The 43,145-nt window shown below is 45.1% G+C and carries 31 protein-coding genes; 11 read left to right on the plus strand and 20 right to left on the minus strand.

Annotation, left to right across the window (positions count from 1 at the left end; translation table 11 throughout):
* Positions 1–3,483 (plus strand): cadherin-like domain-containing protein (locus QQL66_RS05840; protein ID WP_284379868.1); only part of this gene is annotated, 3,483 nt, incomplete at its 5' end.
* A gap of 115 nt (positions 3,484–3,598) precedes the next feature.
* Here the strand turns inward: QQL66_RS05840 and QQL66_RS05845 are convergent.
* The 10 genes from QQL66_RS05845 to QQL66_RS05890 form a co-directional block, all read right to left on the minus strand.
* Positions 3,599–3,937, minus strand: a complete 339-nt coding sequence (locus tag QQL66_RS05845) for a tryptophan synthase subunit beta like protein (protein WP_284379870.1) — start codon at positions 3,935–3,937, stop codon at positions 3,599–3,601.
* A gap of 23 nt (positions 3,938–3,960) precedes the next feature.
* A complete protein-coding gene (locus QQL66_RS05850; RefSeq protein WP_284379872.1) occupies positions 3,961–5,328 on the minus strand; it encodes a TolC family outer membrane protein in 1,368 nt (455 codons plus the stop codon).
* Positions 5,329–5,346: 18 nt separating this feature from the next.
* Positions 5,347–5,967 carry a response regulator transcription factor gene (locus tag QQL66_RS05855; RefSeq protein WP_284379874.1) on the minus strand — a complete coding sequence of 207 codons (621 nt, stop codon included), beginning with the start codon at positions 5,965–5,967 and terminating at the stop codon, positions 5,347–5,349.
* Positions 5,964–7,304, minus strand: a complete 1,341-nt coding sequence (locus tag QQL66_RS05860; RefSeq protein ID WP_284379877.1) for an HlyD family type I secretion periplasmic adaptor subunit — start codon at positions 7,302–7,304, stop codon at positions 5,964–5,966. The genes QQL66_RS05855 and QQL66_RS05860 overlap by 4 nt, the downstream gene beginning before the upstream one ends.
* A 6-nt stretch (positions 7,305–7,310) precedes the next feature.
* Positions 7,311–9,482 (minus strand): type I secretion system permease/ATPase, encoded by a 2,172-nt coding sequence (locus tag QQL66_RS05865; RefSeq protein ID WP_284379880.1) that lies wholly within the window; start codon positions 9,480–9,482, stop codon positions 7,311–7,313.
* A gap of 218 nt (positions 9,483–9,700) precedes the next feature.
* The gene (gene hisI / locus QQL66_RS05870; RefSeq protein WP_284379884.1) at positions 9,701–10,117 is read right to left on the minus strand and encodes a phosphoribosyl-AMP cyclohydrolase; all 417 of its coding nucleotides are present in this window, start codon (positions 10,115–10,117) and stop codon (positions 9,701–9,703) included.
* 82 nt (positions 10,118–10,199) lie between these two features.
* Positions 10,200–11,153 (minus strand): GTP cyclohydrolase FolE2, encoded by a 954-nt coding sequence (folE2, locus tag QQL66_RS05875; protein WP_284379887.1) that lies wholly within the window; start codon positions 11,151–11,153, stop codon positions 10,200–10,202.
* A gap of 213 nt (positions 11,154–11,366) precedes the next feature.
* Positions 11,367–13,595, minus strand: coding sequence for a bifunctional diguanylate cyclase/phosphodiesterase (locus tag QQL66_RS05880; protein ID WP_284379889.1), 2,229 nt, complete (start codon positions 13,593–13,595; stop codon positions 11,367–11,369).
* Between the two features lie 9 nt (positions 13,596–13,604).
* The gene (locus QQL66_RS05885; RefSeq protein WP_284379891.1) at positions 13,605–15,488 is read right to left on the minus strand and encodes a sensor histidine kinase; all 1,884 of its coding nucleotides are present in this window, start codon (positions 15,486–15,488) and stop codon (positions 13,605–13,607) included.
* A gap of 79 nt (positions 15,489–15,567) precedes the next feature.
* The gene (locus QQL66_RS05890; protein ID WP_284379894.1) at positions 15,568–17,373 is read right to left on the minus strand and encodes a M61 family metallopeptidase; all 1,806 of its coding nucleotides are present in this window, start codon (positions 17,371–17,373) and stop codon (positions 15,568–15,570) included.
* Positions 17,374–17,579: 206 nt separating this feature from the next.
* Here QQL66_RS05890 and QQL66_RS05895 point away from each other — a divergent pair, with 206 nt between their 5' ends.
* Positions 17,580–17,846 (plus strand): late competence development ComFB family protein, encoded by a 267-nt coding sequence (locus QQL66_RS05895; RefSeq protein WP_284379896.1) that lies wholly within the window; start codon positions 17,580–17,582, stop codon positions 17,844–17,846.
* 4 nt (positions 17,847–17,850) lie between these two features.
* On the opposite strand, the gene yfaE is transcribed toward QQL66_RS05895, so the two are convergent.
* From yfaE to QQL66_RS05920, 5 genes are all read right to left on the minus strand, one after another.
* Positions 17,851–18,114, minus strand: coding sequence for a class I ribonucleotide reductase maintenance protein YfaE (gene yfaE / locus QQL66_RS05900; RefSeq protein WP_284379897.1), 264 nt, complete (start codon positions 18,112–18,114; stop codon positions 17,851–17,853).
* Between the two features lie 43 nt (positions 18,115–18,157).
* Complete coding sequence (gene nrdB, locus QQL66_RS05905) at positions 18,158–19,288, minus strand: class Ia ribonucleoside-diphosphate reductase subunit beta (RefSeq protein ID WP_284379898.1); 1,131 nt, start codon at positions 19,286–19,288, stop codon at positions 18,158–18,160.
* Positions 19,289–19,384: 96 nt separating this feature from the next.
* On the minus strand, positions 19,385–21,649 hold the full coding sequence (gene nrdA, locus QQL66_RS05910) for a class 1a ribonucleoside-diphosphate reductase subunit alpha (protein WP_284379901.1): 2,265 nt from the start codon (positions 21,647–21,649) through the stop codon (positions 19,385–19,387).
* 715 nt (positions 21,650–22,364) lie between these two features.
* Entirely contained in the window at positions 22,365–23,942 is a 1,578-nt protein-coding gene (locus QQL66_RS05915; RefSeq protein WP_284379902.1) for an ATP-binding protein, read from the minus strand.
* 105 nt (positions 23,943–24,047) lie between these two features.
* Positions 24,048–24,776 (minus strand): response regulator, encoded by a 729-nt coding sequence (locus QQL66_RS05920; protein WP_284379903.1) that lies wholly within the window; start codon positions 24,774–24,776, stop codon positions 24,048–24,050.
* A 198-nt stretch (positions 24,777–24,974) separates the two neighbouring features.
* Here QQL66_RS05920 and QQL66_RS05925 point away from each other — a divergent pair, with 198 nt between their 5' ends.
* Positions 24,975–25,793, plus strand: coding sequence for a substrate-binding periplasmic protein (locus QQL66_RS05925; protein ID WP_284379906.1), 819 nt, complete (start codon positions 24,975–24,977; stop codon positions 25,791–25,793).
* A gap of 126 nt (positions 25,794–25,919) precedes the next feature.
* Here QQL66_RS05925 and QQL66_RS05930 read toward each other — a convergent pair whose 3' ends face one another.
* Complete coding sequence (locus tag QQL66_RS05930) at positions 25,920–27,032, minus strand: ABC transporter ATP-binding protein (protein ID WP_284379908.1); 1,113 nt, start codon at positions 27,030–27,032, stop codon at positions 25,920–25,922.
* Positions 27,033–27,385: 353 nt separating this feature from the next.
* On the opposite strand from QQL66_RS05930, the gene QQL66_RS05935 reads away from it, so the two are divergent.
* A complete protein-coding gene (locus QQL66_RS05935; RefSeq protein ID WP_284379910.1) occupies positions 27,386–28,936 on the plus strand; it encodes a hydantoinase B/oxoprolinase family protein in 1,551 nt (516 codons plus the stop codon).
* 136 nt (positions 28,937–29,072) lie between these two features.
* Positions 29,073–29,408: a Grx4 family monothiol glutaredoxin gene (locus QQL66_RS05940; RefSeq protein ID WP_284379912.1), complete on the plus strand. Its 336-nt coding sequence runs from the start codon at positions 29,073–29,075 to the stop codon at positions 29,406–29,408.
* A 72-nt stretch (positions 29,409–29,480) separates the two neighbouring features.
* Here QQL66_RS05940 and QQL66_RS05945 read toward each other — a convergent pair whose 3' ends face one another.
* The gene (locus QQL66_RS05945) at positions 29,481–30,374 is read right to left on the minus strand and encodes a TonB family protein (RefSeq protein ID WP_284379913.1); all 894 of its coding nucleotides are present in this window, start codon (positions 30,372–30,374) and stop codon (positions 29,481–29,483) included.
* A gap of 283 nt (positions 30,375–30,657) precedes the next feature.
* Here QQL66_RS05945 and QQL66_RS05950 point away from each other — a divergent pair, with 283 nt between their 5' ends.
* Positions 30,658–31,260, plus strand: a complete 603-nt coding sequence (locus tag QQL66_RS05950) for a peroxiredoxin (protein ID WP_284379914.1) — start codon at positions 30,658–30,660, stop codon at positions 31,258–31,260.
* 156 nt (positions 31,261–31,416) lie between these two features.
* Here QQL66_RS05950 and QQL66_RS05955 read toward each other — a convergent pair whose 3' ends face one another.
* Entirely contained in the window at positions 31,417–32,487 is a 1,071-nt protein-coding gene (locus tag QQL66_RS05955) for a lysophospholipid acyltransferase family protein (RefSeq protein ID WP_284379916.1), read from the minus strand.
* Positions 32,488–32,693: 206 nt separating this feature from the next.
* Here QQL66_RS05955 and fabA point away from each other — a divergent pair, with 206 nt between their 5' ends.
* From fabA to QQL66_RS05980, 5 genes are all read left to right on the plus strand, one after another.
* Positions 32,694–33,242, plus strand: a complete 549-nt coding sequence (gene fabA, locus QQL66_RS05960) for a bifunctional 3-hydroxydecanoyl-ACP dehydratase/trans-2-decenoyl-ACP isomerase (RefSeq protein ID WP_284379918.1) — start codon at positions 32,694–32,696, stop codon at positions 33,240–33,242.
* Positions 33,243–33,279: 37 nt separating this feature from the next.
* On the plus strand, positions 33,280–34,569 hold the full coding sequence (locus QQL66_RS05965; protein ID WP_284379920.1) for a beta-ketoacyl synthase N-terminal-like domain-containing protein: 1,290 nt from the start codon (positions 33,280–33,282) through the stop codon (positions 34,567–34,569).
* Positions 34,566–35,774, plus strand: a complete 1,209-nt coding sequence (gene fabV / locus QQL66_RS05970; protein WP_284379925.1) for an enoyl-ACP reductase FabV — start codon at positions 34,566–34,568, stop codon at positions 35,772–35,774. Before QQL66_RS05965 ends, fabV begins: the two co-directional genes overlap by 4 nt.
* Before the next feature lie 269 nt (positions 35,775–36,043).
* Positions 36,044–40,609, plus strand: coding sequence for an ATP-binding protein (locus tag QQL66_RS05975; protein ID WP_284379926.1), 4,566 nt, complete (start codon positions 36,044–36,046; stop codon positions 40,607–40,609).
* 142 nt (positions 40,610–40,751) lie between these two features.
* Positions 40,752–40,994 (plus strand): acyl carrier protein, encoded by a 243-nt coding sequence (locus tag QQL66_RS05980; protein WP_284379927.1) that lies wholly within the window; start codon positions 40,752–40,754, stop codon positions 40,992–40,994.
* Positions 40,995–41,106: 112 nt separating this feature from the next.
* Here the strand turns inward: QQL66_RS05980 and QQL66_RS05985 are convergent, their stop codons facing one another.
* Together QQL66_RS05985 and rnt are read right to left on the minus strand one after the other, a co-directional pair.
* Positions 41,107–42,129, minus strand: coding sequence for an AraC family transcriptional regulator (locus QQL66_RS05985; RefSeq protein WP_284379928.1), 1,023 nt, complete (start codon positions 42,127–42,129; stop codon positions 41,107–41,109).
* A gap of 93 nt (positions 42,130–42,222) precedes the next feature.
* Positions 42,223–42,909 (minus strand): ribonuclease T, encoded by a 687-nt coding sequence (gene rnt / locus QQL66_RS05990; protein ID WP_284379930.1) that lies wholly within the window; start codon positions 42,907–42,909, stop codon positions 42,223–42,225.
* Positions 42,910–43,145: the final 236 nt, after the last annotated feature.

Raw genomic sequence — 43,145 nt, forward strand, 5'->3', positions numbered from 1 at the left:
TCGATTGACATCATCATCACCGCGACCTCAGCGGACGGTTCTCAATCCCACGAGACCTTTACCGTACAAGTGAGCGATGTGGATGAGTTCGATGTCAGTGCCGTCACCGATACGGATTCAGCCACGAATACAATCGCTGAAAATGCAGCGGCCGGTACCCAGGTGGGGATCACGGCTTCTGCAGCGGATAATGACGCCACCGATACTGTCAGCTACACCGTGAACGACGACCGTTTTGTGATCGATGCCAACGGCGTGGTGACGGTAGCGGATGGCGCCAGCTTCGACGCTGAGACCGAAGGCAGCATTCAATTAACCGTGACGGCAACATCAACGGACGGTTCTCAATCCCACGAGACCTTCACCATACAAGTGAGCGATGTCGATGAGTTCGATGTCAGTGCCGTCACCGATACGAACAGCACTGCGAACACCATTGCCGAGAACGTAACGGCCGGAACGCAGGTGGGGATCACCGCCTCAGCGACTGACAATGACGCGACCAACAACACAGTAACCTATGCCGTGGATGACACCCGCTTCGAGATCGACGCCAATGGCGTAGTGACCGTAGCGGACGGTGCGAGCTTCGACGCCGAGACCGAAGGGGCTATCAACCTAACGATTACAGCGACCTCAACCGATGGCTCATCGTCCAACGAGACCTTCAGTATTACAGTAAGTAATGTTAACGAAGGTCCTGAGCTGGTTAATAATGGCTTAACTATTACCGAAGGACAGACGGTCATTCTGTCGAGTTCTGAATTGTCAGCATCTGATGTAGATACTGATGATTCTCTGCTTCAGCTCACTGTGTCTAATGTACAGAACGGACAATTTGAATTGGTGTCCGATCCTGGTGTTGAGATTTCAACCTTTACTCAGCAGGATATTTCGGATGGCAAGGTTCAATTTGTTCATGACGGTGGTGAGGATGCTCCGTCGTATGATGTATCTGTGAGTGATGGTGAATTTACGGACGGTGGCACTGCCAGCGTTACATTTACTAACACCAATGATGATCCAGAAATTTCACTGAGTTTATTGGATGAAGTGGATGAGAATTCAGCTACTCAAGGTCAGGCTATTGCTAATTATTCGGCAAATGATGCAGAGGGCGCTGTTTTTGTAGACTTCAAGTCTGGAACAAACGACCAAGGCTATTACCAGTTGATTGGCACTACTGTGGTTCTGACGCTTGCTGGTGCTAACTTTGTCAATGCGGGTAATCAACTGCCTGATATTCAATTAACCGTACTGGATGATGATGGTGTTTCTATTGATTCCAGCATTGTTTCACCTGTAGTGAATCTGGTTAATGATGCACCTGTGGTGTCTTCAGTAGATCTTGGAACGATTGTCGAAGACGGTACCTTAGTCATTTCTCAATCTGATTTACTTGCAGGTACAACTGATGAGGAAGGGGGAGTCACTGTAAGTAATCTTCAAGTGACTTCAGGTTCTGGGGTGTTGACTGATAATGGCAATGGTACTTGGACATTTGAACCAAATGATCATTGGAGTGGTGATGTTGAGATCAGTTTTGATGTTATTGATGGTGTTCATACCATTCCGACAACTGCCAGCCTTTCTGTCACTGCATTGGCTGATACGCCGAACTTGAGTGGTCCGAGTAAGATTGTTGAGTTGATTGATCTTTCCGGTAACAACGGCAATGAGAAAGATGGGGTTGTTCAGATTGAGAATGGCACCATTACCTTAAATAGTGAGGATGATAACTCTGAGGTTTCCGCCTCTGAGATTGAGACTGCTTTAGGACTTGCTACAGGGACGTTGGATTCTTTAGCCGACACGACCAGCAATACTAAAGCGGTTGATGGTTCGTTCTATCAAAAAACATTTGATGCACAGGCGGGTGATGTTCTTACCTTTAACTGGGATTTCATCGACCCTGAAGCGGCCAATGGATATGACACCAGCATATACAACGATTATGCGATTGTTGTTATTAATGGGCAGCCTGTGATTCTTGAGCAAACCAATGATGATGAGCAGGGTACTGCAACCTACACCTATCAGGTGACTGAGACAGGGCCTTTAACTCTTGGATTTGCCGTAATTAATGTGGGTGATAACCAATTTGATTCACAGTTAATCCTATCTGATTTGCAGTTAGCAGGTACTGCTGTACAGGTAGAGACTGCAGAAATAGCAGTGGATATTGCTTCCTCTTTGGTGGATCAGGATGGTTCAGAATCTTTAGTTGTATCATTAACTGGCTTCCCGGAAGGTACTACGTTCAGCCAAGGTGAGTTGGTTGGAGGAAATTGGGTTATTGATTTAGATTCGGATTCTATCGAAGGTCTTACTATGACTTTGCCTGTCCCTGCGAGTGATTTTGATCTACAGGTTACGGCAACTTCTACAGATAGTAATGGTTCTACGGCGGAAACAGATCTGACAATTCCTGTATCAGTGTTTGATACCAGTGGTTCTGACAGTGCTCAAGTTGGTCTGCAAGGCAGTTATTATGGCTTTAACCGAGTTGAATTCGGTAACAACAATATCGAAAGCATTAGCGAAGCGCGTACGGTCATTAATAATCAACCTATCGATGCCACCTTTACCGCAACGACTCTCGACTATAGTTATGGTTCTGGTGATGATTTGGCTCGTAATAATCATCTACAGGAGTTTTTGGGAGCGGATGCTGATTCATTGTCTAGTGATCCAAGTAACAGAGAGCATGCCTTACTGCACATGGAAGGTAAGATCTACTTGACCGAAGGGACGTATGCTTTCCAGGTAACTGCAGACGATGGCTATCAAATCCTGATTGATGGTGTTTCTGTTGCTGAATACGATGGTAACCAAGGTGCTACGACCCGTAATCCTGACAATTACTCGAATGGTCACGTGTATTTCGATATCGATACTGCAGGCGCTCATGACATTGAAATCATCTATTGGGATCAGGGTGGAGCGTATCAGTTCCGTGCAGAAATCACTGATGATAATGGTCAGACATGGAATACGTTGGACGGTCAATATTTAAGAAGCTCTGAGACGAATGCTGACATGCTTGTGGGCGATGATTCAGCTAATGAGTTGGTTGGTCTCTTGGTGGATGACAATATCTTTGGTCAGGATGGAAACGATACCATTATCGGTAATGCAGGTGATGATTATCTTTCCGGCGGGCAGGGTAGTGATACCTTTGTGTGGGAATCGGGTGACGACGGTACCGTTAGTGATGTTGCTGTTGATGTCATCAAAGACTTCCAGACAGGCCAGAACGGTGACGTTCTCGATCTTTCTGATTTGTTGATTGATGAGCAAAACAACTCACTGGAACAGTACTTGAGCTTTGAAAGCGATGGTATGAATACAGTGGTGAGTGTAAAAGCGGATGGTACTAATGTGACTCAGAAAATCACTCTGGAAGGCGTGAATCTGACAGGTCCGGATGCCGATATCATTAATCAACTTATTCAGGATGGTAATTTGGATGTGGATCAGTAATGATCCACTCCTTTTGATTCCGATGAAGTCTGTGAATTTCAGACAATAAAAAAGGAGCCTAAATATCGGCTCCTTTTTTATGTGGTGTATTTATACCGGAATGTCCTCAACGGCTCTAAAGCATATCGTCGTCGCTCAAGAGAGAAGGGTTTTCCTGATTGAGCAGAGAACGTAGTTTCTGACGAGAAACCAGTTTTTGCTGAACGGCATCTGGTAGATCAGTGAATAAGATCACTTGTTTTTCGATCAGAACCTGAATCAGATCTTCCGCAACCCGAGCTAATTCGCTGTCCGATTCTCTCAGTGCTTTAAGCGCTTCATCCTGATCTGGTTCCATCCCTAGGAAGCTCACAACCTCTGGATCTGTAGTGGGAAGATATTCATCATGGTCCCCCTCTCGCTGAGAGGTTAATGCAATGATATTTCCTTGGGCATCGCGTTTTATAAAAGGCATGAGAATATCTTCCTGATCTGTTTTTAGGAGAACTTTTTACCAGGTGGTAATTGTTCTGCTTCAGGTGCTTTCACTTCTAATGAATTTAATAAGCGACCTAGCGCACGTAATACCTGATACTTTGAAAGTGTCAGTTCACTTTGGGCTTGGACGTATTGGTTCTTAGCACGAAGAAGCTCATTCTCTGAATCTAGCACATCCAGCAGACTGCGTTGACCGATGCGAAACTGTTGCTCGTAAGCTTTCTGTGTTTCTTGGGTAGATTCAACGTAGTCTTTTAGATAGGCCACTCGATTGTCTGAGGATTTGTAGGCATTCCAGGCAACTTCCGAGTTTTTACGAACTTCACGAAGTTGTGCATCCAGCTCGTATTGAGATTTCTCATATTGGCTCATGGCCTGGCGCTGGCTGGCATCGGTGAAGCCACCCTGGAATAGGTTGTATTCCATTTTTAGCATGATGTAGGCATCGTCATTACGTCCGGCTGAACCGTCCAGGTTGTTGTTCCAAGACGCACCGGATTCGATGAAGAAATTAGGGTAATAGTCACCTTCTACCGCTTCTACATTCATCTCTTGCGCTTTTACCTGATGACGGCCTGAAAGAACCGATGGGTGGTTAGCCAATGCAAGATCAATCGCCTCGCCCTTGTTCTGTGGCAAATCGTAGTCAAAATACGGCATGTTGGTTAATTCAGGTGGGTTCACTCCAACTAGCTCGTAGTATTGGCTTTCTGCGTCGTACAAGTTGTTCAGCGCCGTCTCTAAGTTAGAACGGGCCAGGGCCAAACGTGCACGGATTTGACTGATGTTGGCTTTGTTGTCGGCACCCGACTTTACTCGCATTTGAATTTGGTCGTAAATGCGTTGATGTGACAACAGGTTTTCTTTACTGTTTTTGACAACCTGATTTGATTCAACAACAGCAATGTAGGCATTAACAACGCGAATAGCGACATCTTCAGCGACTTCAATCAACTGATAATCTGCCGCATCCAAACGAGATTGCTCTCTGGCTCGTTCACTTTGCATTTTAAAGCCATCAAAGAGGTTTTGAGTAACCAAAACTTGAGCTTCACGACGCTTCAGTGTTTCTGAACCACCGCCAGCAACAGTGCGTGTCGTATTGTTTTCGCTGTTTTCAGGGCCGATACCTGCAGAAAGTAAAATCTGCGGTAAATAGCGTGAATAGGCTTTTTGTTCTTCATCGCGAACGGTTGCGTGTTCTTTTATCTGAGCCTGAACTTCTGGATGGTTCTTAATCGCAACACGGATGGATTCTTCCAAACTGTTCGCTAGAGAAAGATTACTCAAGCCAAACAAGCCTGTCAGACTGAATACAGTAAAGGCTTTTTTAAACCTTAAAGAGGCATTTTTCGATTTGTTAGTCATGGTTGTATCCGGAACAATTTATAAATTGTTTTTATAGTTCAGTATTAATTCGGTTCTGTTTTTAATAGATAACTTTTCGTAAATAGCAGAAAGATGTGCTTTGACGGTTCTTTCTGAAATGTTCAGGTTCGATGCAATTTCTTTGTTGCTGATACCTGTTATAACTTCTTTTGCGACAGAGACTTCTTTAGGGGTTAGTTGATTAAGTGCTGCTGTGTTCGAGCTTGCTAACCCTTGCTTTAAGCCTTCTACAATGGATGCGCCAAGCCATACATCACCGGCTTTAACCAGGTTGATGGCGGCGATCATGCGATCTCTGTGGCTGTATAGGTTTCCGTAACCTCTATAGCCGTGTTGTAACGCTTCTATTCCCTCATTAAAGCTTGGGGTGGGGGTCAATAGAATAACGTTAAAGCCTTCTTTAAAGAGCTCGGCGCGCACTATATCACAGAGTGTTTTTTGTTCAATCAAAACTAAATTTGTTTTGTGCTGTGAAAGCACCAACAAGGCTTCGTCTTTGGTGTTTGCACAATGAAGGTTAAACTCACTTCTAAGTTGATCGACTAAAAAATCTTCAATATCTGAAGACGCAATCAGGATTACATCTGTTTTGATCGTATGGGTTAGCTGAGCACTCATTTTTCCGTCAGTGCCCTCTCTTTGGCTTTGAAGATAGGTTTAAGCAAGTAATCCATGATGGTTTTTTTGCCCGTCAGAATATCTACATTCGTTGTCATCCCTGGAATGATGGGTAATTCCTGGGAATCTTCACCCAAGAAACTCCGATCGGTTTTAACCCGAACCAGGTAATAACTTTCGTCTTTCTCATTGGTGATTGAGTCGGCACTAATGTGAACGACGGAACCTTCCAGACCTCCGTAAATGGCAAAGTCATAGGCAGTGAACTTCACAATCGCTGGCTGGCCAGGGTAAATTCGGGCGATATCGGCCGGTCTGACTTTAGCTTCGATAAGCAGTGAATCTTCGATTGGTACAATGCTCAGGATATCCATACCCGGTTGCAGTACACCACCAACGGTATTGACCATGATTTGTTTAATGGTGCCTTTTACTGGCGAGCGTACGGCTGTGCGGGTGACTTTGTCTTCAAGCGCATCCTCCGATTGAGATAATCGGGACAGTTCAGCGGTGACTTCGGAAAGCTCTGAGTAAGCTTCACTTTGGTGTTTTAACGAGAGTTCAGAGAGTTTACTTTCCAGCTCTCCAATTTGAGCATTTAGAACCGGAGTCGACAGATTAAGAGAGCTGATTTGGGTCTCAAGACGAACCACTTCTTTTTCTGCACGAATAATCTCCACTTCTGAAACGGCGCCACTTTCCGCCAGTGGAATCAGAATGTTCAGTTCTTTTTCAGCGAGTTTTAAAGATCGTGAGGTTTGTTTTTTCTCGGCTTCGATTTGCGCGAGTTCAGCTCGGGTTTGAGATACCTGCTTCAAAATTGTCGCTTTCTGGGCGTTTAATTGATTTTGACGTTTTAGGAACAGTCCTCGTTCCTGCTGAACAAAACTCATCGCGTCTTCAGGAATATCATAGGGAAGGGCGATACTGTCATGTCCTTGCGATTCAGCGGTCAAACGTGCGGCTCTGGCTTGGAGTTCAAAGTAACGAAGCTTTGTTTCTTGAAACGATGATTGAAATTGGGTGTCATCAATCTTTACCAGAACATCCCCTTTATTCACCAATTGACCTTCTGACACCAGCATGTCGGAAATGATGCCGCCTTCGAGGTTTTGAATGACCTGGAGTTGTTGAGAGGGAATTACCTTGCCTTCACCTCGGGCAATTTCATCCACTTCAGCAAGATACGCCCAGCCAATAATGATGCTTAAAAAAGTGAAGATAGACCAAAGCAAAAGTCGGGACTTAAACGGCGTTTGTTCTTCCATTGCCGCGCGGTTGGGTAGCATGTAGGCGATGTCGAGATCTTTTGTACGCTTGTATCCGGATTTGAGCATGCTGTGTTATGCCTCCGACCCGGTTTGTTGTACGGAGCGTAATAAACCTCGTTTCAACGCGTCCATTACCTGTGCTTTAGGACCATCGGCAATGATGTGGCCTTGATCGAGCACAATAATCCGATCGACTAAATTCAACAGGGATGCACGGTGGGTGCTCAAAATTAAGGTCTTATCCGTTAGATGCTTCTGGAATTGCTGAATCATCGCTTGCTCGGTTTGGTTGTCCATGGCACTGGTACATTCATCCATGAATACGATCGGCGGATCATTGACCAGAGATCTGGCAATAGCGAGCTGTTGACGTTGGCCGCCGGAGAGCCCTTCTCCGCGTTCGCCGATGCTCATGCTATACCCTTCAGGATGATGGTTTGCAAAGTCTGATAAGAGCGAGATGTCAGAAACTCTGAGTATTTCCTCATCTGGCGAATAGGGCGCTTTGAGCGAAATGTTTTCTCGTAAGGTGCCACGGAATACCTGAATGTCCTGAGGAACATAAGCAATGTTGTTTCGGAAGTCGCTAGGGTTAATTTGTTTTTGATCCAGCCCATCCAACAAAATTTGACCTTGAGAGGGCGTAAACAGCCCCATCAGTAATTTACCCAGCGTTGACTTCCCAGAACCCACCTTACCAATCAGGGCAACACGTTCACCTGCGTTAATTTTAATATTAATTTTGGATAAGGTCGGTTGGGATTGGCCCGGGTAGGCAAAGTACACCTCTTTAAATTCAACATTGCCTTGAAGATCAGGACGGTAGATATAACGGCTGTCGTGGAGCTGATCATCCGGCAGGCTAATGATTTGATTTAAGGACGTAATGGCTTGTTTGGTCTGCTCAAACTGGGCAATCAGATTGGCCGCTTGTGCCATAGGCGCAACGGCACGACTACCTAAAAGTACACAGGCGATTAGTGCGCCCATGCTCATCTCATGTTCGCTGATTTGATACACGCCGATAATGACGATGGATACACCCACCAGTTGCGTGAAAAAGCCTGAAAACTGGCTGACGGAATTAGAAATTCGGCGAATGTTTACCTGGCTTTTGCTCAGAAAGGCAACGTTTTCTTCCCATTGGCTTTGTCTTTGGCCTTCTGCGTTAAATGCTCGAATGGTCTCTATCGATTGAATGGATTCAATCAAGTTGGCATTTTTTTGAACGTGCGCCATTTGTGTTTTTTCAATGGCCCGTTTTAGCGGCCACTGAGCATAATAACCGTAACTCAGGATGAGTAGTGCCGCGACAATAGGGGCTAAAACAATCGGACCACCTAAGGAAAATATGACAATCAAAAACAGGATTGCAAACGGAAAGTCGACTAACGTGGTGATTGTTATCGAACTGAAGAAGTTTCGAACATGGTCGAACTCACGAATGTTTTGAGCGAATCCGCCAACGGAAGGAGGCAGGTGTTGAAAGTGAATACCCAGCGCTTTCTGAAACAGTTTGGCACTGAGGATAACATCCAGCTTTTTACCTGCGACTTCAATGAAGTGAGTACGTAAGCTCTTAATGATGAAATCAAAAATAAAAACGATCGCTATACCGCTGGCTAGCACCCACAGGGTTTCGATTGCATTGTTAGGCACGACCCGGTCATAGACGTTCATGACAAATAAAGGATTGGCCAGCACAAACAAGTTGATCATGATGCTGGCGAGAATCACATCTCTGTAGATACTTTTCGAGTAGCGTAGGGTATTAACCACCCATCGTTTAGCTTGATTGGCGTCTTTCTTCGATTGCTCTTCTTTAGTTAATTCGTGCTTGATGGTGAATTGGGGCTTGATGTAGAGACACTGACCAATGTAGGTCATGTTGAGCTCTTTGATCGATAGAGAGATGTGTTCCTCTCCATCGGCTTTCGACGGATCAATAATGGTACATGCGTCATTTTCGTTATCTTTCGCTGTCAGAACGACGGCTTTGTGATCTTCGAGCAAAAGTACGCAAGGTAACACCTCAGAGGGAATATCTACTAGTGAACGCGTAATCAGTGAGGCGCTAAAATCGATACGTTCACACGCACGAATAAAGAGGCTGGGTGTAAGCTGATTATCTACTAGAGGGAGTCCTGCAATTAACGAACTCGGCGAATGAGGTCGATGCAATATATGACAGACAGCAGATAGGCAACCTAACAACATGTCATTGTTATTGTAAGATATCGCCACAATTGTATATCCCTTTTTTCTCAAAGGTTACTGTACAAGAAGATCTTTAGGTTTATTGTTATTTTTTGTTATTAGTGAGAGCTGATTAATAGATAATATTTAAGTAATGACCTTCAGTATGGCTATCGGCGTACAATTCCGCCGTGCTATTTCACCTTACAACAAGGGAAAAGCTGAATAAGAGAAGGTGGTCTTTAGTAATTTATCTTAATTGAAAATCAGGCAATTGGATCAGCACTGATGGTTACTTGCTCTTCAGTGATCTCGTTGTAAAAGCAGCTTCTGCGATTGGTGTGACATGCAGGGCCTTTTTGATCCACTTTAAGTAACAGTGTATCGGCATCACAATCAGTTGCCATAGAAATCAGGGTTTGCTGATGGCCTGAACTTTCCCCTTTGCGCCAGTAGGTTTGACGTGAACGGGACCAGTAGCATACTTGCTTGGTTTTCAGTGTTTCTTCAATGGATAATTTGTTCATCCATGCCATCATCAGAACTTCACCGGTATCATGCTGTTGAGCAATGGCGGGAATCAGGCCGTCTGAGTTGTACTTAAGACTGTCGAGTGCTTGCTCAAGGTCAAAGTGGCTACCAGAAGGTTGTTTCTCGATTGCTTTCCAGTCAAGTTTACTCATCAGGAAGTCTCGGTGTTCTAAAGTGAGTGGGGTGGGGATAATAACTGGCTTGAAAGTATCAAGCCAGTCTTAAAGGTATTGATTAGCGGTGAAGATGTGGTTGGAAACCACCTTCTACGCCTTTAGTAGTAATACTAACTGCGTCATGAGCATGAAGGCTCTCGTAGTGTTCAACGCGTAGCCAGAAGTCCAGGTAGTCTGACTGTTGATTCAATGCATTTTTAACACGACGAGCGGCGTCTTCTACAAACATCAGGTTATGGCCATTCAGACGAGCGAACTCTTGTTCGTCTTCACGTTTAACGGCGGTTTGAACCGGTGTTTGCAAGGCATTTTCGATGACATTCACCAATTCAGAGATAGGGAATAGTTCAACCGACTCATCCAGGCGTACAACCACATGAGCAGTACTTCTCTGACTGTGTGGCGTAGCGAACGTACCTTTTTCTGAACGTAACCAGCTTTCCACTTCATCTACAGAGATATCGGCACGACCATCAAAGTCTTTGCTGAATTGTTCCTGGATAAGTTGTCTTGCTAATGCCGCAGAACACGGACAAGTAGATGAGTATGGCACTTTTACCGAAAGCTCAATCACAACCTTTCCGTTTTCCAGAAAACCATTCACGGTAACAGGGTAGTCTTTCCAGCCTGCAAACTGGCTTTTAAGTGCTGGCTTCTTGATTAGATAGTCGAAATCGATGTTTAGATTGGCACAATCACTGATGTCATGATGACTGTCCAGTAAGTGTGATAAGAATTCACGAAGACCTGCGACGGTGACAACTTCTTTCTCTGCATATTGCATCAACAATAGATACAAACGAGACATGTGGATGCCTTTAACCTGAGGGTTGTTCAGGTTTACATACGTTTGTACTTTAGCATCAATGCGTTGTTCAGGTTCGTTAACATCTTTAATAACGAGAGGTAGAGCGATCCCGCTCATTCCTACCCAATCCAAAGTTGTACTATGGCTTGAACGACTGGTAAGGGCCACATCTGGCAGGGCTTTTTCGGAAGCAGGGTTGGTCACTGACTTAGGTATCCTATGTTAGTGTGATAGGGCGCATATCCAATAAATAATAAGGATAGTTGATCGAACCCAGTGTAAAAACAATCGCGGTATGCTATACGAAAGTACCGGGATCAGCAAGAAGCGACCCCGGCCAAAGTGATAGTAATTATTGATAAGTTTAATTGAAAACGCTAATGGAACTAAGGGAGCCTTTAGCGGAAAGGCCCTTGGTTATTTCTTTAGAAGCAGTTCTTTGACGTCATTACCGTGCATAGGTTTGGCATAGAAGAAGCCTTGTACTTCATCACAACCCAGTTCCACCAAGACCTTGGTTTGTTCTTCGTCCTCAACACCTTCTGCAATGACTTGCAGATTGAGTTCGTGGCCCATCTTAATAATCAAGGACACAATGGTTTTGTCTCCCTGATTACTTTCAACGCGACGAATGAAGGAGCGGTCAATTTTGACTCGATCTACAGGCAAGCGTTGAAGATAGCTCAAGGACGAATAACCCGTACCAAAATCGTCGATTGCAACCGTAATGCCTTCTAAACGAAGCATGGATAGTTGATCGATGAATACCATTGCATCTTCGGAGAGCATGGATTCGGTGATCTCAAGTTCAAGATACTTAGGGTTAATGCCTGTGTCTTGAATGGTCTGATAGACAAAATCAAGGAAGCTTGGATCTTTGAATTGGCGCATCGAGATATTAACCGCCACTCGAAGGGGAGGCAGCCCTTCAGAAATCCACTTCACTTGTTGTTCGCAGGCTGTTTTTAGTACCCACTCACCAATATGAACGATTTGTCCTGAGTCTTCTGCCGCAGGAATGAAATCCATCGGAGAGATAATAGTGCCGTCCGGTTTAAACCAACGAACCAAGGCTTCAACACCAATGTACTGCTGGGTTTTCAGGCAGTACTGAGGTTGATAGAAGAGCACCATTTCGTCATTCTCTAATGCACCTTTCAATTCTTTGATCACATTCAGGCGGCGTTTTAATTGCTCATGCATTGCCGGATCAAAGAATTGATGTTTGCCTTTGGTATTACTCTTCGCATATTTCAGCGCAATACCTGCATTTTTGAACAACTCATTTGCATTATCATCACAGTTGTCGGTGGCTGCGACACCAGCGGATATAGAAATTGGAAGTTCGTTATCTCCAATACGCAGTGTTGTTTCAAATGCCTTATAAAGTTGTCTGGGAATTAGCTCTAGATCTTCTTCTGAGGTTTGAGCGATAAAGACACCAAAGGTGTCTCCGCTAACACGACCTATTAGGGCGTTAGGGTAGGTCGACGTTAATCGTTTGGCGACCATTTTGATAACCGAATTACCGGTATCGTGACCCAATCCATCATTTACCGCTTGGAAATTATCGATATCAATCAGCAGTAATAAGTGTGATTGACTATTAGAATCTAAAAGTTCCTGGATTTGAGTTAGGAAACCGTTTCGATTTTTTAAACGCGTCAGGTTATCCAGGAAGGCAATTTCATTAATGTGTTCAAAGAGGTACGTATTTTCAAGAGATGTAGCTATTTGAACACCAAATACCGCTAACAATTTCTTGTTCACAAATTCCAGTTCAGCCTGAGTTTTGCCTGAAATAACAATTTTGTGTCCGGACGGAGATTTGGTGAACAGACAAATATGATTACCATCAAGAAGACTGCTTTCGTTGGAGAACGCTTCCTGAATGGATTCTGCAATTGAGTCGTTCAGGTCACTGACTCTCGTATTGGCTTCGATGTCGATGGCATTGCCGGATGCTAAAACAACCGCATCTACATTATCCCCTGCGTTATGCATTCCGCATACTAAAACGTTTTCTGGTGCACATTTAGATAAAAAGGCGAACGGCTCAATGACATCGTTTGAAAGACCAGAAATGCTTCTTTCCTGGAACAGCTCACGTGAACTCTTAACAATGTATTCAAGGCCGGACTGACCTGTTTCCATTGCTTTGATTTGTTCGTAAGAGCGAAGCGCTGAGGTTAGCGCAGTAATCAGTTTGGTGCGGGTTAACTCACTCTTGGCTTTATAGTCATTGATGTCGTATTTACTGATGACTTCCAGTTCTGGTGCGTAGCCCGGTTGTCCTGTACGAAGGATAATTCGTACAGAGTTGTTTTTGATCTCGTCACGGATATAGCCAACCAATTCAAGACCGGCGTTTTCTGTTTCCATTACGACATCGAGAAGAATACAAGCAATATCATTCTCTGCTTTTAAGATTTCACGGGCTTCTTGCCCGGAAAAAGCAGAAATGATTTCTAGAGGCTTACCTTCAAAGACAAAGCCTTGCAAAGCAAAAGTTGTTGCCTTGTGCATTTGCTGTTCGTCATCGACCACGAGCATTTTCCATGGCGCCGAAGAGGTTTCAACGGGGGCTTCATGGTGGTCATCCTCAAAAACTATTAGCTCGTCCTGCGGTGATAGCTGCTGTGTCATATAGTTATTTTATCCTTGAGCCTCATCCGATATTGGTGCAACTTTTGGAATCGTCACGATAAATTTTGTACCTTTACCTTCATCACTTTCAAGTGATAGAGAACCGCCAAGTATCTTCACGGTTATATTGTGAACCAGATTCAAACCTAGTCCTGTACCACCTTCGCCCATCTTAGTTGTAAAAAACGGGTCGAATACTTTTTTCTGAAGCTCTGTCGGGATGCCTTTCCCGTTGTCTTCAAAAATAATTTGTATCTTATCATCAGGTAGCTGTTTTGCATTAATTAGCATAGTTCCCGCTTGATCATCGGTAAAGGCATGATTAACCGAGTTTGTGAAAAAGTTCGTTACGACTTGCCCTAATGGACCAGGGAAGCTGTCCAAAGAAATACCGGACGCAATATCGATGCTAATGGAATGACGAGTGTGTTTAAGTCTTGGTACCAAGGTTGAGATCACTTCTTCGAGAACCGTTTTCAAATCAAAGGTTCGTCGTTGTGAGCTGGTTTGGTCGGCGGCCACTTGTTTGAAGTTTTGAACCAGGTGAACGGCGCTGGTTAAGCTTGAATTCAGAAGGGAGGAGGCTTCTTCCACGCCATCTATAAAGGTAACCAGAGAGGACTTCTTAAGTTGGCCGCTTTCAAACTCTTCCCGGAAGTGTTTGGATCTATCAAGTAGTGCACTCGACACCGTGACACTGCTACCAATTGGAGTATTAATTTCATGGGCAACGCCTGCAACCAAACGTCCTAGTGATGCCAGTTTTTCCGTTTGAACCAGGGTATCCTGAGCAAGTTCGAGATCTGAAAGCGCTTTTTCGGCGCGTTCTCTGGCTTCCTGAATTTTGGCTTCACTGCGTTTACGCTCACTGATGTCCTGAAGAACGATAACGTGCCCTTGTGCATTACCTTGAGAGTCAAACAAAGGCGCGGCTGAATACATTAGTGTCATGCCGATAGTGCCGGTGTTTTGGCCTAAATGTGAGGCGACCGTTAATTCCCCTTTGATTTGGGTGTCTTTTAACGTTTCATCCAAAGGCAGGTCTTTGATGATGCCGGTCAGCGGTTGATTGATGACCTGTAATTTTTCGATATGAACCAGCTCATTAAACGAAGGATTACAATCCACGATATCTCGTGCTTTGTTTAAATAAACGATCGGGCTAGGAATACCGTTAAGTAAGGTTCGTTGAAAACTGAGCTGATCCTGTAAGTTCTTTTCGAACTTTTCCTGTAGGCGTTGTATGGAGTTATACGCCTGGATGAAATGACCTAGCTCATCCTCAGTTTGCCAGTCAAAATATTCCCGTTGACCTGTTCGTTCGAAGACTTCGATTGAGTCCATTACTTTACGGATCGGTTTAATAATGGTTATGCCGAAGCCAAAAAAGATCATTACTGTGAGCGTACCAGATAACAGACACAGCAGCAGAAGCTGAGTAAGAATATTTTCTCTCAGATCTTGTTGATCCGGGGATAGGTCGAAATGAATTTCAAGTTTTCCTAGCGTATCTGTTTCTAAATCCGCTTCGTGAACAATCGAGCGTTTGCTGACATAGACGTTTTCAGAACTGGGTGGGCATTCTTTGTTGAAATCAAATTCATTGGGCCCGAGAACGGACTCCAATCGAATACAAACAACGCGCTCTTCACGACTGATGGTTTCAAGAATGGCTTTTACACTGCTGGATTCCAAATACCACAGTGGGCGTTCCAGTAATTGTGTTGAGCGGGTAATGAAGCGATCGGCTTCACTTTTGAGAATTCGTTTGGACTCTGAAACCGTCGTTAACGCAAACACCAACACGAACAGACTGGTAATCAGTAGCATCGGAGGTATCGTAATCAGCAGGAATTTTCCCCGCAACGACCGTTTGCTAAACCAATGCTGCATAAATCTAATATTCCTTTAAAGATCAGTTTGTTGATGTTCAGTTAGATAATGTCGGTTTTCTTTCACAGTCTAGCTGAGATCACTGTTTAATCCACTTCTTAGACTCAGACTCATTTATTATCGATAAATAGATGGAAGGTAAAGTGATTTTTGTGAGTTTTACCGTGCATCTCATTAGCTGATCTTGTCGGAAGAAGTGACAATTTACTTCACTGCCTTCATCAAACCGGGAGAGTAGCTTATCAATGTCTTGTTTTCCGACCATTAATTGATCAATCGCAATAATGATGTCGCCCGCAGAAAGACCGGCTGCCTGTCCTGGCATATTATCCAGCACCTGAACCAATTCCAGACCCATCGCGTGTGGTTTGGTTCTGAGACCTGAGCTGAATGAGGCATCATCCGTTGGTTTCTTCCCGCCTAAGTCTGTAAGGCTACTGCTTTGGTATTCTTGATATTCAATCCCTGCGTTGGACAACAAGCGTTCCAGAGGAAGGTCTTCCGTCGTGTCTAAGGCCTGTGTCAGGTAGTCTGATACATCAACGGACGTAATTTGTTGAATGAGATCTGGCATTTCATTCTCATCGACGCCTTGACCTGTGGATAAGTAACGCTGCCATAGATGTTTTACTACATCGTCCAGAGAACATTGGTGATTACTCTGTTGCTGAATCAGTAAGTCCAGACCTAAGGCAATGAGCGAGCCTTTGGTGTAGTAGCTAACAATGTGATTCGGAGCGCCTTCGTCTTGTTTGTAGAATCTGGTCCAGGTATCAAAGCTGGAGTCTGCTACGGTTTGGCGGAAGCGTCCGTTTTGTCGAATCACACGAGTGATGTCCTGAGCCAGGCATTCAAGGTAGCTGTCCTCAGGGATTATGCCGCTACGAGCAAGGAACAGGTTGTCGTAGTAGGAGGTAACCCCCTCAAACCACCACATGAGGCTGGTATGAACTTCCTGCGACAGATCGTATGGCAGGAAGTTTTGCGGCTTAATACGTTTCACATTCCAGGTATGGAAGTATTCGTGGCTGCACAAACCAAGATAGGTACGATAACCGTCAGTGATCTTGGTATCCTGCTTGTGTGGTAAATCAGAACGGTTAGCAATCAAACTGGTTGATGCTCTGTGTTCCAAGCCGCCATAGCCTTGATCCACCACCAACGTCATGAACAGGTAGTAATCCATCGGTGCGGGAGTGCCAAAGAAATTAATCTGATATTCGCAGATGACTTTTAAATCCTGACAGAGTCGTTCCATGTCCGCATAGTGTTTACCCACAAGAACAACATCGTGTTGTACACCGCAAGCCTCAAAGCTGGCTAAGGTGAAATCAGAAATTTCTACCGGGTGGTCAATCAGGTCATCGTAATTATCGGCATGGTATAAACCGAACTGATACCGATCGTGGTCCACTGGTTTTAAAGAGGTTGCCACTTTCCAGTCGGAACAATAGGCATAACTTGGAGTAGGAATGTCGAGAAGACATGGCTGGTCTTCTTGTCCAATGACTTCTAAAAACAAACTTGTGCCATTGAAGTAAGCGTGTGTTTGATCAAAGTGTGCACTGCGAACGGATAAGTCCCAAGCGTACACAATATAACTAACGCGGATCGCTTTCTGATTGGTTTGAATCAACCATGTGGATTTATCTTGTTTCTCTACGGTCAATCTTTGTTCGGTCGCTACATCAATGGCCTGAAGTTCCACAACATTCTTTGCAAAGTCTCGAATCATGTAGCTACCAGGAATCCATGCAGGTAGGCGGAGAGTTTGCTGTTCGGCTGGCTGTTCAATATCCAGATGTACCAGAAAACGGTGAGCATAGGGTTCAGAAAGTTCTACGGTGTAACGAATTGAATAAGGAGATTGAACAGATAGGGACATGGTAACGACACCGTAAATTATGAATATTCAAAGAGTTATAGACGTTTTATAAGTTCTAGGTCGCTTTTTCAAGCCATTTGCTAAACTTGATTCTATAAACTTTAGACAGAGTTTCTTTAATCTGAATGAAAAGTGAACTGATTTGCTGGAAATTAACAGTAACTTTCATTGGATTAAAGCTTCAATGATACTGGGAATGGAATGTTATGAGCCTAACTGATCAGATTCAAAACTACGTAGAGACCTTGGTTGAAGAGAAAATATTTGAAAAACTGGGGGCCAATGCGGATGAAGATACGATGATTGATATTGCCTGTGTGGCGCTGAACCAGTTGCCTGCTCGCTATATTCGGTATGCAGTAGATTTGGTTTTTTATATGCAGCCTGAAGAGCGTAAGAAGCTGTTTGATGATGTGGAAAAGAGCGTTACAGAAGCCATTGCGTATGTAGAGAAGCACAAGCGCTCTTCATAGTCCGTTAGAGAGGGCGTTCAATCTTGATATCGGTGATGGCCCGAGAACAACAGGTGACGATCTCATTTTCCTTGAGAAAGGCCAGAGGGGGTTCTTGGTATTCAACACGCCCTTCCAGTAGCTTCACCCTACAGGCACCACAATAGCCGGAACGGCATTGATATTCGATGCGAATATCATGCTGTTCCAAACTATCAAGGATGGGTTCTGATTTAGGCACGTAAACGGCCATTAAATCATCCACCTGTACTTTTATCTCGTCAGACACCTAATTCACTCTCAAAGGAATGTGAGTTTCATGGGGGTGTTGCTTAAAGATCAAAGTCATCAAAATCATCAGCCGAGATTTCACTGTCAACCTGACCAACAAGGTAAGAACTGATTTCTGACTCTTGAGGTGCAACCTGAACGTTGTCGCTAACTAACCAGGCATTCATCCAAGGAAGTGGGTTAGATTTCACTTCAAACGGTGACGAAAGACCAATGGCTTGCATGCGGATAGAGGTAATATATTCCACATACTGACACAAAATGTCTTTGTTCAGACCAATCATTGAGCCATCTTTGAACAAGTATTCAGCCCATTGCTTTTCTTGTTCTGCTGCTTCGACGAAGATTTTGGTGGCTTCTTGTTTACACTCTTCTGCGACCTTAGCCATTTCCTGATCGTCCTGACCACTGGCCATGATGTTCAGCATGTGCTGGGTGCCGGTCAGGTGAAGAGCTTCGTCACGGGCAATCAATTTAATGACTTTTGCGTTACCTTCCATCAAGGCGCGTTCGGCAAAAGCAAAGCTACACGCGAAGCTCACGTAGAAACGAATGGCTTCCAATACGTTGATGGAGACAAGGCACAAGTACAAACGCTTTTTCAACTCAAAAGTGTTGATGTTGATGCTTTGACCGTTGAGTTCATGAGTGCCAACACCATGCATGATGTAGTGGTTCATGTACTCGATGAAGTTGTCGTAATACTTACTGACACTGTCTGCGCGTTTTTGAATTTCTTCGTTTTTAACGATGTCATCAAACACTTCAGACGGATCTGCCTTAATGTTTCGGATGATGTGCGTGTAGCTGCGGCTGTGGATAGTTTCGCTGAATGCCCAGGTTTCGATCCAGGTTTCTAATTCAGGAAGTGAGCAAACAGGCAACAGAGCAACGTTGGGTGAACGACCTTGGATACTGTCCAATAAGGTTTGGTATTTAAGGTTACTTAAGAAAATGTGTTGCTCATGCGCTGCAAGATCTTGGAAGTCTTTACGATCTTTCGAAAGGTCAACCTCTTCCGGGCGCCAGAAGAACGACAATTGTTTCTCAATCAGTTGTTCAAAGATCGGGTATTTCTGTTGGTCGTAACGAGCAACGTTGACAGTTTCTCCAAAGAACATTGGCTCTTTTAGAGGGTCGTAGTTTTTTCTGTTAAAAGTAGTGTACAGCATCTGTTGTCATCCGGATTTGCAGGATAATTGCGTTATTCTCAAAAAAGGACTGTATGAACAGTCCTTTTTGTGTGCTGGTCGGTTAAAGCTGTAAGATTAAATCTTACATGCGCCGCCTTCACAACCCTCATCGTTGCTACCGTCGCCCGCGCCATCGCGAGTGTTATGGTAGTAAAGCGTTTTAACCCCCAGTTTATACGCATTCAAAATGTCTTTTAGAATGGTTTTTACTGGTACTTTTCCATCGGTAAATTTTGATGGATCATAGTTCGTGTTGGCAGAGATCGCTTGGTCAACAAACTTCTGCATAATACCAACTGCTTGCAGATAACCATCGTTGCTTGGGATATCCCAAAGAAGCTCGTATTCATGACGGTGATTGTCGATGTCCGGAACTACTTGTTTCAGAATACCGTCTTTACTTGCTTTAATGCTGATCAAGCCGCGTGGCGGTTCAATACCGTTGGTGGCATTACTGATCTGAGAGGAAGTTTCAGATGGCATTAGTGCCGTTAACGTACTGTTTCTTAGACCATGAGTCTTGATCTCTTCTCTGAGGGCTTCCCAGTTCAAATGCAATGGCTCATCACAAATGTCATCAAGCTCTTTGCGATAGGTATCGATTGGTAGGATGCCTTGAGAGTAGGTTGTTTCGTTGAACTTCTCACATGCACCTTGTTCTTTCGCCAGGTTATTTGATGCTTTCAATAGGTAATACTGAATGGCTTCAAAGGTTTTGTGCGTTAAACGATTTGCTGAACCGTCGGAGTAGCGCTTGTAATTCTTCGCAAGATAATAGGCGTAGTTAATGACCCCCACACCCAGTGTACGTCGGCTCAAGCTGGCAATTTCGGCTGCCTTGATCGGATAGTCCTGATAGCTTAATAGGCTGTCCAGGGCGCGAACGATCAGATCTGAAAGCTCTTCCAACTCATCAAGATTTTCCAGCGTACCAAGGTTAAAGGCAGCCAGAGTACACAATGCAATTTCACCGTCTTCATCGTCTACCGAGTTCAGAGGTTTTGTTGGAAGCGCAATCTCTAAACATAAGTTACTTTGACGGATTGGCGCATGTTCCGGGTTGAACGGGCTGTGTGTATTACAGTGATCAACGTTTTGTAGATAAATACGACCAGTACTTGCACGTTCTTGAGCAAACAGTGAGAACAACTCAATGGCAGGGACTGTTTTCTTGCGAATGGAGTCGTCTGCTTCGTATTTTACGTACAACTCTTCGAATTTTTCCTGATCTTCAAAGAATGCATCGTATAAGCCAGGAACGTCAGACGGGCTGAACAGCGTAATGTTGCCACCCTTGATCAGACGTTGATACATCAAACGGTTAAACTGAACACCGTAATCCATATGGCGAACACGGTTCTCTTCAACACCACGGTTATTTTTCAAAACCAGCAGTGATTCAACTTCCAAATGCCAAAGCGGGTAGAACAGAGTCGCAGCACCACCACGAACACCGCCCTGAGAACAGCTTTTAACTGCCGTCTGGAAGTGCTTGTAGAAAGGAATACATCCTGTATGGAATGCTTCACCACCACGAATCGGGCTACCTAATGCACGGATACGACCTGCGTTAATGCCGATACCGGCGCGTTGGCTAACGTATTTAACAATCGAAGACGCTGTTGCGTTGATGGAGTCCAGAGAGTCTCCGGTTTCGATTAATACGCACGAGCTGAATTGACGTGTTGGCGTACGTACACCGGCCATGATTGGCGTAGGCAATGAAAGCTTGAATTTAGATACAGCATCGTAGAAACGCTTAATGAAATCCAGACGACGTTCTTTGTCGTAGCTGGCAAACAAGCAGGCACCGATCAGAATATAAAGAATCTGAGGGCTTTCATAGATTTCACCCGTTACGCGGTTCTGAACCAGATACTTACCTTCCAGCTGTTTCACTGCTGCGTAGCTGAAGTCCATATCACGTTCATGAGCCAGATAGCTGTTCATCTGATCAAACTCTTCTTCGGTGTAATCTTCCAGAAGATGTTTGTCATAACGGCCAGCATCGACCATTTTCACAACGTGGTCGAAAAGGCGAGGTGGTTCAAATTTACCAAAGGCCTTTTTACGAAGGTGGAAAATATTCAGACGCGCTGCCAGATATTGATAATCCGGCGTATCCTGAGAAATAAGATCAGCGGCTGACTTGATCAGGGTTTCATGAATATCTTCGGTTTTTATACCCTCGAAGAATTGAATATGAGATTTCAGTTCTACCTCTGAGACTGAAACGTTATCTAATCCTTTAGCTGCCCACTCAATAACCTTGTGGATTTTGTCCAAGTCAATTGACTCTGTGCGTCCATCTCGCTTAGTAACCGAAATATTATTCTTCATGAAGGGTGACCTGCCTGCTTCCTTTTTATATGGCCTTTTGGAAGTACTACTCGCCCAGTGATACGGAGAAAACCAATTTATTATCCATATCTATCGTATGCACCATTTATGGTGTTGGGTCCTTTTCTGGTGCACAAGATATAGGGTTGAATGATTTTAGAAGACACAAGATAGAGCGTTAAAAGGGGAATTTCAAGGATTGACATTCAGCTTGGAAATGTGCCTTTTTAACAAAAAAATGAGGTGTATTTTGACGTACGCCAGAGCTGATGCGGGATGGCTCTTAAAACCCCTTCAAAAGTTCTGGGAATAAAGATTTTGATTGAATTTTTCTATGGTATTGGCGCTGTTGGACGAGTGTAATAAATGGGTTAAAAAATAGGCAAAAAAAAGGAACTCAAAAGAGTTCCTTAAATTCAGAGATAAATACGAAAAGGGTAGAACTAAAAGTTCTAACTACAACCTCTCTGCATTCGTGAATCAATCTACTTAAAGAACATCTGTTCACCGAATACAGGATCTATTTTGTAGGAAAAAAGCCATTGCGTCTGTTGTTGCTTTGTGAGCGCTCAGTAACTGACTGTAAGCATGTGAGAACTGCTTCTCACTTTTCTGCCGATCTACCTTATGTCATTTCAGATTTTTGCAATCAGGGCTCTCTGAGGTCTCGTTTTTTGTGATTTCAATGATTCTTGTCAGTCACATTGAGCAGCGCTTAAGGTTGCTCTCTCGGCCAGACTAAACTGAATTTTGCTCCGTTCAGTGTTTTACTGCGACCGATCATGGCCTTGCCGCCATGCCAATAAGTGATTCTACGAACGATGGACAGACCTAAACCATAACCGCCTGATGCTCGTGTTCGACTGTCATCCAATCGAGCAAACGGAGTAAAGACCCGATCCCACTCTTTTTCTGGAATGCCAGGGCCATCGTCCTCAACATCCACACGACACGTATCTTTTGTAAGATGGCAGTTGATAAGAACTTGGGATTTTGCATATCGTCGAGCATTACCAACCAAGTTCTGAATGGCTCGGTGAATGTATCGTTCTTCAAATTCGGAGCTGGTATTTTGTGTGTCGCTGGTGAATTCGTATCGGATAGATAGGTGTTCGTCGGCTAATGCTTGTTGTTCAGTACAAACTTGTTCAACGATGTCTCTGAGCTCCAGACGCTGAAATTCGATGATCGGGCCACCTTCTTCCAGTCTTGCATAGGTAAGAATTTCATCGATCAGATCATCCAGTTCCTGAATGTCATTATCGATGGCCTGCATTTGATTGCTCATTGCAGGATCATCGGCGAAATCTTCAATCATTTGTACGCCGAAACGAATTCTGGCGACGGGTGTTCTTAGTTCATGGGAAACCGCACGAATCATTTCCCGCTGGATGCTGATTAGTCTCTCAATATGCTCTGCCATCGTATTAAACGCATCGGCCATTCGACCTAATGCACCTTGATCGTTTTGATCAATGCGCGTGTTTAAATCGCCTCTCGAAATCTTATAGGCCGCATGCTCAATTTTGCGATACTTGCTGTTCAGCTTTTTCACCTGGAAAAAGAGAACCAGACCCAGAGTGCTGAAAGCAACAAGTATTACGATGATCGCAGGAAGCAGAGGGAAGTTGGCTTCCAGAGGAATAGGGCCAACCCGGATGTTCTTTTGCTCATAAGGAATGTTTATGAAGATGGAATTTTTATCACAATAGTCTCGGGAACAGATTTGGTAATGAGCAATTGAATTGCCAGCCTGATCGGTTTGATGAGTGCTCGTTGTGAGATCAGACACTTCGACCGGAAAGGCAGACATCTCCTGTAATTGAGCAATAGCCGTATCAAAGTTAGGGGCGTTATTTATCAGGCTTTCAAAGAGTTTTGGAAGTGCATGAGTAAATGTGTGAGACGGATTTTTTAGCGTAACCTCTAGGAGTTCATCCTCTAGGGTGTCGAGTGTGATGTACGCTTTCAGGTGACCTGTTTCTGTAAATTCGTAGTAGGTGAAGCCTCGCTTTAAACGTTCTTTAATGCGAGTGCTGAATCCAGTGTCTTCATACAGAATGGTGCTGAACGTGGCGCCTGGAAACTCAGTCTGCGATGGATGAACCAATTGCTGAGGGGCATGTTGAAAGGTGGACTTCACAATTTTCAATGGTGTCGCAGAGACTGTTTCAATATGTCGTATCTGATTTACGAAGTTGATTGCGTAAATTGATACAAAAGATAAGCCAAACAGGGCAATCGAGGTGACGATCAGGGTCACGTAAAGTTTGAAGAATAGACTTTTGAACACGAGATATACCTAAATAGTAGACTGAGACGTAGAGTCAGAATGTTCTTATTTTAGTTAGGCTGAAAAGTATAGTGTGCTGTCAGAAATGAAAAAGGGTAGGAAATCCTACCCTTCAATATCTTTCACAAAAAGATACCCTTTACTTCGAACCGTTTTGATACGTCTCGGATGCATAGGGTCGTCGCCAACTTTTGGACGAATTCGGGAAACGCGAACATCAATCGAACGGTCTTGGCCGTCGTATTCAATGCCTCGAAGTGCAGTAAAGATTTCTTCCCGGCTTAATACTGTGCCTGCGTTGCTGGCAAGTAGCCATAGCAAATCAAATTCGGCACTGGTCAGATCAATGCTGGTTTCAGCCAGCCAAGCTTCTCGCATCGCGCTATCGATAACCAGTTCACCGAACTCAAGACGAGTTTGCTGTTCACCGCTGGTTTCTGGTGCACTTTCTGTGGAAGGCTGGTGGGTTCTTCTTAATAATGCCTGGATGCGGGCTAATAACACTCGTGGACGAACAGGTTTGGCAACGTAATCGTCAGCCCCCATCTCTAATCCTAGAACTTGGTCCAAATCATCAGTACGAGCAGTTAACATCAGGATAGGGCCTTTGTACTTAGGTCGAACAAGTCGACACACCGCAATGCCATCTTCTCCGGGAAGCATAAGATCAAGAACGACAAGATCAGGCTGTTCATTGATGATACGATCAATAGCCTTGGCGCCATCACCTTCGATGCTTACTTGCAAGCCGTTGTTTTCAAGATAATCTTTTGTCAGGCTGGCAAGGCGCTCATCATCCTCGACGATCAAAATATTTGGAGTATGGGTATCCATATTGCTCATTGTTACCAAACGCTTAAATGGTTTTCGTTATTGTTCTCACAGTGTCTAATTCAAGTCTTTTTATGTAATTATTTCAAGTTATTAGTTTGATATTTTAAAAAAACACTGAAAGTTCATAGATTTTGTCTCCAAATTCAATGTTTAGCTTCTATTTTTAAATAAATGTAAATGAAAGTTGTTGAGACAAAGATGAAGCAAATTATAAAGTTTGGGTGTTTGTTGGGGGCTTTATTAGCAGGATTTAGTGCCTTTTCTACCTCTGCTAATGAGACAGATGAATCTAACGGAATCCGTCTGATCTTTGCGTTTCAAAATGTCGATAATTATCCCTATCAGGTCGGGGACGGCACTAAGGTTCAAAGCCCTTTACCCGGTGTTGCGGTAGAGCAGATGCAAGACATGGCGCAACGTCTTGAATTACAACTTGAGCTTGTTCGTGTTCCCTGGAAACGTGGATTGCAAATGCTCAAAGAGGGCGAAATTGAAGGCTTGTTTAACGCAAGTTACAAGCCTGAGCGTAGAGAGTATGGACGTTACCCCTTTCAAGGCGATCAGGTTAATTCTGAACTGCGGAGTTATTCCAACAGTTATTCTTTATTCGTGCATAAAGACAATGATATTAACTGGGATGGAAAAACATTTAATCGGGTCGACTTTCGAGTGTTTGCGCCTCTCGGGTTCTCAATTGTCGATGATCTGAAAAAAAAGGGACTGATCGTTAACGAGTCTTCGCAGGTCTTGTCTCAATTGGTTATGGTGGCACAAAAACGGGTCGATGCGGTGGCGCTTTTAACACCTTCGGGGCAAGCACAGTTGTCAGATCATCCTGATCAACTCAACAATGTGGTTATGTTGCCTGTACCGCTGACGTCCAAGGATTACTTCCTGATGTTGTCTCATCAGTTTGTCACCAGGCATCCTGAACTCTCGGATAAAATTTGGCGAACTGTCGCGCAAATCCGAGAGGATGCTGCACACACTCGTCGCTTTTCCAAGTATGCAAACTAGCGTCGTCTCGCTGACAAAATGGGGTTCTATGTTTTGGTTATTTCTGTGCTTTGGCAGTTTTTGAGCTCAGGTATTCTTTAAGCTTTGGTATTCTTTAAGCTTTGGTATTCTTTAAGCTTTGGCCATTTAGGCTTTATTGAATGTCACAATATGGTCTGCCGCGAAGCGGATGCCAATTTGATCGCCCAGTTCAAAGTTCAGATGGCTCGATAACACGGTTGAAATTTGTTGGCCGGATGGGAGTTTCAATTCATAAAAGCAGGAAGCTCCAAGAAAATGCTTTTTGGTGATTTGGGCCATTAATGGGCTGTCAGGAGACGCGACGATATCTTCAGGACGAACCAGTAAGTCAACTTCTTCGCCCGTTTGATGCATAAGCGGATGGGCTGAGCTGGCCATGCCCAGTTCAGAGGATACCGTGTGAGAGGTTTCAATGCGGGCAGGCAGTAGACTGCCTTTCCCGATGAAACTCGCAATTTGTCGGTTGGCTGGTTCATGGTAAAGATCGTACGGTGATCCCCACTGTTGGATCTTGCCATCCATCATGATGCCAATCTTGTCAGCCACAGTGAATGCTTCTTCCTGATCGTGTGTGACAAGAATGGCGCTGGTGTTCTGGGCTTTTAGTATTTCCCGGACTTCAAGGCTTAGGGAACGTCGTAATTCCGTATCCAGGTTGGAAAAAGGCTCGTCCAATAGGATCAACTTAGGGCTGGGAGCTAAAGCGCGTGCAAGTGCAATTCGTTGTTGCTGTCCACCAGAGAGCTCATGTGGGTATCGTTCAGAAAGGTGTTTTAGTTGAACTATCTCAAGCATGTTGAATGCTGTTTCTTGAGAGTTTTTATCCTTCCGATTTAAACCAAACATCACATTTTCAAGCACTGAAAGATGCGGGAATAGCGCGTAATCCTGGAATACCATGCCCACACTTCGTTTTTCGGGTGGTTGAGCATGTGTTTGACTGGCAATGAGATTGCCGTCGACCTTGATCTCACCTTGATCAATGGGTTGGAAGCCCGCAATTGCTCTGAGAATCGTTGTCTTACCGCAACCTGAAGGGCCAAGCAAACAGCCAATTTCTCCGGGATGAAGTGCAAAACTGGTGGATTTAACCACTGGCGTTTTTTCATACTTGCAGTGCAAGTCGGTGACTGACAAAACATCTGTGGTTGAAAAGCTACTGTTTAAGTGTTCTTCAACGGCGAGAGTTCGTTGTACCGGTGACTTGGACGCATGCATAAGGTATTGACCCAAATAGACTATGATCAGAAGAGAAAACGACGAAATTTCGAAATGACGGCGTTTCAAAAGCTGCTTTTTTGAAAGCTACTAAATAAGAATATAGGCATTTTATAATGCTTTTGGTAATAGTAAACATTATCGTTTATTTTTCTTTTGATGATTTGCCCTAGATCAGCATCCTGTTTCTGTTCGCTCAACACCCTTATCTATAGATACTGTCTATGAATATTCATTGGATATTCTTCATTAGCCAGCATAGTATTCCCACCCTGTAAGCTCCTATATCTTTGTGTAATGGGTCTCCGCATTTGAATGGATATCCATATTTGAAATGTTGATGAGGTGAAATCGTGGACCCGATTGAACTGGGAATATTAGTCAGTAGGTTTGAATCCATTTGTGAGGAAATGGGCGCGATTTTGCAACAATCCTCTTTTTCTCCAAATATCAAAGACCGCATGGATTTCTCCTGCGCCTTGTTTGATGGCAATGGTGGTTTATTGGCGCAAGCGGCTCACATTCCCGTGCACTTGGGCAGCATGGCTTACGCGATGAAAGACATAGTAAGCAAGATTGAATGGCTGCCTGGTGATGTATTGGTTCTGAATAATCCATTCATGGGGGGGACCCACTTACCGGATGTGACTATGGTTGCGCCATTCTTTCATGATGGAGAGGTGAAAGCCTTTATCGCAAACCGTGCACACCACGCCAATATCGGTGCTGACGCACCTGGCTCCATGCCCTTGTCAACGCACATTGATCAAGAAGGCATTCTGATTGACCCTGTAAAGCTCGTCTCTGAAGGGGAAATGGATGATGCTCTTTTGTCCAGGATCAGTTCAAATAACGCGCTATCACGGGGTGATTTCTTAGCTCAGCTTGGTTCGGTCAGAGCCGGACTGGATCGTTTCAATCAACTTGTTGAAAAAATGAATGCAACCGAATTTACGTCGGCAGTGACTTCATTGAATACTTATGGTGAGAAACTGGCATTAGCTGCGTTTCAGGCGATCCCGGATGGTGAATATCAGGCCTCCGATTTCATGGACGGTGATGGCATTCACCAAGATGGCTCTCATGACAAGCCTATTAAAATTAACTTAACGATCAAGGTGGATAGCGGTCGGTTAGTCTTTGATTTTGAGGGGACAGATCCTCAGGTTGGAGGCAATGTTAATTGTCCGTTATCTGTGGCTGCTGCATCGGTGTTTTATGTTCTGCGTTGTTTGATGCCGGATCAGGCCCCGAGTTGTGATGGCGTGTTTCGTACCTTTGAGATAAAGGCTCCGGTAGGTTCCCTGTTGAATGCAATCTATCCTTCGGCAGTAGCGGCTGGCAATGTGGAAACGTCCATGCGGGTGGTGGATGTGGTGATCAAGGCGTTATCAACTGCGTTACCTGAACGAATGTGTGCCGCGAGTCATGGATCTATGAATAATGTGGCGATGGGCTCACGGAATTCAGAGATGGTCGGGCAATGGGATTATTACGAAACCATTGGTGGAGGTCTTGGCGCGAGTGCGTCGTCTAATGGCTTGTCAGCGGTGCAGGCGCATATGACCAACACGTCGAACACACCGGTGGAAAGCTTGGAGTTGCATTACCCGATTCGGGTTTTAAAGTACGCCATTCGCGAAGACAGTGCCGGCAAAGGTCATTTCACGGGCGGTGAGGGCATTGAGCGAAGCTATCAGTTTAAAGAATCGGCCCAGGTGACCTTATTAACGGAGCGAAGAGAGCGTTCACCTTATGGTCTTGAGGGTGGTGAGCCTGCAGGACAAGGAAGAAATCTTCTTAATGATGAACCTTTGCCAGGCAAATGCTCACTTACGGTAAAACCGGGTGATCGTTTAACCGTGTTAACCGCTGGTGGCGGTGGCTATGGTAAAGCAGAATAAGCTTATTACACTTTATCTGAGTGATTTAGTAGGAATTGAATGCAATAGTCGTTAAAATGTCGGCTATCTAAATAACATAAGCTTTGCTTCTGTGCCGGAGCAAAGCCAGATCTATGAAATAACTGGTGAGGTAGTGATGTCTGATACTATTGAGCGCATTAAGCAACAAATCTCTGAAAACCCAATTCTTCTATACATGAAAGGCAGCCCAAAACTTCCTCAATGTGGTTTCTCTTCTCAAGCGTCTCAAGCGGTAATGGCTTGTGGTGAGCGTTTTGCGTTTGTTGATATTCTTCAAAACCCTGACATTCGTGCAGAGCTTCCAAAATACGCGAACTGGCCGACCTTTCCACAGCTTTGGATTAACGGTGAGTTGATCGGTGGATGTGACATCATCGTTGAGATGTACCAGAAAGGTGAATTGAAGCCTTTGATCGAAGAAGCGGCGAAAGCAGCAGCGCAAGATTCTTAATCGAGCGTTTTTACGTTTGATTAGTTAGTTAAAAAGGCGATGTCAGAAATGGCATCGCCTTTTTTATGTGCTTTATTTTTCCGATTGAGCAAATGTTATTTCTAAAGTGTATTCCTTACCTGTTATGTGATCCGGAATTTTAGGCAACGGACTGGCTGACAAAACGGAACGTTTAGCAGCTAAATCTGTTGCGGGGTCACCGCTGCTTTTCTTAACCTTTGCAAGAATAATGGTTCCGTTACGCCACCAGGTAAATTCGATCGTGGGTGGATTCCTAATTCCTTCGGTAGGTGCATAAATTGATGCACTTGGGCCATTCAATATCCATGCATAGATTTGCGTTTCATATTGTTCTGTTGCTGTAAGCTCTGGTTGCTGAATCGCTTCCTCGGATTTAACTGACTTCTGATTGCTGGCTTTATTAGCTTCGCTGGCTTCTTTTTCTTTGGATGAAGCGATATCTGAGACTGTTACTTCTTTATTAGTCTTTGTTGGTTTTGGCGATTTTTCAACGTCACTGGTTTGAACGCCTTCAACTCTTTTAGGGGGAGATTCGTTGAGTTGTTTTGTTGGGGTATTTAAATGATGTGTTGTTTTTGAATCTGCTTTTGTCTCGGCAGGTTTTGGCGCTACAACTTTTACTTCTGCCTGACTGGATTCTTCTTTAAGCTCGGCGTTTTCGGAACCAGCTTGCTCCTGATGTTCAGCTACCGACTGTTCTTCCAGATGATCATTTTCTTTTTTGGATTCTTCACTTGCCGTGGTTTCAATTTGATCTTTATTGTCGTCTTCTGATTCTTCCCGAGAGTTTGAACTTGCCTTTTCTGATGTAAGTTGAACTTCAACAGAATAGGTCGGTTCTTTTAGTGGAATAGGAATAAGCTCAGGCGTTGGATATAGGAAGACGACATGCCCGATTAAGGCAAGTAGCAACGTGAGAGTGAGTCGAAGGTGGCTCTTACGCATCCCGGATAGTCGATTCGTGAACAGTAGTTTTGAGTGTACCAGTTTCAAACCACATGAAAACAGCTAATGCGTTGATTTGTCTATTAAATAGTCAAAGTTAATGTAGTTTTATAGTTGATAGTTTTAATTTATCGGTGCGATAGGAAAAATTAACTAATCTGTTGGGTAGGATTCTAAATATCGCGAGTGTATGATTGATTCACTTTCGATATAGGTGGCTGATCCGGTCTAGGCTTAGCACCGCATTCTTATCGCATTACATTCAATTTTAAGGAGCAACGCAATGAGCGTACTAGTAGGCAAGAAAGCCCCTGACTTTACAGTTCCAGCCGTTCTTGGTTCTGGTGAAATCGTAGATTCTTTCACTCTTTCAGAAGCAATCAAAGGCAAATACGGTCTAGTATTCTTCTATCCTTTGGACTTCACTTTCGTATGTCCTTCTGAGCTTTTGGCTCTTGATCACCGTATGGACAAATTCAAAGAGCTAGGTGTAGAAGTAATCGGTGTTTCTATCGATTCTCACTTCTCTCACAACGCTTGGAGAAACACTCCTGTAAATGAAGGTGGTATCGGTCCTGTTAAGTACACCCTGGCAGCAGATATGACTCACTCTATCTGTAAAGCATACGACGTTGAGTCTGAAGGTGGTGTTGCTTTCCGTGGTGCGTTCCTAATCGACAAAGAAGGTACTGTTCGTTCTCAAATCGTTAACGATCTTCCACTAGGTCGTAACATGGACGAGCTAGTTCGTTTGGTTGAAGCACTTCAGTTCCACGAAGAGCACGGTGAAGTTTGCCCAGCTGGTTGGAACAAAGGTGACAAAGGTATGGACGCATCTCCAGAAGGTGTTGCTAAGTACCTATCTGAAGAAGCTGACAAGCTTTAATTTGAAGCTGTTGCGCTTTAGCGAATAGCTGTTGCGCTTCAGAAATCCGAGATCATTATTTGATTTCGGATTAAAAAGAGTCTCTACGGAGACTCTTTTTTTTGCCTGTAATTTATAGGCTTGGAGTTATCGGACGTGGACTTATCGGACGTGGACTTATCGGACATGAACTTGCTGATAGCTGTTGGCGTAGCTTTGGATGAGTTTGCGTTGTGCGGCTGCGGGTAGTTGAGAGGCACGTGCTTTTAGCTGTTTTGCCGCTGCTGTTAGATGTTCAGGTATCACTGTTTTGTTGATGATGTGATGCGCTGCGTGATGAGAATCAAACAGTTTGTAATGGTTGTGAACATGATCATCTATGTGTTGGGCCACATCATCAATATTGTCGGACGCCACGAGAGGCGTTCCGAATCGAATCTCTACCTCGCCCTGGCATCGGTCCAGGCTGTCAATTAAGTGCTCCATCGTATCGGTTCGGGTAGCGGTGGAATATTCGCTGCCTGAGAGTCCTTTCAAATAGGTTTCTAACGCCTTGTGTGTGTCCGATGGGTCCCATTGGTAACTGATCGCCACAGGAATTATCGATTGTTGGGTTAAGAACTCGGTTTGCGATTGGCCTTTTTCTTTAGCCATTGTCAGCATTTTAAGTACGGCCGGATTGGTCTGATCGAATCCTTCTTTTGCACGTCCTTCTCGTTGGGCAATCCATACATTGTGATGAGGTAGTGAGTGCTGAATGTGCTGACTTAGTCGTTTTAGCGTCACAAATTTCTGTTTCAGCGGCAGATTGCCTCTCGGTACTTCCAGACATCCTGCCAGTTTCATCAGCGCCGCCATGGACGGGTCTTCGGTTAGGTTACTGCCAATAATGCATCGTGCTGCCGAGTGATTCTGGCTAATCAGTGCGTGGTTAACGAGCACTGGGTCTAACAGAATGTCTCTGTGGTTACTGATAAAAATATGGTTGCGGTTAGGGTTAATGTTCTCGGCCCCTCGCACGGTAATGTTATCAAATCGATGTTTTACCCAGTGACTGAAAAACACCATAAAAGCGGTGACATCAGAAGGGCAGTCTTCCGTTTTATTAGTCGCTGTGGCGTTGCTGTTTTGGAACTGGATTTGAAGGTGTTGAAGCAGCTCTTGTATTTGAAACGAGTTGGTCTTGATGGATGTTTGAGACACCAACTCCTTGGGTGTGTGTTCTTTGTATAAAACGGATGCTTCCATAGATACGTACCGATAACTGATTGATAAAACATGTGAAAAATAACGATGAAGCAATAGTAAAAGGTGTCATGGATGAATCCCATAGCTGAAAGTGAGGTTGATTCGAGATGTCAAATGGTTGAGTCCGTGGGTCAAGCAAGGAGGTGCATGAGTGGCTTAAAGTAGCCACCATCAAATGATTCAGGCTTTAGTGAAAGGAGGCCGACATGCTACAGGCAGTAATTCCCCAAGAGCGTTTCAACAAGGAAGTGATTTCAAAAGACAGTTTAACCAAGGAAGACCTCAGTGCTTCCATTCTTACACAAACATCGGATGCTTTGGGTGACATCAAAATGATGTTGCCGCAAGGCGAAATGCAACTTCTCGACCGTGTTGTTCACCTAAGTAAAGACGGTGGTAACTATGGTCGTGGTGAAGTGATTGCGGAATTTGATATCCATCCGGATCTCTGGTTCTTCAAGTGTCACTTCCCTGGTGACCCAATTATGCCGGGTTGTCTGGGGATTGATGCTTTATGGCAAACCTTGGGTGTTTACCTTGCGTGGCAGGGACATTCAGGAAAGTGTCGTGCTTTGGGTGTAAGCGATGTGAAGTTTGGTGGTGAAATTCTACCGGACACCAAAGTGGTCCAGTTCCATGTGCATGTTAAACGCATCATACAACGAGGTATGACGTTGGCGATTGGTGATGGTGTTGTATTGGCCGATGGGCAGGAAATCTACAGCGCGAAAAACCTCAAAGCCGCATTAATTTAATGTCTACGAATTCCTTGTGGATGAAGGTGAATAAGTAATGAGACGAGTAGTAATTACGGGCGCAGGTATTGTGTCCAGTCTGGGTAATTCGTTGGATGAAGTAGGTCGCTCCTTAAAAGAAGGCCGGAGCGGGATTGCAACGAATGAGAGCTTTAAAGAAGTGGGTATGCGCTCTCATATCAGTGGATCAATTGACTTCGATACCGCTGCCTTAGTACCTAAGCGTGTGGCCCGATTCATGGGGCGTGGCGGTGCTTATGGTTATCACGCGATGGAACAAGCCATTGAAAGCAGTGGCTTGACCCGAGAAGAGATTTCCAATGAACGTGTTGGTTTGATCATTGGTTCTGGCGGTGGGGCAACGGATGAAATTCTGGACTCAGTGGAAGTGATGCGAGCAAAAGGGATTCGTAAAGTTGGCCCGTATCGCGTGACCCGAGGTATGCACAGCTCTACCGTTGCTTGTTTGGCTACGGCGTTTGAAATTCGGGGTGTAAGTTACGCGGTGACTTCCGCCTGCGCGACCAGTGCTCATGCTATTGGTTCGGCGTATGAACAAATTTTATTGGGTAAACAGGATGTGATGTTTGCTGGTGGCAGTGACGACATTCATTGGACCATGGCACTTCAGTTCGATGCAATGGGCGCACTGTCGACCGCATATAATGATCAACCTGAGCACGCCTCTCGTCCCTATGATGCGACTCGTGACGGGTTTGTGATTTCCGGTGGTGCCGGGGTGTTGGTGTTAGAGGATTTGAATCACGCATTAGCGCGTGGAGCCAACATTCTTGCAGAAATTACCGGTTTTGGTGCAACCAGTGATGGTGATGACATGGTTCAGCCATCGGGTGAAGGGGCTATCCGTTGCATGAAACAAGCAATGGCGGGTCGTATGGACATGGATTACATCAATGCCCACGGAACCTCAACACGCATTGGCGACGTTAAAGAACTGAACGCCATTCAACAAGTGTTTGCTAGTCAAGAGGGTAGTCAAGAAGGTCGGCTAGAGAGTGCAGTACAGGCTCCACCTGTGTCTTCTACCAAAGCACTCGGTGGCCATGCGATTGGTGCCGCAGGTGTGCATGAAGCCATTCATTGTCTGTTGATGATGCGCGATGGTTTTATCGTCGGTAGTCATAACCTGGATACTCTGGATGAGAACATTGCAACGTACCCAATCTGCCGAGCCACTCAAGACGCTCAGTTGAATCGAGTGATGTCTAACAGCTTTGGTTTTGGTGGAACGAATGCGAGTCTGGTGTTTGAGCGTTTTGATCCTAACAGTTCGATCAATGCCCAGTCCGAGAGGGCCGTAGCATGATGGTAGTCGAACCCAAAATCCGGGGCTTTATGTGTACAACGGCTCATCCCCAAGGCTGTAAAACCAATATTGAGTCCCAGATTAATCAGGTGCGAGCTTGGGCAGAGAAACAAGACCTTTCCAATAAGCCGAAACGCGTGCTGATCATTGGTGGCTCAGCCGGTTACGGTTTATCAAGCCGCATCTTATGTGCTGCAGGTTATGGTGCAACGACACTGTCTGTTTCGATGGAAAAAGCGCCAAAAGCCAATAAAACCGGTACCGCAGGCTGGTACAACAATCATTTCCTTGAGGAGTGGATTCGTGATCAGGGTATGGATTCGTATTCACTCTTTGGGGATGCCTTTTCTGGTGAAGTAAAGCAACAGGTAGTCGACAAAATCCGTGACACCGTGGGTCAGGTTGATTTGGTGGTTTACAGTCTTGCTGCGCCGAGACGTATCAAGCAGGAAAAAGGCGAGCCGGTGACCTACCAATCGGTGATCAAACCCATCGGTCAAACCATTGATGTTCGAACCGTCGACACGGCGTCTGGCCAGATGAAGACCTTCGAACTTGAATCGGCAACGGAACAAGAGATTCAAAATACGGTCGCAGTAATGGGAGGCGAAGACTGGTTTGACTGGATGTCGTTGTTAAATGCAGAAGGTCTGCTCAGTGATCAAATTCAAACGGTGGCCTTTAGTTACCTGGGTGGTGAGTTGACCAAAGCCATTTATGGCGCAGCGACCTTGGGTGCAGCAAAAGAGGATGTGGAACGCTACTGCCTGAGAATCAATCATCTGTTGAATGCGGATGTAAAATCTCCGATGGCGAAAGTGGCGGTGTTGAAAGCCATCGTGACACAATCCAGTGCCGCTATTCCATCGTTGCCTTTGTACATTTCGGTCTTATACCGGGTGATGAAAGCGCAGGGAAATCATGAAGGATGTCTGGATCAAATTCTACGTCTCTTTGAAACCGGGCTTTACCCTGGTTCGGGTAAAACCTGTGCTCAGGATAAGCCGTATCGATATCGATTAGACGACAAAGAGCTGTTGCCTGAGGTACAGACGGAAGTCACCAAGCTTTGGCAATCGGTATCTGAGTCGAATCTTGGATCGGTGACCGACTTTGAAGGCTATCGGTCGGACTTCCTGAAATTATTCGGCTTTGATTGGCCGGAAGTTGATTATCAGCAGGATGTATCAACAGTGCCGTCTTAGGCACTGACGTATAGCGATTATCAACAATCATATAAACCGCCCTGATACCTGTATCAGGGGGTATGAATTCAAACATTAAATTCGCCGCAGTTATGAGGTAATGCATCAAAATTCAGCGTTTTGATGAAACCTCAAAGTGCCTCTTCCTAAGCTCGCATGTGTATGGCCGGCCGCTATGCACGGGATTCGTTTGCTTGAGATCGGGCTGTTTGTATCACGATTGGCACTTTCTCGCATGGGCGGTTCTATAGGAAATAGAGGTAAGAAGTATGTTCGACATTGAAGGCGAGGCAGGGTTAACACCTCAAGACCACAAAGAAAATTCTATAGAGAAAACGACGGATAATGCATCGTCCGATGCCGTGTCCGACAGCACATCTGATTTAACCATTCGTTGTGACCGAAAAGCGTTAGGGATTGAAACATTGAATTTTGCGGGCGGCCCTTTCTTAGACAAGGATACATTGATCCAAAAGCTGAATGTAATTAAGTCGCTGGCCAATGCCACCTATGCAGAGCAGGTGTTGAAGCCTGTGGATGACATTAAACGTCCGTCGGCCTTGTCTTTGGTTCATAAAATGGCCGATCGTATTCTGAAAGAAGAACAGCTCGGCCCTTTATGCTTACTCAATATTGAGCTGTGCGATGCTCAATCCGCTGGTTATGAAGTCGCAGTGGTTGTGCAAAACCGTTCCGTTCGAAATGGGGTTTGGTCACCGAAGCATCATAATCTGGTGAACACCTGGTTGTCTGAGGTCAGCGCTAAACGTCTGCCTGTGGTTACCTTCATTGATACACCGGGAGCAGATGCCGGTAATCAGGCCAATATGGAGTTTCAGGCGGGCAGTATCTCGAAGCTGATTACCGGGTTCACCCGTTTGGATGTCCCAAGCATTGGGGTGATTTATGGCAAAGGTTATTCGGGGGGAGCAATTCCTTTGGCGGCGACCAATTTGCTGTTTGCTCTGAAAGACGGTGTATTCAGTACCATTCAACCGCAAGGCTTAGCGGCCATTGCCAGACGGGAAAACCTGAGCTGGCAGGAATGTGCTCAGAAAGTCGGTATCAGTGCTGTTGAGTTGGTCTTTGATGGGGTACTGGATGGCGTGATTGATTATTCGCCTCTGGATGCTAATGCTGAACCTCAACGAGTGAAAGAGGCGATATTGGCGGGTTTGATGTCGTTATCTCAAACGACGACGTCAGTTGATCCTTTGTCAGAAAATACCTTTGCAGAAAACGCTTTCTCAGAAGATGCTTTCTTAGAAAAAGCTGGCTCTGAAGAAACCTTAACCGAAGGTGAAAAGACTGATCCGATCCATATTCGGGATCTTCGCTGGCAGACATTAAGAAGCCGCTTGAGCTTTCAAGAGCCGCATTATGAACAGACGGCCTCGTCGGATCGTATTCATATCCAGATTCAGCCTCGTCAATCTTCGGCAATTGCTCAGGATAATGAATCGCTACAAGAGCAGGATTCTGAACGTTTCGCTCAGTGGCTCAGTCGCTCTCAGCCATTGCGATATCACAAAGGGTTGGAGCAACTTTGGAAAGCGGTGCAATCGGATGACGCTGTGACCTCTGAATATTCAGGGCGCATTGGTCAAAGCATTGATGATCTGCAGTTCCAAAAAATTGAGGCGTTGTCGCTGGGGCTCGCTATTGAGTTTTTCCATCAATGGCAAGATCAACTGGGGCGTTATCTGAATCAATTTCGAGCTTATCTGGAAGAAAACGAATCAATCACTCTGGCGGCGTTTTTGGATGACACAGCGGATGCGCCACTGTCACTGACTGACTTTGTTGCGGTTCGGGAAATCCAGGAATTGGTGCTTCATCATCTGGAGTTACTCAAGCTACTCGATGTTAATTACGATGTGTTCCTAACGGAAATCTGTTCGATTGCCTGGGAATACTCGTTGAAGCAAACCTTGTCGGTAGAGACCGTTCAGAAGCTGCTGCGCTCAGCTCAAGTGATTGCCACTGAGCAAGGCATCGACCGAGAGCGCGCTCAGCGTTTCTTAAATTGGTTGCATCATTTGAATCAGCAGGGTCATTTGGAGACCTTGGTTGCACGCATGAACGATTGGAAACAGCGTCAGTTCCCTCAAACGGATTCTGTGTTGTTGGTGGTTGCCGGGTACTTCATCAGCACCTTGTTAACGCGCTTATACTGGCACCAAGTACGCGGCATCCCGTTCTCGGGTGCGTTTCAGCCCACCCGGATTGGTCGTCAGAAAAACTTTTGGCATCGCCTGACACAAGCATCGCGCAATGTGAGAATTCAACAGTTGTTGGACGAAACCAAGTCACAACGAATGATTACGCCTACAGCCTGGATTGAACTCTTGTTTGAGAGCTTCCAACCCTTGGATCAGGATCTGGTGACTAAAGATCCGAAGGTTTTTCCTGGTTTCGCTAAACGAATCAACCAAGCTTTGGATAATGGCGGAACGCCCTGTGGTTTGATCACGGGTGTTGGGGCGCTAAAACAACAGCTCAACACGCAAGTTGGCTTGTTTGTCAGCAACAGTGATTTTCAGGCCGGTGCGTTTGATATGGCGTCGGCAGAGAAGTTGTGTCGATTATTGGAGAGGGCATCAGTTGCAGGTATTCCTGTGATCGGATTGGTGTCTTCTGCTGGGATGCAAACCAAGGAAGGTGCTTCTGCCTTATTCTCAATGGCGGTGGTAAACGAAGCTATTTCTCGCTTCACCGATGCCGGCGGCCGAATGATGATCATTGGGTATGGCGATTGTACCGGTGGTGCTCAGGCAAGCTTTGTGACGCACTCAAGTGTTGATACTTATTATCTGTCGGGCACTAATCTTCCTTTTGCCGGACAAGTGGTGGTACCGGAGCATTTAACCTTACAAGCGACCTTATCAAACTATCTGGTAGAACGTACCTGGGGGGATAAGGATCGCAACGTCATGCGAGGTTTGATTCGCCATCCCTTCTTTGCCGGTCTTGATCGTCGTTTACAAGAAATTGATCCAACTCTACCTCTGTGCGAGTTGACTCTAAATGATGTGTTGGATACCTGGTTAACTGAAAACGCAGGTACACAAGCGACGTCTCTGCCTGAAGTTAAACAAAAGCAGTATGGCAAGATTAAACAGTTGTTGATCCATGCTCGTGGCTGTACGGCATTGCGTTTGATTGAAGCCGCGCATACGGCCAACAAACAAGTGGTTCTGGTTCAGTCTGATCCGGATATGTCATCTGTGGCTGCAGACTCGCTGGGCGCGGGTGATCGTTTAGTGTGCCTTGGCGGTCAAAGTTCTGAGGAAAGTTATCTCAATGCTCATTCAGTACTGCGTGTTGCTGAATTGGAAGGGGTGGATGCTCTTCACCCTGGCATCGGTTTCCTTTCTGAAAATGCAGATTTTGCTGCTGCCTGTTTAGAAAAAGACCTGAACTTCATTGGTCCCGATGCGTCGGCTATTTCCCGCATGGGGGATAAAGCACAAGCCATCGCTACGGCAAAAGCGGCGCACGTTCCGACGGTGCCTGGCAGTAATGGGGTGGTAGCTAATCTTGCTCACGCCCATCAAGTGATGAATGACATCGGTGTTCCTCTGCTAATTAAAGCCAGTCACGGTGGTGGCGGTAAAGGTATTGGTACGGTTCAGACGCCGGAAGAACTTGAGCATGTTTTCCTGCGTGTGCAACAGGAAGCCAAGAGTGCGTTTGGCTGTGGTGATGTCTACATTGAGCGCCTGCTGCAATCGGTTCGCCATATTGAAGTTCAGATCTTACGAGACAGTCTCGGATCTTTCCGAATGATGGGCGTTCGTGATTGTTCTGCTCAGCGTAATCGCCAGAAAATCATTGAGGAATCTGGTGAGTATGTACTTACTCAAGATCAGATTCATGCACTGAAAACCTGGTCGGAAGGGTTGTCCCAACAAATCAACTATGTGGGTGCGGGTACCCTGGAGTTTCTCTTTGATCTGGAGCGTGATTGTTTTTATTTCATGGAAATGAACACACGCCTACAGGTGGAACACATTGTCACTGAGATGACTTCAGGTGTGGACCTGGTGGAGCAACAGTTCCGAATCGCTGAAGGGTTAAGCATCGCAGATATCCCTGAAGACGTTTCACAAAACGGCCATGCCATTGAAGTGCGTGTGAATGCTGAGTCTATTTCGAAGGATGAGCAGTCAGGTGAGTTAGTGGTTACTCCGGCAACAGGTACCTTCAAGCAGGTACATATTCCTAGCAAGCCTTATGCACGGGTGTTGTCGGTAGCCGCTAAAGGCAAGGAGATGACGCCTTTCTATGACAACCTGGTCGCGCAGGTGGTCGTTCACGGTAAAGACAGAGCCGAAGCGGTTGCTCGCTTGAGCGAGTATCTGGATGAAATGGTGATCAGCGGAGTGGACACTAACTTACCTCTGATCAAAGTACTGCTAAAGAGTGAAGACTTTATTAAGGGGGATATCTCTACGGCGTTTGTTGAGCAGTGGGTGAGTGATCACGGTGAATCTCTGAGTGAGGTTCCACAGGCTCAAAGTGAACCGATGTCGCGAGTGTCAAAGTTCATTGAACATGACGGCAGTGAGTTCTTATTAAAGCTTCCTAGTACCGGCGTGGTGTATGCCGCGCCGTCACCGGAGAACCCACCGTTTGTAAAACCGGGCGATGTGATTTCTGGTAATCAAACCTTACTTCTATTGGAAGTAATGAAGATGTTTATGCCGATCACGTTGAGCCAATTTTTCAAAAACTCGTCGAGTGAAGACAAGTATCAGGTGATGCATTGTCGAGACTTGGATGGTCAATATTTACAGCAGGGAGAGGTTATCTTAACACTCAAACAACTTTAACAAAGACGGAGTAAAAACGTCGGTACGTGATTAGCTTAATCAGCATTCGTACCGGTTTTTACTGGGTCTTCATTTATGTAGCAGGCTCTCCGGTTGTGAAGATCCTGCAGACTTTAAAAAATTTAAGTAGAAAGGAACAAACATGTCAGATTTAACTAAAAAAATTCAAACCATCATCAGTGAACAATTGGGTGTTGAGCTTGAGCTTGTCACAGAACAAGCGGCGTTCACCGATGATTTGGGTGCCGATTCACTGGATACGGTAGAGTTGGTGATGGCGCTGGAAGAAGAGTTTGAAATCGAGATTCCAGACGAAGTAGCTCAGAACGTGAAAACCGTAGAAGACGTCATTAAGTTGATTACTGCCGAAGCAGCAACGGCGTAAGCCATAATACGTTGAGTTTGGATAAACTAATTTGAATTAGTTCAGACCAGATCCAATCGTGCAAAAGCTATCTAAAAGGCACTCTCACTGTAACGCGTTTTAGATAGCTTTTTTATCCTTCCCCATCCAATTCTTTTCGATATTGTTTCGGACTTTTCCCCGTCCAACGCTTAAATGCCCGACTGAAGGCACTGAGTTCTGAAAAGCCTAAAACGAAGGCAATTTCGCTGAGGGAATGGTTTTTGTCTTTGATAATTTCCAACGCTTTTTCCTGTCGGATCTCTTCCACCAACTCTTGAAAGACCAGGTTTTCTTTCTTCAGTTTTCGATACAGGGTTTGTCGACTCATGTGTAAACGCTGAGCGACCCGGTCGATGTCAGCCTGACCGTGTGGTAAGAGTTCGAGAACTATGTCTTTTACTTTATCGCCGATCTTACGTTTGAACAGTCGTGTGTTGATGGCTTCTGCGTAACGTTGCAATGCCGAACGCACGTAGGGGTTTTTCTGTTTTGGGCTGAATTGCAGGAAGCGGCTGGCAAAGGTAATGCTGCATACGTCCTGATCAAACTCCACCGGGCAACCAAAGAGCTTTGAGTATTCTTCCGCATAAGGTGGTGCAGGATGGGCGACACCGATTTTCTCCATGCGAATTTGATCGTTGACGTATTGCTTGGTGCGTTGCACTGCCAGTGACAGGGTTCGTTCCATGTCTTGCTGGCAGTAGTATTCCGGCTTGTGGTGATGAAATTCAATAACCGAAACACTGCCTTGTTTATCAAAGGTCAGTTCAATGCCGTTATTGACCAGGCTGAATAGACGCACATATTGCTCAATCCCTTGTTCCAGGGAATCACTGTGAACTAATACATTCGCGACCAGGCCCATTAATTCTGCGCTGCTCAATTGCCCAACGTGCAAACCAATGGCCGGATCTTTTGAAAGCTCTTTGGCTTTCTCCCAAAGCTGATGGTATTGGGTAATAGGGAGGCGGGATTCCTGATCCTGTAAGAGATCCTGAGAGATACCAAGCTCATCAAGCAGTTGGGCCTGGCTCTGATCATCAATGATCTGATTATTTTTTAGATAGTGCAGAACGGAGCGAGCAGAAGAAATACTGACTGTTGTTTCGTTCATTTACGTCTGCTGCCCCTGTGCATCGAGTTAATCTGTAACTCTATATAATTCCGTTTTTAAGGATAGCAAGCTTCTCGCGAAAACTTACTGAGATTATTCACTGAACTGCTCAAAATCTTCCATGCTGATGTCTTCTTTGGCTTCTTCTACACCTTTTGGTGGCCAGCCGCCCATACGCATCCACTTATTCACAATTTCACAGAACAACTCAGCGGTTTTAACGGTATCGTATTTTGCTGAGTGCGCTTCTTTGTTATCGAAGTCGATGTCAGCCGCCAGACAGGCTTTAGCCAGAACAGTCTGACCGTAAGCTAAACCGGCCAAGGTCGCGGTATCGAAGGTCGAGAACGGATGAAACGGGTTGCGTTTGATGTCACAACGTTCTGCCGCTGCCATTACAAAGCTGTGGTCGAAGGTGGCGTTATGACCTACTAAAATAGCGCGGTTGCACCCTTCGTTCTTCACCTTTTTTCTGACGACTTTGAAAATCTCGGATAAGGCTTCTTCTTCAGTTACCGCACCACGGTCTGGATCAGACGGATCAATGCCTGTGAATTCAAGTGCACTTTTCTCCAGGTTTGCCCCTTCAAATGGATGCACAGGGAAGTCAATGACTTCATCGATGTGTAACCATCCTTCTTCATCCATGTGTAAGCACACAGCACAGATTTCGAGTAGTGCATCGGTTTTGGCATTGAAGCCTGCCGTCTCAACGTCAATTACAACCGGCATGAAGCTTCGGAAACGTTGAGCGAATAGAGATTTTTCTGAATCAGACACAGGTGGGAATTCCTTGGATTGTTCGTGGCTAATATGTGTGGCTAATAAATAGCGTTACAAATACATAGCGTGGCCGGCCATTTTACTTGGTCTGGGATGGTTAAACCAGATCCTAAATTCAGATAATAAGTGCAACACTCATGGTTGAACTGGTGAGAAGAGACTAACTGCCTGTTGGTGGTAAGCTTTAGTCACCACAACATAAAGAAAACACCATGAGTTACAGGCAGCTAGTC

The sequence above is a fragment of the Litoribrevibacter albus genome (genome assembly GCF_030159995.1).
In the GTDB taxonomy this organism is placed as follows: Bacteria; Pseudomonadota; Gammaproteobacteria; order Pseudomonadales; family Litoribrevibacteraceae; genus Litoribrevibacter; species Litoribrevibacter albus.

Excerpts from the sequence above, each read along its gene's own strand:
- QQL66_RS05860 (WP_284379877.1), bottom strand. The coding sequence starts at position 7,304 with ATGCTCAAATCCGGATACAAGCGTACAAAAGATCTCGACATCGCCTAC.
- QQL66_RS05940 (WP_284379912.1), top strand. The coding sequence starts at position 29,073 with ATGTCTGATACTATTGAGCGCATTAAGCAACAAATCTCTGAAAACCCA.
- QQL66_RS05885 (WP_284379891.1), bottom strand. The coding sequence starts at position 15,488 with ATGCAGCATTGGTTTAGCAAACGGTCGTTGCGGGGAAAATTCCTGCTG.
- fabA (WP_284379918.1), top strand. The coding sequence starts at position 32,694 with ATGCTACAGGCAGTAATTCCCCAAGAGCGTTTCAACAAGGAAGTGATT.
- hisI (WP_284379884.1), bottom strand. The coding sequence starts at position 10,117 with ATGAGTAAACTTGACTGGAAAGCAATCGAGAAACAACCTTCTGGTAGC.
- nrdB (WP_284379898.1), bottom strand. The coding sequence starts at position 19,288 with ATGCTGTACACTACTTTTAACAGAAAAAACTACGACCCTCTAAAAGAG.
- QQL66_RS05965 (WP_284379920.1), top strand. The coding sequence starts at position 33,280 with ATGAGACGAGTAGTAATTACGGGCGCAGGTATTGTGTCCAGTCTGGGT.
- nrdA (WP_284379901.1), bottom strand. The coding sequence starts at position 21,649 with ATGAAGAATAATATTTCGGTTACTAAGCGAGATGGACGCACAGAGTCA.
- QQL66_RS05950 (WP_284379914.1), top strand. The coding sequence starts at position 30,658 with ATGAGCGTACTAGTAGGCAAGAAAGCCCCTGACTTTACAGTTCCAGCC.
- QQL66_RS05985 (WP_284379928.1), bottom strand. The coding sequence starts at position 42,129 with ATGAACGAAACAACAGTCAGTATTTCTTCTGCTCGCTCCGTTCTGCAC.
- QQL66_RS05855 (WP_284379874.1), bottom strand. The coding sequence starts at position 5,967 with ATGAGTGCTCAGCTAACCCATACGATCAAAACAGATGTAATCCTGATT.
- QQL66_RS05925 (WP_284379906.1), top strand. The coding sequence starts at position 24,975 with ATGAAGCAAATTATAAAGTTTGGGTGTTTGTTGGGGGCTTTATTAGCA.
- QQL66_RS05955 (WP_284379916.1), bottom strand. The coding sequence starts at position 32,487 with ATGGAAGCATCCGTTTTATACAAAGAACACACACCCAAGGAGTTGGTG.
- QQL66_RS05890 (WP_284379894.1), bottom strand. The coding sequence starts at position 17,373 with ATGTCCCTATCTGTTCAATCTCCTTATTCAATTCGTTACACCGTAGAA.
- QQL66_RS05945 (WP_284379913.1), bottom strand. The coding sequence starts at position 30,374 with ATGCGTAAGAGCCACCTTCGACTCACTCTCACGTTGCTACTTGCCTTA.
- QQL66_RS05850 (WP_284379872.1), bottom strand. The coding sequence starts at position 5,328 with ATGACTAACAAATCGAAAAATGCCTCTTTAAGGTTTAAAAAAGCCTTT.
- QQL66_RS05895 (WP_284379896.1), top strand. The coding sequence starts at position 17,580 with ATGAGCCTAACTGATCAGATTCAAAACTACGTAGAGACCTTGGTTGAA.
- QQL66_RS05920 (WP_284379903.1), bottom strand. The coding sequence starts at position 24,776 with ATGGATACCCATACTCCAAATATTTTGATCGTCGAGGATGATGAGCGC.
- QQL66_RS05845 (WP_284379870.1), bottom strand. The coding sequence starts at position 3,937 with ATGCCTTTTATAAAACGCGATGCCCAAGGAAATATCATTGCATTAACC.
- QQL66_RS05980 (WP_284379927.1), top strand. The coding sequence starts at position 40,752 with ATGTCAGATTTAACTAAAAAAATTCAAACCATCATCAGTGAACAATTG.
- fabV (WP_284379925.1), top strand. The coding sequence starts at position 34,566 with ATGATGGTAGTCGAACCCAAAATCCGGGGCTTTATGTGTACAACGGCT.
- QQL66_RS05880 (WP_284379889.1), bottom strand. The coding sequence starts at position 13,595 with ATGACACAGCAGCTATCACCGCAGGACGAGCTAATAGTTTTTGAGGAT.
- QQL66_RS05930 (WP_284379908.1), bottom strand. The coding sequence starts at position 27,032 with ATGCATGCGTCCAAGTCACCGGTACAACGAACTCTCGCCGTTGAAGAA.
- QQL66_RS05975 (WP_284379926.1), top strand. The coding sequence starts at position 36,044 with ATGTTCGACATTGAAGGCGAGGCAGGGTTAACACCTCAAGACCACAAA.